At 71.7% G+C, this 56420-nt stretch carries 51 protein-coding genes, 2 tRNA genes, 1 rRNA gene and 1 pseudogene (1 of these 55 cut by a window edge); 30 read left to right on the top strand and 25 right to left on the bottom strand.

Features of this window, described 5'->3' with window-relative positions; all coding sequences use genetic code 11:
- Nucleotides 1–478 carry the 5' portion of a bacterial proteasome activator family protein gene (locus tag NOSIN_RS21630; RefSeq protein WP_077692499.1) on the bottom strand. The gene continues 71 nt to the left of window position 1, outside the view, so the window shows 478 of its 549 coding nt (coding positions 1–478); its start codon is at nt 476–478; its stop codon lies off the left edge, out of view.
- 33 nt (nt 479–511) lie between these two features.
- Nucleotides 512–1486 (bottom strand): NAD(P)H-quinone oxidoreductase, encoded by a 975-nt coding sequence (locus NOSIN_RS21625; protein ID WP_077692498.1) that lies wholly within the window; start codon nt 1484–1486, stop codon nt 512–514.
- A 178-nt stretch (nt 1487–1664) separates the two neighbouring features.
- Here NOSIN_RS21625 and NOSIN_RS21620 point away from each other — a divergent pair, with 178 nt between their 5' ends.
- The 3 genes from NOSIN_RS21620 to NOSIN_RS21610 all read left to right on the top strand — a co-directional run bounded on the left by NOSIN_RS21620 (nt 1665) and on the right by NOSIN_RS21610 (nt 5776).
- On the top strand, nt 1665–3788 hold the full coding sequence (locus NOSIN_RS21620) for a nucleotide-binding protein (protein ID WP_170293742.1): 2124 nt from the start codon (nt 1665–1667) through the stop codon (nt 3786–3788).
- An 84-nt stretch (nt 3789–3872) separates the two neighbouring features.
- Nucleotides 3873–4781 (top strand): universal stress protein, encoded by a 909-nt coding sequence (locus NOSIN_RS21615; protein WP_077692497.1) that lies wholly within the window; start codon nt 3873–3875, stop codon nt 4779–4781.
- A gap of 62 nt (nt 4782–4843) precedes the next feature.
- Nucleotides 4844–5776, top strand: a complete 933-nt coding sequence (locus NOSIN_RS21610) for a universal stress protein (protein ID WP_077692496.1) — start codon at nt 4844–4846, stop codon at nt 5774–5776.
- A 186-nt stretch (nt 5777–5962) separates the two neighbouring features.
- Here NOSIN_RS21610 and NOSIN_RS21605 read toward each other — a convergent pair whose 3' ends face one another.
- The 3 genes from NOSIN_RS21605 to NOSIN_RS21595 form a co-directional block, all read right to left on the bottom strand.
- Nucleotides 5963–6346, bottom strand: coding sequence for a VOC family protein (locus NOSIN_RS21605; RefSeq protein WP_077693703.1), 384 nt, complete (start codon nt 6344–6346; stop codon nt 5963–5965).
- Nucleotides 6347–6461: 115 nt separating this feature from the next.
- On the bottom strand, nt 6462–6689 hold the full coding sequence (locus tag NOSIN_RS21600; RefSeq protein WP_077692495.1) for a GntR family transcriptional regulator: 228 nt from the start codon (nt 6687–6689) through the stop codon (nt 6462–6464).
- A 31-nt stretch (nt 6690–6720) separates the two neighbouring features.
- On the bottom strand, nt 6721–6966 hold the full coding sequence (locus NOSIN_RS21595; protein WP_077693702.1) for a GntR family transcriptional regulator: 246 nt from the start codon (nt 6964–6966) through the stop codon (nt 6721–6723).
- 208 nt (nt 6967–7174) lie between these two features.
- On the opposite strand from NOSIN_RS21595, the gene NOSIN_RS21590 reads away from it, so the two are divergent.
- A complete protein-coding gene (locus tag NOSIN_RS21590) occupies nt 7175–7480 on the top strand; it encodes a hypothetical protein (protein ID WP_143832972.1) in 306 nt (101 codons plus the stop codon).
- Complete coding sequence (locus NOSIN_RS21585) at nt 7477–7731, top strand: hypothetical protein (RefSeq protein ID WP_077692493.1); 255 nt, start codon at nt 7477–7479, stop codon at nt 7729–7731. The genes NOSIN_RS21590 and NOSIN_RS21585 overlap by 4 nt, the downstream gene beginning before the upstream one ends.
- 641 nt (nt 7732–8372) lie before the next feature.
- Here the strand turns inward: NOSIN_RS21585 and NOSIN_RS21580 are convergent.
- Nucleotides 8373–8461, bottom strand: a tRNA-Ser gene (locus NOSIN_RS21580).
- Between the two features lie 316 nt (nt 8462–8777).
- Between NOSIN_RS21580 and dnaN the strand changes: the two genes are divergently transcribed.
- On the top strand, nt 8778–9920 hold the full coding sequence (gene dnaN / locus NOSIN_RS21575; RefSeq protein WP_077692492.1) for a DNA polymerase III subunit beta: 1143 nt from the start codon (nt 8778–8780) through the stop codon (nt 9918–9920).
- A 219-nt stretch (nt 9921–10139) separates the two neighbouring features.
- On the opposite strand, the gene NOSIN_RS21570 is transcribed toward dnaN, so the two are convergent.
- The 3 genes from NOSIN_RS21570 to NOSIN_RS21560 all read right to left on the bottom strand — a co-directional run bounded on the left by NOSIN_RS21570 (nt 10140) and on the right by NOSIN_RS21560 (nt 12324).
- On the bottom strand, nt 10140–10943 hold the full coding sequence (locus tag NOSIN_RS21570; RefSeq protein ID WP_077692491.1) for a DUF2786 domain-containing protein: 804 nt from the start codon (nt 10941–10943) through the stop codon (nt 10140–10142).
- 86 nt (nt 10944–11029) lie between these two features.
- Complete coding sequence (locus tag NOSIN_RS21565; RefSeq protein WP_077692490.1) at nt 11030–11449, bottom strand: hypothetical protein; 420 nt, start codon at nt 11447–11449, stop codon at nt 11030–11032.
- A gap of 362 nt (nt 11450–11811) precedes the next feature.
- Nucleotides 11812–12324 carry an NUDIX hydrolase gene (locus tag NOSIN_RS21560; RefSeq protein ID WP_077693701.1) on the bottom strand — a complete coding sequence of 171 codons (513 nt, stop codon included), beginning with the start codon at nt 12322–12324 and terminating at the stop codon, nt 11812–11814.
- Between the two features lie 892 nt (nt 12325–13216).
- On the opposite strand from NOSIN_RS21560, the gene NOSIN_RS27340 reads away from it, so the two are divergent.
- Nucleotides 13217–13387, top strand: coding sequence for a hypothetical protein (locus NOSIN_RS27340; protein WP_170293744.1), 171 nt, complete (start codon nt 13217–13219; stop codon nt 13385–13387).
- A gap of 131 nt (nt 13388–13518) precedes the next feature.
- On the top strand, nt 13519–16500 hold the full coding sequence (locus tag NOSIN_RS21555; RefSeq protein ID WP_077692489.1) for an AfsR/SARP family transcriptional regulator: 2982 nt from the start codon (nt 13519–13521) through the stop codon (nt 16498–16500).
- A 5-nt stretch (nt 16501–16505) separates the two neighbouring features.
- Here NOSIN_RS21555 and NOSIN_RS21550 read toward each other — a convergent pair whose 3' ends face one another.
- Complete coding sequence (locus NOSIN_RS21550; RefSeq protein WP_077692488.1) at nt 16506–17351, bottom strand: oxygenase MpaB family protein; 846 nt, start codon at nt 17349–17351, stop codon at nt 16506–16508.
- Nucleotides 17352–17601: 250 nt separating this feature from the next.
- Complete coding sequence (locus tag NOSIN_RS21545) at nt 17602–18657, bottom strand: DUF4037 domain-containing protein (RefSeq protein WP_077692487.1); 1056 nt, start codon at nt 18655–18657, stop codon at nt 17602–17604.
- Nucleotides 18658–19166: 509 nt separating this feature from the next.
- Here NOSIN_RS21545 and NOSIN_RS21540 point away from each other — a divergent pair.
- Nucleotides 19167–19685 (top strand): lytic polysaccharide monooxygenase auxiliary activity family 9 protein, encoded by a 519-nt coding sequence (locus NOSIN_RS21540; RefSeq protein ID WP_077692486.1) that lies wholly within the window; start codon nt 19167–19169, stop codon nt 19683–19685.
- A 419-nt stretch (nt 19686–20104) separates the two neighbouring features.
- Here the strand turns inward: NOSIN_RS21540 and NOSIN_RS21535 are convergent.
- Both NOSIN_RS21535 and NOSIN_RS21530 read right to left on the bottom strand, forming a co-directional pair.
- Nucleotides 20105–20181, bottom strand: a tRNA-Pro gene (locus NOSIN_RS21535).
- Nucleotides 20182–20252: 71 nt separating this feature from the next.
- Nucleotides 20253–21173 (bottom strand): metallophosphoesterase, encoded by a 921-nt coding sequence (locus tag NOSIN_RS21530; RefSeq protein ID WP_077692485.1) that lies wholly within the window; start codon nt 21171–21173, stop codon nt 20253–20255.
- Nucleotides 21174–21271: 98 nt separating this feature from the next.
- Between NOSIN_RS21530 and NOSIN_RS21525 the strand changes: the two genes are divergently transcribed.
- Nucleotides 21272–21727 carry a GatB/YqeY domain-containing protein gene (locus NOSIN_RS21525; RefSeq protein ID WP_077692484.1) on the top strand — a complete coding sequence of 152 codons (456 nt, stop codon included), beginning with the start codon at nt 21272–21274 and terminating at the stop codon, nt 21725–21727.
- A 190-nt stretch (nt 21728–21917) separates the two neighbouring features.
- Here the strand turns inward: NOSIN_RS21525 and NOSIN_RS21520 are convergent, their stop codons facing one another.
- Nucleotides 21918–24296 carry a penicillin-binding protein gene (locus NOSIN_RS21520; RefSeq protein ID WP_077692483.1) on the bottom strand — a complete coding sequence of 793 codons (2379 nt, stop codon included), beginning with the start codon at nt 24294–24296 and terminating at the stop codon, nt 21918–21920.
- Between the two features lie 441 nt (nt 24297–24737).
- Between NOSIN_RS21520 and NOSIN_RS21515 the strand changes: the two genes are divergently transcribed.
- Nucleotides 24738–25061, top strand: coding sequence for a WhiB family transcriptional regulator (locus tag NOSIN_RS21515; protein ID WP_077692482.1), 324 nt, complete (start codon nt 24738–24740; stop codon nt 25059–25061).
- A 233-nt stretch (nt 25062–25294) separates the two neighbouring features.
- On the opposite strand, the gene NOSIN_RS21510 is transcribed toward NOSIN_RS21515, so the two are convergent.
- Complete coding sequence (locus tag NOSIN_RS21510; RefSeq protein WP_077692481.1) at nt 25295–26443, bottom strand: ArsA family ATPase; 1149 nt, start codon at nt 26441–26443, stop codon at nt 25295–25297.
- A complete protein-coding gene (locus NOSIN_RS21505; RefSeq protein WP_077692480.1) occupies nt 26440–27486 on the bottom strand; it encodes an ArsA-related P-loop ATPase in 1047 nt (348 codons plus the stop codon). Before NOSIN_RS21505 ends, NOSIN_RS21510 begins: the two co-directional genes overlap by 4 nt.
- Before the next feature lie 152 nt (nt 27487–27638).
- Between NOSIN_RS21505 and NOSIN_RS21500 the strand changes: the two genes are divergently transcribed.
- The 4 genes from NOSIN_RS21500 (at nt 27639) to NOSIN_RS21485 (ending at nt 30168) form a co-directional block, all read left to right on the top strand.
- Complete coding sequence (locus NOSIN_RS21500) at nt 27639–27812, top strand: DUF4177 domain-containing protein (RefSeq protein ID WP_013156298.1); 174 nt, start codon at nt 27639–27641, stop codon at nt 27810–27812.
- Complete coding sequence (locus NOSIN_RS21495; RefSeq protein WP_077692479.1) at nt 27812–28273, top strand: RidA family protein; 462 nt, start codon at nt 27812–27814, stop codon at nt 28271–28273. Before NOSIN_RS21500 ends, NOSIN_RS21495 begins: the two co-directional genes overlap by 1 nt.
- A 78-nt stretch (nt 28274–28351) precedes the next feature.
- The gene (locus NOSIN_RS21490) at nt 28352–29281 is read left to right on the top strand and encodes an NUDIX hydrolase (RefSeq protein WP_375539672.1); all 930 of its coding nucleotides are present in this window, start codon (nt 28352–28354) and stop codon (nt 29279–29281) included.
- Nucleotides 29282–29361: 80 nt separating this feature from the next.
- Nucleotides 29362–30168 carry an MBL fold metallo-hydrolase gene (locus NOSIN_RS21485; protein ID WP_077692478.1) on the top strand — a complete coding sequence of 269 codons (807 nt, stop codon included), beginning with the start codon at nt 29362–29364 and terminating at the stop codon, nt 30166–30168.
- Between the two features lie 257 nt (nt 30169–30425).
- Here NOSIN_RS21485 and NOSIN_RS21480 read toward each other — a convergent pair whose 3' ends face one another.
- Nucleotides 30426–31112 (bottom strand): Crp/Fnr family transcriptional regulator, encoded by a 687-nt coding sequence (locus NOSIN_RS21480; protein WP_077692477.1) that lies wholly within the window; start codon nt 31110–31112, stop codon nt 30426–30428.
- Between the two features lie 303 nt (nt 31113–31415).
- Here NOSIN_RS21480 and nth point away from each other — a divergent pair, with 303 nt between their 5' ends.
- The 3 genes from nth (at nt 31416) to NOSIN_RS21465 (ending at nt 34488) form a co-directional block, all read left to right on the top strand.
- A complete protein-coding gene (nth, locus tag NOSIN_RS21475; protein ID WP_171986619.1) occupies nt 31416–32159 on the top strand; it encodes an endonuclease III in 744 nt (247 codons plus the stop codon).
- A 475-nt stretch (nt 32160–32634) separates the two neighbouring features.
- Entirely contained in the window at nt 32635–33288 is a 654-nt protein-coding gene (locus tag NOSIN_RS21470) for an NUDIX hydrolase (RefSeq protein WP_077692475.1), read from the top strand.
- A gap of 21 nt (nt 33289–33309) precedes the next feature.
- Nucleotides 33310–34488: a MarP family serine protease gene (locus NOSIN_RS21465; RefSeq protein ID WP_077692474.1), complete on the top strand. Its 1179-nt coding sequence runs from the start codon at nt 33310–33312 to the stop codon at nt 34486–34488.
- Between the two features lie 97 nt (nt 34489–34585).
- Here NOSIN_RS21465 and NOSIN_RS21460 read toward each other — a convergent pair whose 3' ends face one another.
- Together NOSIN_RS21460 and NOSIN_RS21455 are read right to left on the bottom strand one after the other, a co-directional pair.
- Entirely contained in the window at nt 34586–35131 is a 546-nt protein-coding gene (locus tag NOSIN_RS21460) for an ATP-binding protein (RefSeq protein WP_077692473.1), read from the bottom strand.
- 13 nt (nt 35132–35144) lie between these two features.
- Nucleotides 35145–35492: an STAS domain-containing protein gene (locus NOSIN_RS21455; protein ID WP_073701915.1), complete on the bottom strand. Its 348-nt coding sequence runs from the start codon at nt 35490–35492 to the stop codon at nt 35145–35147.
- A gap of 233 nt (nt 35493–35725) precedes the next feature.
- On the opposite strand from NOSIN_RS21455, the gene NOSIN_RS21450 reads away from it, so the two are divergent.
- A complete protein-coding gene (locus NOSIN_RS21450) occupies nt 35726–38026 on the top strand; it encodes a DEAD/DEAH box helicase (RefSeq protein ID WP_171986618.1) in 2301 nt (766 codons plus the stop codon).
- Between the two features lie 622 nt (nt 38027–38648).
- Here the strand turns inward: NOSIN_RS21450 and NOSIN_RS27335 are convergent.
- Nucleotides 38649–38825, bottom strand: a complete 177-nt coding sequence (locus tag NOSIN_RS27335) for a hypothetical protein (protein WP_170293745.1) — start codon at nt 38823–38825, stop codon at nt 38649–38651.
- A 303-nt stretch (nt 38826–39128) separates the two neighbouring features.
- Here NOSIN_RS27335 and NOSIN_RS21445 point away from each other — a divergent pair, with 303 nt between their 5' ends.
- The 4 genes from NOSIN_RS21445 to NOSIN_RS27505 are packed head-to-tail and all read left to right on the top strand — an operon-like array spanning nt 39129 to nt 40536.
- A complete protein-coding gene (locus tag NOSIN_RS21445) occupies nt 39129–39317 on the top strand; it encodes a DUF4244 domain-containing protein (protein WP_227015202.1) in 189 nt (62 codons plus the stop codon).
- Nucleotides 39318–39345: 28 nt separating this feature from the next.
- On the top strand, nt 39346–39651 hold the full coding sequence (locus tag NOSIN_RS21440) for a TadE family type IV pilus minor pilin (protein WP_077692472.1): 306 nt from the start codon (nt 39346–39348) through the stop codon (nt 39649–39651).
- A 4-nt stretch (nt 39652–39655) separates the two neighbouring features.
- Nucleotides 39656–40012 (top strand): Rv3654c family TadE-like protein, encoded by a 357-nt coding sequence (locus NOSIN_RS21435; RefSeq protein ID WP_077692471.1) that lies wholly within the window; start codon nt 39656–39658, stop codon nt 40010–40012.
- Nucleotides 40009–40536, top strand: a complete 528-nt coding sequence (locus NOSIN_RS27505) for a hypothetical protein (protein WP_193371949.1) — start codon at nt 40009–40011, stop codon at nt 40534–40536. Before NOSIN_RS21435 ends, NOSIN_RS27505 begins: the two co-directional genes overlap by 4 nt.
- An 86-nt stretch (nt 40537–40622) precedes the next feature.
- On the opposite strand, the gene NOSIN_RS21425 is transcribed toward NOSIN_RS27505, so the two are convergent.
- From NOSIN_RS21425 to NOSIN_RS21405, 5 genes are all read right to left on the bottom strand, one after another.
- On the bottom strand, nt 40623–41330 hold the full coding sequence (locus NOSIN_RS21425) for a type II secretion system F family protein (RefSeq protein WP_077692470.1): 708 nt from the start codon (nt 41328–41330) through the stop codon (nt 40623–40625).
- A 27-nt stretch (nt 41331–41357) separates the two neighbouring features.
- The gene (locus NOSIN_RS21420) at nt 41358–42044 is read right to left on the bottom strand and encodes a type II secretion system F family protein (RefSeq protein ID WP_077692469.1); all 687 of its coding nucleotides are present in this window, start codon (nt 42042–42044) and stop codon (nt 41358–41360) included.
- The gene (locus NOSIN_RS21415; protein WP_077692468.1) at nt 42029–43180 is read right to left on the bottom strand and encodes a TadA family conjugal transfer-associated ATPase; all 1152 of its coding nucleotides are present in this window, start codon (nt 43178–43180) and stop codon (nt 42029–42031) included. The genes NOSIN_RS21420 and NOSIN_RS21415 overlap by 16 nt, the downstream gene beginning before the upstream one ends.
- On the bottom strand, nt 43177–44241 hold the full coding sequence (gene ssd, locus NOSIN_RS21410; protein WP_077692467.1) for a septum site-determining protein Ssd: 1065 nt from the start codon (nt 44239–44241) through the stop codon (nt 43177–43179). Before ssd ends, NOSIN_RS21415 begins: the two co-directional genes overlap by 4 nt.
- A 1013-nt stretch (nt 44242–45254) precedes the next feature.
- The gene (locus NOSIN_RS21405) at nt 45255–46067 is read right to left on the bottom strand and encodes a Fic family protein (RefSeq protein ID WP_077692466.1); all 813 of its coding nucleotides are present in this window, start codon (nt 46065–46067) and stop codon (nt 45255–45257) included.
- 198 nt (nt 46068–46265) lie between these two features.
- Here NOSIN_RS21405 and acs point away from each other — a divergent pair, with 198 nt between their 5' ends.
- The 7 genes and pseudogenes from acs (at nt 46266) to NOSIN_RS21375 (ending at nt 56331) form a co-directional block, all read left to right on the top strand.
- A complete protein-coding gene (gene acs / locus NOSIN_RS21400) occupies nt 46266–48236 on the top strand; it encodes an acetate--CoA ligase (protein WP_077692465.1) in 1971 nt (656 codons plus the stop codon).
- A gap of 228 nt (nt 48237–48464) precedes the next feature.
- Nucleotides 48465–48950 carry a phage holin family protein gene (locus NOSIN_RS21395; protein ID WP_077692464.1) on the top strand — a complete coding sequence of 162 codons (486 nt, stop codon included), beginning with the start codon at nt 48465–48467 and terminating at the stop codon, nt 48948–48950.
- A gap of 8 nt (nt 48951–48958) precedes the next feature.
- Nucleotides 48959–49810: pseudogene (locus NOSIN_RS27890) on the top strand (alpha/beta fold hydrolase); the annotation flags it as partial.
- 96 nt (nt 49811–49906) lie between these two features.
- Nucleotides 49907–50449, top strand: a complete 543-nt coding sequence (locus NOSIN_RS27885; protein ID WP_227015205.1) for a DUF309 domain-containing protein — start codon at nt 49907–49909, stop codon at nt 50447–50449.
- Nucleotides 50450–51033: 584 nt separating this feature from the next.
- A complete protein-coding gene (locus NOSIN_RS21385; RefSeq protein ID WP_077692462.1) occupies nt 51034–53451 on the top strand; it encodes a sodium-translocating pyrophosphatase in 2418 nt (805 codons plus the stop codon).
- A 240-nt stretch (nt 53452–53691) separates the two neighbouring features.
- Nucleotides 53692–54177 carry a SixA phosphatase family protein gene (locus NOSIN_RS21380; protein WP_077692461.1) on the top strand — a complete coding sequence of 162 codons (486 nt, stop codon included), beginning with the start codon at nt 53692–53694 and terminating at the stop codon, nt 54175–54177.
- A 622-nt stretch (nt 54178–54799) separates the two neighbouring features.
- Nucleotides 54800–56331: ribosomal RNA gene (locus NOSIN_RS21375) — 16S ribosomal RNA — on the top strand.
- The last annotated feature ends 89 nt before the right edge of the window (nt 56332–56420 follow it).

The raw sequence follows: 56420 nt of genomic DNA, 5'->3' as shown, positions 1-56420 counted from the left end.
GACCGGCGGCGACGCCGGGCGGCAGGGCCTTGCGCATGTTCTCCAGTTGGGCGCGGGCCGCCATCTGCTGGGCGAACAGGGTCGTCTGGATGCCGTGGAACAGGCCCTCCAGCCAGCCCACCAGCTGCGCCTGCGCGATACGCAGCTCGGCGTCGCTGGGCGCGGAGCCCTCCGCGAACGGAAGGGTCAGCCGCTCCAGCTCCTCGATGAGCTCGGGGGCCAGGCCGTCCTCCAGCTCCTTGATGGAGGAGGTGTGGATCTCCTTGAGGCGGGCACGGCTCGCCTCGTCCAGCGGGGCGGCCTTCACCTCGTCCAGGAGCTGGCGGATCATGCTGCCGATCCGCATCACCTTGGCGGGCTGCTCCACCATGTCGGCGAGGGTACGGGGCTCCTCCGCACCGTCCTCCTCGGGGCCCTCCTGCTGGTCGCCCATGACCAGTACCTGGGGCCGCTCGTTCGGGTTGTCTGCGCTGCTCATCAGTCCCCTTACGTGGATATCACCGGCACGCCGTCAACGGGTGAGAAGGATCTTTCCGGTGTGCGCGCTCGTTTCCATGACGCGGTGCGCCTCCGCCGCGTTCCGCATCGGGACCGAGCGGTCGACGACGGGGCGGACGACTCCTTGTTCTACCAACGGCCACACCTGCTCGAGTACTCCCGAGACGATGGCCGCCTTCTCGTCCCGGGGACGGGAACGAAGGGTCGTCGCCTGCACGGAAAGCCTTTTCACGAGCATACGCCCCAGGTCGGCCTCGGCACGGCGGCCGCCCATCAGCGCGATGATCACCAGGCGGCCGTTCGTGGCCAGGGAGCGCAGGTTGGCGTCCAGGTAGGAGCCGCCCATGATGTCGAGGACGACGTCGGCGCCGCCCGCCTCGCGCATGCGCTCGGTGAAGTCCTCGTCCTTGTAGTTGATCAGGATCTCGGCGCCCAGTTCGCGGCAGCGCTCCAGCTTCTCCGGGCTGCCCGCCGTGACGGCCACCCGGGCGCCCAGGGCGCGGGCGAACTGGACGGCGAAGGTGCCGATGCCGCTGCCGCCGCCGTGGACCAGGACGGTCTCCCCGGCGCGCAGGCCCGCGACCATCACCAGGTTGGACCACACGGTGCAGGCCACCTCGGGCAGCGCGGCGGCCTCCACCAGGTCCACGCCCCGGGGGATCGGCAGCAGTTGGCCCACCGGTACGGCGACCCTCTCGGCGTAGCCGCCCCCGGTCAGCAGGGCGCAGACGGGGTCGCCGACGGACCAGCCCGACTCCTCGGTGCCGGGGCCGAGCTCCGCGACGGTGCCCGAGCACTCCAGGCCCGGGTACTCGGAGGCGCCTGGGGGAGGCGAGTAGTTGCCCTGGCGCTGGGCCACGTCGGCCCGGTTGGCCGCGCTGGCGGCCACGTCCACAAGGACCTCCCCTTCGCCGGGGACGGGGTCGGAAACCTCGGACCAGGTCAGGACTTCGGGGCCGCCCGGTTCGGTGATACGGATCGCGTGCATGAGCCAGACAGTACCCGGGGAGGTTCCCCGCCAGTCAACGGATCACTCTGTTCATCCGTCCCGGAGGTACGCCGGTGGGGCCGGAAGGGTAGGAGTGGTCCCAGGGAGTGGGCCGGCCCCTTCCCCGCTGCGGCACCCCTCCCTCCACAGCACACCCCCTTGAAGCAGGAGAACTCCGGTGGCACACCAGGAACAGAACGGGTCGGATCGGGACGCCGAGGCGGGCTCCGTACCGGAGGCCGAGGAGCTGGTCGGGCCGGACCGCCCGGTCGAGGACCCGGCTGAGGGCCCGGAGGAGTTCGCGGAGGCGGGCACCGAGGCCCCGTCCGGTACGGCGGCGCCCGCGCCCTCGCCCCGGGAGCAGTGGTTCGGCGGGTTCGAGGGGGCCGCTCCGCCCCCGCCGCCCTACGCGCGGATGCCCGAGGACACGCCGTTCCCGGCGCCGGGGGCGGGACAGCCGGATCCGGGACACCCGGGGTCGGCGCCCGTGGACGGCGGCGGGGACGGGGGATCCGACGGGAACGTCGGTGGGAACACCGGTGGGAACACCGGTGGGGACGTCGGTGGAGACGCTGGCGGGACGTGGCGGTCGGAGCCGCGGCCGGGACCGAAGCCGGGGCCGGGGCCGTTCCGGTCGTCCGCGGTACCCGGGCCCTCGGACCCGTCCGGGGCGGTCGGGACGTCTGAGGCACACGAGGCATACGAGGCGCGTGAGCCACACAGGCTCTCCGAGGTGTCCGAGCTGCCTGAGGTGCCGGACGTGCTTGAGGTGCCGGAGACCTCGGAGGCTTCTGACGTCGGCGAGGAGCCTGATGGCTCCGGCGACGCCGGGGACGAGGTGCGGGGCAGCACGGTCCGGCTGCTGCCGGGCGCCTCGCGCGGGCGCCCGCAGCGTCCCGAGCGCCCGCAGCGGCAGCGGCTCCAGCGCCCCACGAGGCCGGGCGGTGAGCCGGACCCGCTGGCGCACCGCGGGCCGCGCCGCGACTCCGACGTACCCGAACCCGAGCAGCTGCCCCCGCTGGAGACCGACCACGGTGACCCTCCCGGCCGGGAGGACCAGGGCGGGTCCGGTCCCGGCGCGATCACTCCGGGGCCGGGGCTCGGAGCGGCCTCCGGCGCCGGGACCGTCCCCGGGACGCGGCCGGGCGGCGGACTCCCCGAGCACGACGGTTCCTTCCCTCCCGAGCCCGACACCCCCTTCCCACCCGCGCCGACGGGCGCCCCGCAGGGGCGTCCAGAACCGCCGCCCACGCTCACCGGGCCACGTGCCGACCTCGCGCCACCGGCGAGGCCGACGGCGCCGCCGGGCGCGGACGCACCGGTGGCTCCGCCGGCGGGCCCGCCGGACCGGCGGCGCGACGGGCGGGACCGGGAGACCTCCGACTCCCTCAACGCCGCCACCCTCGTGCGCAACCGGCGCCAGGGCCCCAGCGGCGGCTGGAGGCGGGCCGTGCACAGCGCCACCCTGGGCCTGGTCAACCCGGGGGAGTCCGCCAAGGTGCTGCGCCGGCGCGAGCTGGTGGCCCGTGCCTGCACGCCCGTGGCGACCGGACATCACCGGGTGGCCGTGCTCAGCCTCAAGGGCGGTGTCGGCAAGACCACCACCACGGTCGCCCTCGGCGCCACCCTGGCGTCCCTGCGCGGCGACCGGGTGCTGGCCGTGGACGCCAACCCCGACCGGGGCACGCTCTCGGACAAGGTGCGGCTGGAGACCGCCGCGACGATCCGCGACCTGCTCAACGAGCGCCACCTGGTGTCGCGCTACGCCGACATCCGGGGGTTCACCTCCCAGGCGCCCAGCCGTCTGGAGATCCTGGCCTCCGACCGCGACCCGGCGGTCTCCGAGGCGTTCAGCGACTCCGACTACCGGGAAGTGGCCCGCATCGTCGAGCACTTCTACTCCATCTGCATCACCGACTGCGGCACCGGCCTGCTGCACGCGGCGATGCGGGGGGTGCTGGGCCTGGCCGACCAGGTGGTCCTGGTCAGCTCGGCGTCCGTGGACGGGGCGCGCAGCGCCAGCGCCACCCTGGACTGGCTGGAGGCGCACGGCCACGATGCCCTCGTCCGCGGCGCGGTGGTGGTGCTGTCGATGGTGCGGTCCGACAGCAAGAGCAGCGTGGACCTGAACCGGTTGCAGGAGCACTTCGCGGGGCGGTGCCGCGACGTGGTGCGGGTGCCGTGGGACGGGCACCTGGAGGAGGGCGCCGAGGTGGACCTCGAACAGCTCGCGCCCGCCACGCGGGACTCCTACCTCCAACTGGCCGCGTCCGTGGGGGAGGCGTTCGCCTGGCAGAGGTGAGGGCCCGGACACGGTGGGCGCGGACCCCTTCCTGGTTTCCGGGATCCGGTTTCGGACAGGGGAGGAGGAAGGGAAGGGGTCAGGATGAACGCACAGGGACATCCGCCCGCGATCGTGGTGGGCGTGGACGGGACACCCGCCTCCCACGCCGCCTTGATCTGGGCGACCGAGGAGGCGGCCAGGCGCGGAGCACGGCTGCGGATCGTGCACGGCCTGGGCATGCCGGTGGTGATCGGCGCCTACGGCGGCGCGGGGGGCTTCGCCGTCGAGGACCTGCGTCAGGCGGGGCACGACCTGCTCGCCGCGGGCGCCGCGTACGTGCACCGGGCCCGGCCCGAGGTGGACGTGGAGACCTCCCTGGCGCCGGAGGACGCGCCCGCCGTCCTGCTCAAGGAGGCCGGACCCGAGGACGTCATCGTGATGGGGACGCGCGGCCTGGGCGGGATCCGGGCGATCATGCTGGGCTCGGTCAGCGTGCGGACCTCCTCGCACGCGCCCTGCCCCGTGGTGGTCGTCCCCAACCTGGAGAAGCCGCCGCCGCGCCGGGGCCGCGTCGTGGTGGGAGTGGACGGGTCCGACTCCTCCCGCCGAGCACTGCGCTTCGCCCTGCACGAGGCCCTGGTGAGCGGATCGGAGGTCGTGGTGGTCAACAGCTGGCAGGTTCCGCTGCCCGCGGACGCCGAGTCGCTGGCCGCCGACGCCCGCGCCCTGCACGAGGAGACGTTCGACCGCCAGTCCGAGGAGGTGGTCGCGGGGCTGCTCGCCGAGGTGGTCGACGACCGGACCGAGCACCTGGAGATCAGCGCGGTCCGGACCCAGGCCAACCCGGTGGACGCCCTGGTGGAGGCGTCCCAGGACGCGGACCTGCTCGTCGTGGGCTCGCGTGGCCAGGGAGGAGTCCGGGGGCTGGTGATGGGCTCGGTCAGCCAGGGGGTGCTCCAGCACTCCGAGGTGCCCGTCGCCGTCCTGCCGCCGTACTCCGAGGACGAGTGACCCGTGCCGCTGCCGCCCGCGGCGGGGTATGTGTCCTGCTGAGAACGCTTTGAGGGGGAACCATGGCAGTCAACGAGGAGCGCTCGCCCAGGGTGGTCGTGGGGATCGACGGTTCCGACCACTCCTGGGCGGCACTGGACTGGGCGGCCGCCGAGGCCGCGCGCAGGGGTACGCCGATCCTGGCCGTGTACGCGCTGGGGATGCCGGTGATCGTGTCGGCCGACGCCTGGGCCGGCCGCTTCGAGCCCACCGACGAGATCTCGGACCAGGCCATGGGGGTGATGAACCGGGTGACCGAGCGCGTCCGCGAACTCCAGCCGTCTGTGGAGGTGGAGACGGACACCGCCCTGGACGAGGCGCCGCTGGCACTGTTGCGGCACTGCCGTCCCCACGACCTGCTCGTGGTCGGTACACGGGGACTGGGCAGGGTCGCGTCGATGTTCGTGGGCTCGGTCAGCGTCCGGGTGGCGGCCCAGGCGCACTGCCCCGTCACGGTGGTGCCCTCGAGTGAGGGCAGGCCCGCGACGACCTCCCTGAACCGGGTCGTGGTCGGCGTGGACGGCTCCACACACTCGCGCAGGGCCCTGGACCTGGCCGTGGACCTGGCGAGCGAGGGCGAAGGCGAGCTCGTCGTGGTCAACAGCTGGGAGGTGCCCTATCCCTACGACCCGGTCGCGATGACCGCCATGGGCTACGAGCCCCAGGAGAAGATATTCGACCGCAAGTCCGAGGAGCTCGTGGCCGGGATGCTGGCCGACGCCGCCGACGAGCGCCGCGAGGGCCTCGACGTGGAGGTCAGCGTGGTGCGTACCCAGGACACTCCGGTCAACGCGCTGCTCCGGGCGGCCGAGGGCGCCGACGCCATCGTCGTGGGCTCCCACGGGCGGGGGGCCGTGCGCGGCCTGATCATGGGCTCGGTCAGCCAGGGCGTGCTGCACCGCTCCGAGATCCCCGTGGTGGTCCTCCCCCGCCGCGCCGAGGAGGAAGAGGGCTAGGTTCCGTCTGGTGGACTCGGCCTTGTGCCTGTGCCTGTGCCTGCGGGGGTGGCGAGGGCGCCGACGGGGCTGCCGGAGGTCTCGCGGGCGCGCCCGTGAGGTACGGACGGGCGCACCCGCGAGTTCTTTGTGCCTGCGGCGTCCGAGCACGGGGCGAGGCGCGGCGGAGCCTCAAGGAGACACGGCCTAGCCGGGCGGCTCGGGCGTGGCGGGGTACTCCAGGCAGAAGGGGTGCCCGGCGGGATCGGCGTAGACACGGAACAGGTCGTCGGGGTCGTCCTCGACGACCGCCAGGCGCCTGGCTCCGAGCTCCAGCACCCTCTCCTCGGCGGCGTCGATGTCCTCCACCCGGATGTCGAGGTGCATCTGCTGCGGCCGCGCGGGATCGGGCCACTCGGGCGGCTGGTGGTCCGGTGCGTACTGGAACGCCAGCCGGGGCGGTTCGTGTCCCACCACCACCCAGTGCGCGTCCCTGCGGGTCACGGGCAGCCCGAGCAGCTCGGCGTAGAAGTCCGCGAGCGCGCTGGGGTCGGGGCAGTCGATGGCCATGGCGCTGACTCGTCCGATCATGTCCAGCACCCTTCCCCGATGCGCCGAAACGATGCGCGGCATGTCGACACGTCCCCAGAGCGACAGGTATCCCCCGCACCGAGATTCTCCGTGCAACTCCGGCCGGTGGTGCTGCCTACCGTTCCCGAACGGTGGAACCGATCCCGGGCTCCGTGCGCGTCAGCCCCCGGTCGCGCAGTCCCGCGAGCGCCTTCTGCGCCGTCGCGGAGGCCACCTGGAACTCGTCCATGAGCTTGAGTACCGAGGGAACGCGGGCTCCCGGCGGGTACTCACCCGCCCGGATGCGCCTCTCCAGTTCGTCCGCTATCTGCACCCACCTGGGCAAACCCTCGCGCCACTCCATGCCGGCAGCTGCACCTCGCTGGTTCGTGAAGCTACTTCCGGAACGTGCCGCGCTGGGGCACGGTGAACACCAGCCCCTCCTCCACGAGCACGGCGATGGCACGTCGCACCGTGGAGCGGGCGAGGCCGTACTGCTGGGTCAGGTCCGTCTCGCTGGCGATACGGCGACCGGCCTCCCAGTCTCCTCGCGCTAGGCGCGCCCGGAGGATGCCTGCCAACTGCTTGTACTCCGTGAGCGGCGCTTCCGGATCGATCTCGGCGTCAGGGTCGAACTCCATGGACATGAAGCTATTCGTGTCGACTCAACCTCCCTCCAAGGGATACGTATCTCTACGTATAGATACAAGGGAATACAAGGGAGTACTATGGAGCCCCCGCGCACAGCGGGACCCCGCGACGCGCGCTAACGCGTCCGGGGCCGTGGTCAACGCTTTCGGGAGCGCCGACATGCACCACCTTATGGCTCTGTTGTCCCTATTCCTGCGAGTGATCCGCCCAACACGGGGGCTCCACGCCGCGCCGCTCGTCCTCACCCGCGAACTGCGTGCGGAAGCCCGCAGGCGCCGCGTCTCCCGGGTGCGCCGCTTTGTGGCCGACCTCGGGACCGTCGCGAGCGTGCCGGTTCCCCCGGCCCCCGCTCCGCGCCCGGCTCCGGGCGACACCCCACGGGAGTCCCTGCCCGTGGTCGACCCTCCGGAGGCCTTCGTGCGCGGGTACTACATGGACTATGAGATCCGCCAGCGCCGTTCCCCGGGTGGGGACCTCCCGCTGCACCTGGGGGCGGTCGCATGAGCACGCCGCTCCCCTGGGGCGCTCCCGAACCGGACCTCCCCACCGGGCTGTACGACTCCCTGTCCGAGGCGCTCCGGTCCCGTCCGCGCCATGCCGGTGAGGCCCATACGGCGCTGCGCGAGGCCGACCGGCTGCTGTCGCTGCTGGACACCCACCTGCGCGCGGGTGGGCTGCCTCCGGAACCCTGGCGGTTCGCCGGTCACGACCGCGGAGAGCAGCGGCTGAGGGTGTCCGGCTCAGAGCGCACATAGCACCGTGTTCCGGACCTGTGTCACGGGACCGACGGAGCCATGTGCAACCATGTTCGCCGGGTCGCGCCTCGGCGCTTTCCTCGGCGGCCGAGGCAGCCTGTCGTGACGAGCGCAGGCGGACCCCTCAGAGACCCCCGTGTGCCCTGACGTCTCTTCGAGACCACGGCGGCCAGGGCACGCGGGCCTTTCCCCGGCTCCTCGACACCGCCATGGCCGATGCCTACGGAGCGGGTTTCTCTTCCGTGGGAGGGGAAGCCTGGTGTGCGAGGAAGTCACGGCGTTCACGGTTGTACGCTCTGATCCCCACAGCCAGGTGGAAGATCCACATGCAGGTCCAGAACGCCGCCATGATGTTGACCTGACCTTCGGTCACCCATGTCAGTACCGCACATACTCCTCCAAGCAGCACGGCGAGGGCGGGAACGGTGACCGGCCAGCGGGCTGGAGGTGTGGTGGTACTCATCGGGTGGGGGCTCCCGCTCTCTGCCGTTGGGGCGCTCTGATACCGACTCCTACCGGTAAGACGACCCGGGCCGGGCGGATCGCGCAACCCCTGGTTCCCGGACGCACCGAGGGCCGGTGTTCCCGGTCCGTTGACGCCTGACGCGCCACGGCCCGGGCCCACCGGCCCCCGGTCTCTGCGGAGGGTGTGGGATTTGAACCCACGAAGCCCCGTCAAGGACTTGGTGCTTTTCAAGAGCACTGCACTCGGCCGCTATGCGAACCCTCCAGGCGGAGAGGAGATCTCCGCCAGTCATGGTAGCCCACAGCCCCGCGTGCGCGAGGAGGCCATCGCCGGGCTGGCCGCGGGCGAGCGTCCGGGCTCCCCGTCGAGGCCGATCCGCGCACCGGAGACGGCACCGTCACCGGCGGCACGAGCCTCGTCTGGACGCTGCGCCCCGACCGGAAGCAGCACCTCACGGGCCCCATGTCACCGCCTCCGGCCGGACCGCGTTTCCGTCGGTCCTGCCAGGGGCGATTGTCGGTACGGCTGGGTACGTTGTCGGCAACAACAGCTACGAGGAGGCCTCACCGTGAAACTTCGAGTGGACCGCGACGCGTTCGCCGAGGCGGTCGCCTGGACGGCCCGGGCCCTGCCCACCCGGCCCGCCGTCCCGGTACTCGCGGGGATCCGCCTGGAGCTCTCCTCCGACGGTTCCACCCTGCACCTGTCCGGGTTCGACTACGAGATCTCCACCCGCGCCTCGGTGGAGGTCCTCTCCGAGGACCCCGGCTCCGCCCTCGTACCCGGTCGCCTCCTGGCCGAGATCGTGCGCAACCTGCCGTCCGGGTCGGTGCACATCGACACCGACGGCTCCAGACTGCTGATCTCCGGGGGTGCGGCGCGCTTCACCCTCATCACCATGCCGCTGGAGGACTACCCCACCCTGCCCGGCATGCCAGGTCGCATCGGCTCGGTCTCCGCCGACGCCTTCGCCGCCGCCGTGCGCCAGGTGGCCCCGGCCGCCAGCCGCGACGACACCCTGCCCATGCTCACCGGCGCCTACCTCGACTTCACCGGCGACACCCTGAGGGTGGTCGCCACCGACCGCTACCGCATCGCCGTGCGCGAGCTGTGGTGGAGCCCCGAGGACCAGGGCATCGACGTCTCCGCCCTGGTGCCCGCGCGCACGCTCAGCGACACCGTGCGCGGCCTCCTCACCCGGTCCAACGTGGACATCGCCCTGTCCACGAGCAGTGTGGGCGAGGGCGTCAGCCTGTCCCCGGGCGAGGGCATGATCGGCTTCGAGAACGGCGAGCGCCGCACCACCACCCGGCTGATCGACAGCGAGTTCGTCAAGTACGCCGCCTGGTTCCCCAAGGAGTTCTCCGCCCGCGCCGAGGTGGCCGTGGCGCCGCTGATGGAGGCGGTCAAGCGCGTGGCGCTGGTCGCCGACCGCAACACCCCGCTGCGCCTGGCCTTCTCCGGAAGCGAGGTCGTGCTGGAGGCGGGCTCGGGCGAGGACGCCCAGGCGATGGAGGCGATCGGGGTCGGCTACGAGGGCGACCCGATACGGCTGGCCTTTCGCCCCGACTACCTCATGGACGGGCTGTCGGGGATGGAGGGCGACACCGCGCACCTCAACTTCACCGAGCCGACCAAACCCGCGGTGTTCACCGACGCGCCGGCCAAGGAGGGCGAGGAGCCGTCCTTCCGTTATCTGGTTCAGCCTTTGCGGGTGTCCTGAACTGGGGTTTTGGTCCCTTTCTCTGCCGGACCGCCACGTTATCCACAGAGTTATCCACAGGAAGTCGATCTTCCTGTGGATAACCCGGGGTAACACCCTCGCGAAACACCCGAACCGCCCCCGTTGAACCCTCGCATTTCGGCTCTGACATGCGAAAACAGCCACGGGAGCGGTTCTGTGCACAGCCTGTGGAAAACTTTTCGCCGCAGTCGAAAAGGACTACTCGTTCTCGGTCAGCGTGGAGGACCCACCACGGGTCACGGGGGTCTCCAGACCGAGTTCGGCCTGACGTCCCCGCCGGTAGCCCGCCCGATATCCCGCGGGACTGTGCGTGCGCTCGGGGCGGTGCTTGCGCAGTTGCGGGAACTGCTTCTGGAACTCCTCGGTCACCCGGTGCACGTCGTCCTTCAGCACCAGCTCCGCGCCGCGCACGGAGTCCACGCCCTCCACCGGCCCTCCGGCCTCGTCGGCCGTGGCCATCTCCTGCAACCGAGTCCGGAACTCGCGGATGCGCTCGGCCACCGCCTGCCCGTAGGCACGCACGAACGACCGGTAGTAGCGCTTGCGCTCGGTCTCCAGCTCCGAGCGCGTGTAGTTGCGCAGTTCCCGGATGTCGGTCACGTGTGAGGAGCTCATGAACTTCGCCGAGGCCTCCATCTGCATGGAGATCGAGGGCAGCAGAATCCGCAGTGCCTCCAGCGCGTTCACCGTGCCCACCAGGATGATGACGCGTTCGGTGTTCTCCGAGGTGTTGCCCCGTACCGCGGACTGACAGCCGTAGGCGGCGGCGATGTCGGCCAGCGCCCGCACCCGCGCCTTACCGTGGCCCCCCAGCCCCGGCACGGTGTAGTCCATGCGGCTGATCGTGTCCGGCTCCTCGCCCCTCTCAGCGCGGGCTTCGGCCTCGGCGATCGCGTGGCGGGTCATCAGCTCGGCGGCCTTGGCGGTGAACGCCTGGCTCTCGGCATCAGTAACCGCGGGGTCCTCCGCCATGCGGAGGAGCCCGCGGACCCGCTCGACCATCTTCTGACGAGCAGATTCAGTCATCGGCGCCCGGTTGCTCCCGTAGGTGAGTGTCTGGCTCCCGCCTTGGGCGGAAAACACCGAGCCTAGGCGTTCTTGTCCCCAACCACCATCGCGATGAGTCCCACGGTGATCCAGATCGCCGCCGCGACGAACAGTCCGCCGAAGACACCGCCGATGATCGAACCCGTGAAGATGCTGACGAGGGCGTAGCCCGCACCGCCGATTCCGGCGGGCACGGCCGCGTACCGGAACGGGTAGGAGGCCGCGTAGCGCCTGCCCCGGCGGTCGGACTTCCTGCCCATCACGCCGCCCACGCCGCCGATCAGGGAGAAGAAGATCACTGCGGCGGTCAGCCCGGAGGCGATGGCACCGAGGCCGGAGCCCAGGTTGAGGAGGAAGAAGAGGGCCCCGCCGGCCGCGCCGCCCAGCACGGAGGTGGTCCAGGGCCAGATCATCGTCGCCGAGGCGACGGGAGTGAAGGCGTTACCGCGCTCCAGCGTCATGTCCACTGCTCCAGTCGAATAGCGTGACGACCGCTCTTCGCCGGGCGGTCCTCTCCAGCATGCAAGGCCGGGGCCTCGAGCACATCAGGGCTCGTCCCTGACATTCCCCCTACCTGCGTGCAGTATCCCGACAACGTCCGGGACGGGCCGCCTGGTTCCCCTCAGGACCCTGGTTCTGGTTTCGGGTCGTGTGTATATCCGGCTTTCACGTGTCCGATACTCCATGCCCGACCCGTACGCGTCCGTCGTGGAGGGCCCGAAGCGTACGCGGGCCGCTTCACCGCCGGCCGGTCCCGCCCGGTCGGGGACCGGGCCCGGCCCGTACGCGGGACCGCTCCGCACGGGACCGGAGAAGCCCGGGGTCAGTCGGCGGCGGAGGCGCCCGGGTCGCCCGTCCTCCCCGCGGTCGCGGCGGCCAGGTCCGCGCACAGGTACGGCCAGGCGGTGCGGAACGCGGGCAGCAGGGGAAGCGACTCGGCCGAGCGCACCGGCACCCAGCGCACCTCCCGGCTCTCGGAGTTGCCGGGCCGGAACGGCGTCAGCTCCGGCAGCCGCGCCAGGAACGTGTCGTAGCGCCACACGTTCAGGTCCTGCTCGTGCACGCCCAGCAGGGTGTACTCGGCCAGTTCACCGTCGACCTCCTCCCGGAACTCGCGCACGGCGGCCTCCAGGGGCGTCTCGTCCCGGTTCCGGGCGCCCCCGGGGATGCCCCAGGTACCGCCCATGTGGGTCCACCCGGCCCGGTGCTGGAGCAGTACGTGGCCGTTCCCGGCCATGTCGGTGGCGTACAGCAGCAGACCGGCCGCGCCGTAGATTCCCCACCTGCGGGATCCGTCCGGCAGGCTCACCCAGCCGTTTCCGTCGCCGTCCAGCATCACGTCCTCCAACTTCGCGCCCTCCAGAACCGCCGGCGTCCGTCCACCCGGCCACTCCCTAGAACCTACGGCCCGTACCCGGATCTTCCACAGCCCTCGTGCCGGTCGGTGTACGTGCTCGACCCCACACGGCGCCGCCGACCCCTGTCGGCCCCCGCCGGTGGCCCACTGGCCGCACACCCGCCCCCTGCGCGAGCCGACGTCCCTCGCCGGGCCCGGTGCCGGGTCCCGCCCTCCGGCGGCGTCTGCGGCGATCTGGACGCCGCGCGGCCCGCACGCGCACTTCCACGGCACCCTGTTCGGAAGAGCTTCCCGAAGAAGCCGATAATGCCACTTGTGGAACGCGGTTCCTGGAATTCCGCCACGGGAGGGCAGGGGAATGGACGCGGTTTTTCCGTCCGTTTCGCGCAAGCAGGGAGAAGTGCGCGCGAAGTGCGCGCGCTTTCGCCGTGGCCGCGGTGTTCCTCCCCGGTCAGGTCCTCGTGGAGGAGGGCCCCTGCCGCCTGCCCGGGCGGCGTCACGGCAGGTGCGGACCGGCCCTGACTGTCCGCAACCGGCCAGCCACTGGCCATCGCGGCCCCCGGGGATCAATGATGGCGCGACCCCACAACCGCTGCGGTTACGCCGGTTCCGGCGCTGAAAGAAGACTGAAAGCGGAGTGGAAGAGTATCTCTCTAGTGTGGAACACGTTCGACGCGATCGGGTCCGCGAGAGGACGGCTTGCGGACCCGGCCAGTGCGACGTTCGTTGGACACATGCCACCCGTGGTGTGCTTCGAGGCGGAACCCGCCACGGGTGGCCAGTCCGCCGGAGGGCGGATTCGATGATGCTTCGTAGGAGGCGTAGGGCGACGTTACGGCTCTACGCGAGTGCTGTGAGACGAGGAGTGCGAGTGCCGAAGATGCTGACCTGGGACGAGGAGTTCGAGGCGATCGTCGCGGACGTGGCCCCTGATGCGAAGATCAGCCCCTTCCAGGAGCCCGACCCGACGAAGAGCGCTCCCGCCGAGGAGCAGCCCGCGGAGAGCGCTCCCGCTGAGGAGAAGCCCGCCGAGGAGAAGTAACTTCTTTTCGGGGTAGTCCAACGGTCACTCCGAGTACCTGAGTGGAGGGGGGTACTCGGAGCCGTTGGCATGTCCGTATTCCCTTTTCTTGCCAATGGCCCTTGCTAGGGTTGCTGTTTGTGGAATTCGGCGTGCTTGGCCCCATCACCGTCTGGTCCGACGGTCGACCCGTTCCGGTCGGCGGTCCGCGCCAGTGCTGCGTGCTGGGGGCTCTGCTGGTGCACCTGGGCCGCGAGGTCACCATCGAGCAACTCATCGGTTACCTGTGGAACGACGACCCGCCCCGCACCGCGCGGTCCGTCATCCAGGTCCAGATCTCCCACCTGCGCCGCACCCTTCCGGACACCATCGCCACGACCTCCGGCGGCTACATCCTCGACGTCGATCCCGAATCCGTCGACCTGCACCGCTTCCGCAGGCTCAAGGACGCAGCCGCAGCGGCCGAGTCCAAGGCGGCGGTCGAACTCCTGGAACGGGCTCTGGAGTGCTGGCGCGGAGTGCCCTTCTCCGGTGTCGGGTCGGAGTACCTGGACTACTCCGTCGTCGCCCCCCTGAAGGAGGAGTACTGGTCCTCGGTCATCGCCTGGGCCACCTGCGCCCTGGAGCTGGGAAGGTACTCCGACGTGGTCTCCCGGCTGACCCCCATGGTCAGCGAGGAGTTGTTCCGGGAACGCCTGCACCACCTGCTCATCACGGCCCTGTGGCGTGACAACGAGCGTGCCAAGGCGCTCTCCGTCTACGAGGAGCTGCGGACCAGGTTCGCGGAGGAGCTGGGCGTCGATCCGGGACCGGAGCTGGTCGCCCTGCACACCCGGATCCTCCAGGAGGACCCTCCAGAGAAGGGGGAGGGCTCGTCCACGGAGGAGCCGGGCACGCACTTCGTGGTGCGCAACGACCTGCCCAGGGACCTGCCCGACTTCACCGGGCGCCAGGACTCCCTGCGGCGGTTGGACGAGGCGGCCCGTGCCGGGGAGGACCGCGCCCAGGTCTGCGTCATCACGGGCAGCGGCGGTGAGGGCAAGACGACCACCGCGGTCCGGTTCGGCTACGAGGCGGCCAAGCGCTACCCCGACGGGCAGTTGTTCATCGACCTGTACGGCTACACCACGGACAGGGAGCCGCTCGACGCCGCGTCGGCGCTCGGAGCCCTCTTGCGCGCGGTCGGCGTCGAACCCGAGGCCGTGCCCGAGTCCCTCGACGAGCGGTCGGCACTGTGGCGGGCGACCCTCATGGGGCGCCGGGTGCTGCTCGTCCTGGACAACGCGGCCAGCTACGCCCAGGTCAGCCCGCTCCTGCTGTCCTCCCCGGGGTCGATGACCCTGATCACCACGCGCAACGAACTCTCCGGACTCAGCGGTGCCCGCTTCCTCTCCCTCGGCGTGTTCGACGAGCGGTCCTCCCTGGAACTGTTCGGGCGGGTCCTGGGGGACGAGCGTGTACAGCGCGAACCCGAGCAGGCGCGGGAGATCATCCGGATCTGCGGCGGTCTCCCCCTGGCCCTGCGCGTGGTCGCGGGACGCATGCTCAGCCGTCCCAGGTGGTCGTTCGCGCACGTCGCCCGGCGGCTCGGCGAGCAGAACCGCAAGTTCCGCGAACTCCAGGTCGAGGGGCAGAGCGTCGAGTCCGCCATCGACCTGTCCTTCCAGAGCCTCAACCGGGACCAGAGCCGGGCCTTCCTCCTCCTGGGCCTGATGATCGGCAGCACCATCGACCTCGGCGGAGCGGCCGCCCTCCTGGACATGTCGGTGGAGGACGCCGACGACATCCTGCAGGAGCTGGTCGGGGTATGCCTGCTGGAGGAGCCGCAGGGGGACGTGTACCGCCTGCACGACCTCATCGGCGCCTTCTCCCGGGACCGTGCGGACATGGTCCTGTCCGCGGAGGAGGCGGACGCGGCCAGACTGCGCCTGGCGGAGCAGTACATGGCGACCGCCCAGCACGCCGCCGACCTCCTGGGTCCACGGGGACACGAGGACGTCGAGGTACGTCCCGGCTACCGTACGGAGCTGTCCGGACGGGAGGACGCGGAGAACTGGTTCAGCCTGCACCAGGAGAACCTGGCGGAGACGATCGAGTACTTCGCCTCGCACGACAACGGTGAATACGCCTGGCGCATGGCCGACGCGGTGTGGCGCTTCTACGCCCTCCACGGCCAGATGGGTCTGCTGATCAGCTCACATCAGCGGGCGTTGCAGATCAGCGACAAGCAGGGCAACCGGCGCGGGCGTGCGGTGACCCTCATCGGGCTGGGCATCGCCCACTGCCTCTCGGGACGCTTCGACGAATCCCTCGACTTCCTTACGGAGGCTCGTGACCTGCTGAACTCGACGGGTGACAGCAGAGGACTGGTCCGTGTACTGGCCAATCTGGGCATGGTCTATGAACGTGTCGGCCGTCTCGCGGACGCTGCTGAGGCCATCCAGGGCGTGCTCGACTACGCGGTCCAACTGGGGGACACCCGCCTGGAGGCGTTTCAGTGGGGCGGCCTCGCCGTGGTGAAACAGGCACTCGGGGAACACACCGAGGCACTGCACTGCGCGGAGCAGGCCATGGCGAAGACCACGGGAGAGGACCAGGACGAGGCGAGGGCTCAGGCCAAACGCGTCATGGGCGAGGCCCGTGCTGGACTGGGTGAGCTGGACCTCGCCTTCCAGGACCTGAACGAGGCGTTGGAACTGTCCCTGCGCCTTCGTCTGGTGGGCAACCAGGTCTACGTGCACAACACCCTGGGCATCGCCTATCGGGCCGCGGAGGCCTGGGAGGAGGCCGTCGAGTCCCACACCGAAGCACTGACAGTGGCGGAGAGGTCGGGACACCGCAGCGGCGACGCCGAGATCCGCAGCGACCTGGGGATCACCTACGCCGCCGCGGGTCGTTATGAGGAGGCCGCGGCAGAGCTGGAGAAGGCCCACGCCATGGCGACCGAGCGCAGTGAGCGCTACATGGTCGCCCGTGCCGCGCTCGCCCTCGGCCGGCTGCCCGCACCGACCATGGCGGCGGACCGGGCACGGGAGCTCCTGAAGGAGGCGGAGGAGGTCTTCACCGAGCTGGGACTGGCCGAGGCGGAGGAGGCCAGGAAGGCCCTGGAGGACCCGCCCGCCTCCCTCGGCTGACGGCCTCAGCCGGCCTGGCCGAGAGTCCCCTTCGCCCCGCGCGGCCCCGACCGGCGCCGCGGCGGACCCAGCCAGCGCGGTCCCAGCAGCCCGCGACGCATGGTCCACAGGCACAGGGTGGTGGGCAGGAAGCGCACGGGCCGGGGGATGCGCGGGTACACCGCCCGGGTCACCCGCACGACCCGGTCGAAGCGGCGCTGGCGGGCGTCCGACCAGGGGATGGCGAACTGCTCGCGCAGGCGGGGCGGGAGCAGCCCGCCGGTCAGGAGCGACTGCACCCTCATGAGCGGCCGCAGGGGCAGGGACTCCGGGTGGAACAGCTGCTCGGTGATCCTGCGCGCCTCCTCTCCCACGTGCAGTCCGGCCACGGACCTGTCCCAGTAGGCGTCGAACTCCGCCAGGCTCGTGGGCCACTTCTCCTCGGGCAGGCCCAGGGCGGTGCCGAGCACCGACGCCTCGCGCAGGTGCCGGGCGCGCTCCTCCTCACCGGGCTCCCCGAACACCATCGCGTACAGGCGGGAGGTGGAGTCGTACAGGGTGGCGGCCACCCACAGCAGCAGGTCGTCGTCGAGCGCGCGGTATCCCGGGCCGTTCACCTTGCGGTGCATCGCGCGGACGATGGCGTGCAGGCGCTCCCGTTCCTCCTCGGTGCCGTAGATCGTCCCGTACACGAAGTAGAGGGTGCCGAGCAGGCGGTTGAACGGCCGGGTGGAGAAGTCGCTGTGGTCGTGCACCCCCTGGGCGACGCTGGGATGGGCGATCTGGAGCAGGACGGCGTACCCGGCGCCGCCGAGGGCGCAGGCCTCCCCGCTGATCCGGCGCAGGGGTGGTTCATCGGACGATCGGCCCATGCCTGGGATCGTACGACACCCCGTATACCGGGGCGGAGAGGGCACGCTGTCGGGAATCGGTGCCGAGCACACTGTCGGGAAACGGGAGCCGCGCACATCCGACCCGGAGCCGGGGCCGGACGCTCCTGCCGGTGATCGACGCCGGGCACATCTGCCGGGGCCGAGGCCGGGGACGCTCCCCGGGCGCGTCGGGGACTCCTGCCTCTCCCGGGCCCCGCCGCCGGTCCGACGCACGTCCCGAGAGGGTGCCTCACGGCTCCAGGGAACGGAAGACCTCCGGCCGGGTCAGGGCGTCGGTGCTGTCGACGAACTGGTCGACCGCGCCGACCGGGGGACGTCCCACGAGTGCGGGGTCCCCGATCCGCTCCAGCAGGGCGCGGGTGAACCGGGCCGAGTCCAGCACCGGCCAGGGGCGGTCGTGGAACGGCCGGAGGCCGGTGTCCAGGGACTCGGCGAGACCGGTCCGGTTCTGCCACGCGGCGAGCAGGGAGCACGCCTCGGCGAGGGCGCCGGCGTCCGCGTCCAGGCCGCGGGACAGCGGCGGGGTGAGCGCCTCCGCCTCGGGAAGGCGGGAGAAGGCGCTGCCCAGCCACTTGGAGTAGGGCGGGTAGCGGCGGGACAGCAGCAGGGCCAGGCGCATGAGGTCGCGCACCAGCCGGGCGGCCACCACCCGGGCGCCCAGGGGGTCGCCGACCTCCGCGCAGCGGCCGGGGAAGGCCTCCTCCTGGGACACGCGCTGCCACTGGCAGGCCAGCACGTACCGCCACACGTCGCCCGGGTACCAGGCCAGGCGCTTCCGGACCCCGGTGAGTTCGCCGGTGTCGTCGTGGAAGACGGCGCCGCCGACCGTCTCGGCGAGCCGCTGGGCGGGTGTGGCGAGCCAGTCGGCGGTGGTCACGCCGCCGCGCGGGTCGAAGCCCACCTGCCCGCGGAACCAGTCGCCGAGGTCGAGGACCTCCACCCGGTGGCGGCCGTCGGGCGCGTCGGCGTCGGGCAGCCAGGTACCGGGAGGGCCGTCTCCGGGGGCGAACCGGGTCGGCCAGCCGCGCACCCGGTCGGGCAGGCCGTCGGCGAGCATGTCCAGCACCCGCCCGCGCTCGCCGGAGTCGGCCACGAAGAGCTGTAGGCGCGGTCCCCATCCGTGGTCCGTGGAGCGATCGGTGTCGAACCCGAGGACCTCGGAGCCCGGACCGAGCAGCGCGGCGGCGTGCGGAACCGGACGGCGTCCGGCGGCGAGCAGCGGAGCGACCGCGTCCGTGTAGAGGGCCCGGGACAGATCCAGTCCCGGGAGGAAGCCAGGGGACATGCCCGCGAGCCTAGGGTCGGGGGCCGTCGGAGGCCACTGCTTTCCGTCGCGGGGCCCTGCGGAGGCCGGGGTAAGAAAAATATATCTCCGGGGGCAGGTACGGTCCGCCCGGCCCCCGTCGGCGGCATTGGTCTACACGGTCCCCGGATAGACCACGGCCCATAACTGTAAGGTGTCTTTCCAGTTGGTGGCCCGAAGGAGCCGGGCCTGTCGGCAGTACCAGTGCCGGAGGGTGAGCGAGTGGGCACCTCACCCGGTACGGGTGGCACCCGGTTCCCCTCCGTAACAGGAGTCTTGACGTGTAGTGACGGTCTCTTTACGGTCTTCGCAACAGGTGGAAGGAAATGCCGGGGACGCCCGGAATTTCCGGGACAGTGCCGTCCGCCGTCCGCACGGGGGATATCCGGACCCCGATGGACGGCCTCCGCCCGCCTGGACCGGCAACGGTCCGGGTCACCCCGCTACGACCCCCGACCCGGGATCGTGACCCGAAAGAAGGGCCCCCGCTCATGAAGATCCGCAGCAGAATCCGCTCCCTCGCGGCCGTCGCCGCCGCCACCGCGCTGACCTTCACCCTGATGCCCGCGGGCGTCGCCAGCGCACACGGCTACGTCTCCGCACCCATGAGCCGCCAGGCGCAGTGCGCCGCGATCATGGTCCAGTGCGGCGGCATCAAGTGGGAACCGCAGAGTGTCGAGGGCCCCAAGGGCCTGATGAGCTGCTCCGGCGGCAACTCCCGGTTCGCCGAGCTCGACGACGACAACCACGGCTGGCACGTCACCGACGTGGGCAACTCCCTGACCTTCACGTGGACCCTCACCGCCATGCACTCCACCGCCAACTGGGAGTACTTCATCGGCGGCCAGCGCGTCGCCAACTTCAACGACCACGGCGCCCGCCCGCCGTCGACCGTCCGGCACACCGTGGACCTGTCCGGCTACAACGGCCGACACACGATCCTGGCCCGGTGGAACGTCGCCGACACCAGCAACGCCTTCTACTCCTGCGTGGACGTCAACATCCGCTAGGAGCACCACGGAGGACATCCGCTGGAAGCCCACGGTTCCCCGGCCCGGTCACGCACCGGGCCGGGGAACCGGCGTTCGACGGGGCCGTCGGTCCCGCCTCGGGGACGGCGCCCCAGGACTCCGTGCGCGCGCCGGTCGGCTCCTCCCGGGCGCGGTGCGCGATGATCCCGTACACGGTCGTCTCCGCCAGAGTGGTGTGCCCCAGTCAGGGCGGTGACCGCCAAGAGCCCTCCGGCCGGTCGCGGGATCCGCGCGTCGGCAGCACCGGCGCTGTGGGCGCCCGTGGTGTCCGGTTCCACGACTTCCCCGACGGACTCCTCGGCACGGAGCTGCTCGCTCGTGGGCCTGGACCATGGCCGAGTCGCCCCGCCTGCCCCACAACGACAAGAGGCCGGTCCCGAAGGACCGGCCTCTTGCTCTGGTCGGGGTGGCGGGATTTGAACCCACGACCTCTTCGTCCCGAACGAAGCGCGCTACCAAGCTGCGCTACACCCCGAAGCAACGTCCCCAAGTCTAGCGGACGTCAGGAGTGCTCGCGCACGCTTTCTCGGCCGCGCGGACCAGTCCTCAGGAGGCCGCCACGATGTCCAGCAGCGAGGCCTCCGGGCGGCAGCAGAACCGCACCGGCGCGTACGGCGAGGTGCCCAGGCCGCCGGACACGTGCAGCCACGCGTCCCCGTACCCGTGCAGTCCCCAGGCGCGCCTGCGGTCGATCCCGCAGTTGGTGACCAGCGTCCCGTAGAACGGCAGGCAGAGCTGGCCCCCGTGCGTGTGCCCGGCCAGGAGCAACTGGTAGCCGTCGGCCGTGAACCGGTCCAGGTTGGACGGCTCCGGGGAGTGCAGCACGCCCAGGCGCAGGGCCGCCGACGGGTCCGCCGGTCCGGCGACCTCCTCGTACCGGTCCAGCTTGATGTGCGAGTCGTGCACACCGGCCAGGGCGACGTCCAGGCCGCCGGCCCTCAGCTCCCCCCTGCGGTTGTTCAGGTCCAGCCACCCGGAAGCGGACATGGCCGCGCCCAGTTCGCGCCAGGGCAGGTCCGGCACCCGGCGCTTGCCGTAGTCGTCCTTGCTCGTCCGCCACAGGTAGCGGGCCGGGTTCTTGAGCTGCGGTGAGAACAGGTCGTTGGATCCGTACACGAAGGCGCCCGGCCGCTCCAGCAGCGGCCCCAGAGCCTCGGTGAAGGGACCCACCGCGTCCGGGTGCGCCAGCGAGTCGCCCGTGTTGACCACCAGGTCCGGCTCGTAGGCGTCCAGCCCCCGGATCCAGTCGATGAGCATCCTCCGGCCCGGCGTCAGGTGCGCGTCGGACAGGTGCAGGATCCGCAGCCGCGGGCTTCCGGGCGGCAGGAGGGGCAGCTCGTAGCGGCGCAGCCGGAACCAGTTGCGCTCGATGACCGAGGCGTAGGCCAGTCCCGCCGCGCCGACGGCGCCCGTGACCGCGGCCGCGCGCCCCACCCGGCGCAGGAGTCCTCTGTTGTCGGCGCCCATCTTCCTCCTTCGTTGTTGTGGAGATCGTCGCAGATGCCGTGGTGCACCCGCGCGCAAACCGTTGGTGGGCCGGTCGCCCGCCGCCGTAGGATCAGTCCATGTCCGAACTCAAAGAGCGCCTCAAGAACGACCTGACCACCGCCATCAAGGCGCGTGACAAGGTGCGTACCGGGACCCTGCGTATGGTCCTGGCCGCCATCTCCACCGAGGAGGCGGCCGGTGCCGCCCAGCGCTCCCTCGACGACGAGGGGGTCACCCGGCTGCTGACCCGCGAGGCCAAGAAGCGCCGCGAGGCGGCCGAGGCGTTCGAGAAGGGCGGCCGGCCCGAGCAGGCCGAGGCCGAGCGGGCCGAGAGCGAGGTCATCTCCGACTACCTGCCCAAGCAGCTCACGGACGAGGAGCTCTCCGCCCTGGTGGCCGAGGCCGTCACGGAGACCGGCGCCGAGGGCCCCAGGGCGATGGGCCAGGTCATGAAGGTCGTCAAGCCCCGGGTCGCCGACCGGGCCGCGGGAGACCGCGTGGCCGCCGAGGTCAAGCGCCAGCTCGCCGGCTGACACGGTTCCCCTGAGCTCCACCTCTCCCCGGCGCTCCGCCCGTAGTCCCCGCTGCCCCGTGGACCCGCCGTCCTGATCCGGACGGCCGGCACGGCCCCCGCGGCACGGGCCCCGCGCCCGACGCGCTCCGCCCGGCATGCGAGGGGGCGGCGGTGTCCGCACCGCCGCCCCCTCTCGCTGGCCGCCTCGCCTACTCCTCTTCCCTGACCGTGGGAGTGGAGGCGGGCTGGGCCGGGAACCAGTCCTCGTCGTTCCCCCGGCCGTCGGCCGTTCCGCCGCCGCGGCTCAGGAACACGTTCACCGTGGCCCCGTCCGGCAGCCGGGTGCCCGGGTCCGGGTTGACCGCGGCCACCGTTCCCTCCGGCTCGGCGGAGCGGATCCGGGTCCCGGACACGTTCACCGTGTAGCCGGCGGCCTCCAGGGCGCTCACGGCGGCCCCCTCCGACAGGCCGACCACGTTCGGCACACCGCCCTCGTCACTGGCCGGGTCGGCGTCGCTCTCCGGCTTCGGGGGCCGGGGGGCCGACGTCGAGCCGAACTGCGCCGGCGGCGACGGGAGCTGCTTGACCTCCAGCCCCTCGTGGGCGCCCTTCATGGTCTCTCCCCAGATCGGGCCGGGGATCGTCGCCCCGTAGACCACGCCGTAGTAGTCGTCCCCGATGGTGACGCCGCGCAGCGGGTACTGCTGGGGGCCGCGCGGGTCGCCGACGAAGACCGCGGCCGCCATCTGCGGGGTGAACCCGGCGAACCAGGCCGCCGCCGAACCGTCGGTGGTGCCGGTCTTGCCCGCCGCCGGACGCCCGATGTGGATGTTGGCCGCGGTGCCGCCGTTGAAGGGCTGGGTCAGCAGGTAGCTGACCCCCTTGGCGACCTCCTCGTCGAGCACCCGCGAGCACTCCGGCTCGATGTCGATCGTGGTGCCCGACTGCTGGTCCTTGATCTTGGTGATGGCCTGCGGCTCGCAGTAGATCCCGCCCGAGGCGAAGGTCGCGTACGCGTTGGCCACCCGCAGCGGGGAGACCTCCTCGCTGCCCAGGGTGAAGCTGCTGTTGGCCAGCGTGTTCGGGTTCTCGGTGAACAGCGTGCCGTCCGCGCGCTTGAGCCCCAGTTTCTCGGCCATCTTCATCACGTCGCAGATGCCCACCCGCTCCTGGAGCTGTGCGAAGTAGGTGTTGGACGACGCCTTGGTCCCGGACACCATGTTGTGCGTGGTGCTGGAGTTCGTGTCACCGGCGTTGCTGGGAGACCAGGTGCTCAGGGTGCCGCCGTTGCAGCTGCGCTGCCCGGAGATGGACACGCTGGACGGGGAGTTGAACGAGGTGCTGTACGGCAGCCCCTCGTTCAGGGCGGCGGCCAGGGTGAAGGCCTTGAACGTCGACCCGGCCTGGAAGCCGTTGCTGCCGCCGCGGTCGGCGTCGGTGGTGAAGTTGATGGAGGTCTCGCCGAGCTTGCTCTCGTCGGGCCCGTAGTTGCGGCTCTGGGCCATGCCGAGGATGTGGCCGGTGCCCGGTTGGATGACGAGCTCGGCGCCCACCTTGCGGGACTCGTTCTTGCGGGGCACCCACTTGTCCACGGCCGCCTGCGCGGACTCCTGGGTCTGCGGGTCGAGCGTGGTGTGGATCTGCAGGCCCGCGGTACGCAGCCAGCGCGCCCGCTCGGTCTCGCTGGGACCGAAGCGCTCGTCCTTCTCGATCTCCTGGACCACGTAGTCGCAGAAGAACGGCTGGTCGCTGGGCACGCAGCCGTTGGGCGGCGTGGACAGGTCCAGCTCCATCGGCTCCTTCTTGGCCTCCGCGGCCTCGGCCTCGGTGATGGCGCCGGTGGCCACCATGCGGTCGAGCACCACGTTGCGCCGGTCGATGGTCTGCTCGGGGTTGAACCGTGGGTTGTACAGGTAGGGGTAGCGGACCAGCCCCGCGATGGTGGCGGCCTGGTGCAGCTCCAGGTCGCTGGCGGGCACCTGGAAGAAGTGCTGCGCGGCGGACTCGACGCCGTAGGCCCCGTCGCTGAAGTAGGCGATGTTGAGGTAGCCCTCGAGGATCTTGTCCTTGCTCATCCGCTGTTCCAGGGCCACGGCGTAGCGCAGCTCCCGGATCTTGCGGGCGATGGTCTCCTCACGGGCCTCGTCCAGCTCCTCCTGGGAGGTGGCGGCCTCGATCTGCACGTTCTTGACGTACTGCTGCGTGATGGAGGAGGCGCCCTGGGTGTTGCCGTTCATGGTGCGGATGGCGGCGCGGAACGTGCCCGCCACGTCGATGCCGCCGTGCTCGTAGAAGTGGGCGTCCTCGATGGCGAGGATCGCGTCGATCATGACCGGCGAGACGTCCTCGATATCGACCAGTTCCCGGTTCTGGTCGAAGATCTCGGCGATGACACCGCCCTCGCTGTCATAGATCGTCGATCTTTGCGGTGGAGGAGGAGTCTCCAGGTTGCCGGGCATGTTCAGGAAGTTGCTGGCGACGTTACGGGCCGTGATCCCCAGGCCCCCGACCGCGGGAAGGGCGAGCGCGGCGACGAGGAGACCCGCGATGGCGCCGATGACGACCAGTTGGCTGATTCTTTGAAGCAATGTCCCCTGACCCACCCCATCAGACTAAGTGACCACGAACGCGCGAAGTGGTGCGATGTGGAACGGACAGTGCGCGAACGCGCAGAAAGACCCGCGTTGTCCCGCGGGCTGTGCCCCCATGCCATCTTTTCATGCTTATCGCAGACCAATCGCTACACGGTTCGGTGCTGCGGGGGTCCGTGCGTCCGGCGCGGAGGGCCGTACGGCCCCACGCAATGGCCCGAGCGGGCCATATTCGGTTGGACGAAAAGTGGGTCGAGTGGGTTCTGTCGGCGCGGCGCACAGATCCGTAACTTTCTAGGCAACGGGGGTGGACCTCGACGCACCCCACGCGGCAGCGGGAGCCTACCCGTCCTCCCCGGCCCCTCGGGACAGCGGGAGCCCCGTGTCCCGGGAACCCCGCCGGCGCACACGGGCGGGTGCGCACACAGGGAGTAGGGCATGTGGACCGACCAGTGGACGACCAGGGCGCTGTGCCGGCGCGGAGACCCTGACGCGCTGTTCGTGCAGGGCGCGGCGCAGCACCGCGCCAAACTCATCTGCCAGAGGTGTCCGGTACGTACCGAGTGCCTGGCCGACGCCCTCGACAACCGGGTCGAGTTCGGCGTCTGGGGCGGCATGACCGAGCGCGAGCGGCGCGCGCTGCTGCGCAAGCACCCCGGCGTCGCCAGTTGGGAGCCGCTTCTACAGGAGGCCGACCGCGAGGGCGGGGGCGACCTCGCGAGCTACGCGGCCGCGTACGCCGACCGCACGTCCGCGGCCTGACCCGCGAAGGACCCGATCCGTGAAGGAGCCCGACCCGCGAAGGATCCGATCCGCGGCGGCCGGCCCCGGTGACCCGGAGCCGGCGGGCCGGCCGGATACGTCGCCGGCGTGACCGGGGCCCCATCCCCGGATGGTCCTGTACTCACAGCGGGGCGGGGCCGGAGCGCCGCGGTGCGCTCCGAGTGCGGGACCACGGCCCACGGGGCGGGCCGACGCGCCTTCGCGGACACGGTCTAGCGGTCCGGGGGCGCGGAGGCCAGCGCCTCACCGATCCCGCGCAGCCCCGCCAGGTCGTGCACGTCCTCGGGCAGGGCGGCCACCTCGACCATGCGCACGCCGCCGTGCGAGGACAGCAGCGCGTCCCGCAACCGGTTCTCGCGCTCACGTGTGCGGACCCTCTCCGCGTGCAGCCGCAGCGCGGCCGACGCCAGCGGGTGCGAGCCCGAGCGCTCCAGCGGCTCCGCGGCCGCCACCGCCTCCCGCGAGCCCACGTCGGCCGCCGGGCCCCCGGGCAGCGGGTGGGTCCGGTTGACCACCAGTCCGGCCAGCGGCATGGCGTCGGTGGCCAGCCGCTCCACGAAGTAGGACGCCTCGCGCATCGCGTCCGTGTCCGGGACGGCCACCACCACGAACGCCGTCCCCGGTGTCCGCAGCAGCCGGTAGGTGCGCTCGGCGCGTTCCTGGAACCCGCCGAACACCGTGTCGAACGCCGACACGAAGGAGCGCAGGTCGTCGAGGAGCTGGGCGCCCACGATCCTGCCGATCGTCGAGGTCACCAGGTTGAACCCGGCGCCGAGCAGGCGGAACGCCCCCGTGCTGGCCGGTGCGCTCAGGAAGCGGATCAGGCGCCCGTCCAGGAACCGGCCCAGCCTCTTGGGAGCGTCCAGGAAGTCCAGGGCGGACCGGCTGGGCGGGGTGTCCACCACGATCAGGTCCCAGTCCCCCGACTGGCGCAGCTGGCCCAGCTTCTCCATGGCCATGTACTCCTGCGTGCCCGAGAAGCTCGTGGAGAGGGTCTGGTAGAAGGGGTTGGCCAGGATCTGCCGGGCCCGCTCGGGGGCCGCGTGCTGCTCCACGACCTCGTCGAAGGTCCGCTTCATGTCGAGCATCATCGCGTGCATGCTGCCCGCGGCCCCCTCGGGCAGCGGCACCGGACGCGGGGTGTTGTCCAGCGACTCCAGCCCCAGCGACTGGGCCAGCCTCCGCGCCGGGTCCACGGTGATCACCACGGCCTGGCGCCCGCGCTCGGCGGCGCGCAGCCCCAGCGCGGCGGCGGTGGTGGTCTTGCCGACCCCGCCCGCGCCGCAGCACACGATGATCCGCGTCCCGGGGTCGTCCACGAGCGCGTCCACGTCCAGCCGCTCGTGTGCCGCGGGGGTCACAGGCGCACTCCCTGCTCGGCCAGCCGCCGTGCCAGGACCTCCAGGGCGGCGCGGTCCACACCGCCCTCCAGCAGGGGCAGCTCCAACAGCGGACGGCCCAGCTCCTCCAGGTCGGAGCGCACCCGGCGCTCCAGCCGGACCCGCAGTGCGTGCGCCCGCACCTCCCCGGCCAGCGCCGCCGCAAGTTCCCCGGGGGCCTCGAAGCGCGCCTCCTTCAGCCCGGCGGCGAGCGCGTCCAGGTCGGGGCCCCCGTCCGCGGCGGCGGCCAGGTCGGCCTCGTCCAGCAGCGGCGGCCGCACCATGTTCACCAGCACCATTCCCAACCTGAGCCCCAGTCCGTGGATCTCGGCGATACCGTCCCGTGTCTCCTGGGCGGGCATCTCCTCCAGCAGGGACACGAAGTGCACGCGGGTCTGCTCGGAGCGGATGACCTCCATGACCCGGTCCGCGTGGTTGCGGATCGGTCCCACCCGTGCCAGTCCCGCCACCTCGGAGTTCACGTTGAGGAACCGGGCGATCCGGCCGGTGGGCGGCGCGTCCATCACCACCGCGTCGTAGTGGAAGGGGGCGTCGGACGGAGCGTCGGAGGGCCTGCGGCGCCGGCCCCGGCGCCGCCGCACCGCCTCGGTGGCCTTGCCGGTGAGCAGGACGTCGCGCAGCCCGGGCGCGATGGTGGTGGCGAAGTCCACGGCGCCCAGTCTGTTGAGCGCCTGGCCGGCCCGGCGCATCCCGTAGAACATCTCCAGGTACTCCAGCAGCGCGGCCTCGGCGTCGGCCGCCAGCACGCACACCGTGCCGCCGCCGGGCACGGAGAGCATCTCCCGCTCCTCGTAGGGCAGCGGCGGGCTGCCGAGGAGGGTGGCGACGCCCTGGCGGCCCTCCACCTCGACCAGCAGCACCCTCCCGCCGTCGGAGGCCAGCGCCCGCGCCAGCGCCGCGGCCACCGTGGTCTTTCCGGTCCCGCCCTTTCCGGTGACGATGTGCAGTCGTGCTTTCGCGCGCGCCCCACCCGGAGGCTGCGGTCCGTGCTCGCCCTCGCTCACTCCAGGCAGTCTATGCGGGCGCCCGGGAGGGGGCCCGGGGACCGGTCGGGGTGCGCGGGGGAGGACCGCGGGTGAGTAGGGTTGGCGGCGTTGACGTGCGGCGCCCGGCCCGTCGGGGGCGGGGCGCCGGTGACCGAACAGGGGTAGGACGCATGAGCAAGTGGGAGTACCAGACCGTGGCGCTGCTGTCGCACGCCACGAAGCAGATCCTGGACAACTGGGGCGCCGACGGCTGGGAGCTCGTCTCGGTCGTGCCCGCCCCGCTGCCGGAGGGCACCGACCCCCGCAACCAGCAGTACGTGGCGTACATGAAGCGGGAGCTGTGATGCCCACTCCCGAGGAGCGCCTCGCCGAGCTGGGGCTGATCCTGCCCGAGGTGGCGGCGCCGGTGGCCTCCTACACGCCGACGGTGCGCAGCGGCGACCACGTGTACGTGTCCGGCCAGCTTCCGTTCGTGGACGGCGAGCTGCCCGCCACCGGCAAGGTGGGGGCCGAGGTCGGTCCGGAGGCCGCGCGGGACCTGGCGGCGCTGTGCGCGCTGAACGCGATCGCGGCGGTGCGCGCCGAGGTCGGCGAGCTGTCCAACGTGGTCCGGGTGGTGAAGGTCGGCGGCTTCGTGGCCAGCGCCCCCGACTTCACGGGCCACCCCGGCGTGGTCAACGGCGCCAGCGACCTGCTCGCCCAGGTCTTCGGGGACGCGGGTGTGCACGCCCGCGCCGCCGTGGGAGTGGCCGCCCTGCCGTTGGACGCCCCGGTCGAGGTTGAGATGATCGTCGAGGTCCGCTGAGCGGTTCGCCCCCTTCTGAGTGAATCGCCCCGGGCCGCGGCGCGGCTTCCCGATTCCGAGACCCAGGAGAGTACGTCGATGCACCACGGCTCAGAGCCCAGTGACGGCGAACGGGGCGGCCCGGGGCGCGGCGGGCGGGACGGAGCCGCGGACGACGGCGCCGTCCCGACCCGCCCGGCCGCCACGGTCATGCTCCTGCGGCCCGCGGAGGGTGCGCGGGGCGCGGCGGCCGGCGCGGACCGGAGCGGAGCGGGAACGGACGCGTCCATGGAGGTCCTGCTCATGCGCAGGGTGCGCTCCATGGGCTTCGCGCCGGGCGCCTTCGTCTTCCCCGGAGGAGGGGTGGACGAACGCGACGCCGACGGCGGCGTGCCCTGGACCGGGCCCTCCCCCGAGGAGTGGGCGCGCACGCTCGGCACCGACGTGCCGATGGCGCGCGCCCTGGTGTGCGCGGCGGTCCGGGAGACCTTCGAGGAGACCGGCGTGCTCCTGGCCGGCGAGCCCGGAAGCACGGACGAGGAGGCCATCACCCTCGACACGGACACCGAGGAGTGGGAGCGGGACAGGCTGGGCCTGATCGACCGCTCCCGCGCCTTCACCGAGGTCCTGTCCCGGCGCGGCCTCGTCCTGCGCTCGGAGTGGCTGCGGGCGTGGTCGCGCTGGATCACCCCGAGGACCGAGCCGCGCCGCTACGACACCTGGTTCTTCGCCGCCGAACTCCCGCCGGGGCAGGTCTCCCGCGACGTGGGCGGCGAGGCCGACCTGACCCGCTGGACCGACCCGGCCGCGGTCGCCTCCGAGTGGGAGGCGGGCCGGATGCCGATGCTGCCGCCCACGGCGGTGTCCTGCGCCGAACTCGCGGACTGCCGGACCCTGCGGGGCGTCCGGGAGGCGCGACGGGATATCGTCCCCATTGAACCGGTCATCCGCGAGGTCGACGGCCGACTCCGCGTCGTCGCGCCGAACGGGGTCGACTACCCTCTGCCGAAACCCGGCGCGGCCCCCTGAGGCGCTCCGTGCCACGGCGCGGACCGTTCGTGCGGGTTCCCGACCCCGGCCGTCCGGTCCGGCGAGCGAAGCGAGGTGCGATGAGGATCGACGGTTCCGGGACACTGCGCGCCAGTTGCGTGCTGTGCCCCAATCCCGGCCCGATGACGCTGGAGGGCACCAACACCTGGATCCTGCGGGAGCCGGGCGCGCGCGGGGTCGTGGTCGTCGATCCCGGCCCCCACGACGAGCGCCACCTGGAACGGGTGGCGCGCACCGTGCAGGAGCAGGGGGCCCAGGTCCTGATGACCGTGGTGACCCACCGCCACCCCGACCACGGCGAGGGCGCCCGGTACTTCTCGGAGCTGACCGGCGCACCGGTGCACGCGGTCGACCCGGCGGTCCGGATCAGTGGCCGCGGCCTGTCCGACGGCGAGGTCCTGGAGGCCGACGGCCTGGAGGTGCGGGTGATCGCCACCCCGGGGCACACCGAGGACTCCGTGTGCCTGATGGTGGAGGCGGACAACACCCTGCTGACCGGTGACACGGTCCTGGGGCGCGGCACGACGGTGATCGACGGCGACGACGGGCTGGGCCCCTACATGGACTCGCTGTACCGGCTGCGCGACATCGTGCGCGAGCACGACGTGCGCACCCTGCTGCCCGGGCACGGGCCGATCCTCACGTCCCCGGCGGCGGTGCTGGACTCCTACGTCGACCACCGCGAGTCGCGCCTGCGCCAGGTCCTGGACGCGGTGGGCGCGGGAGCGACCGGGGTCGAGGAGATCGCCGACCGGGTCTACCCCGACGTCGCCGAGCAGATCCGGTTCGCGGCGGTCTCGTCGGTGCGCGCCCAACTGCGCTACCTGTCCTCGCGCGGCGAGCTCCCCGAGGGCGTCGAGGTCTGACGGCTCGAAGCCGGCCGGCGCGACCGTGGGGCCCCGCGGTCGCGTCCGTGGGGCCTTGGGCGCCCGTGCGCACGGGACCGCCCCGGCCCGGGCGCGTCGGCCGCCTGTCGTGCCGGTGGGAGCCGGCCGCCCCGGATCCCGCCCGGGGGCACGGGACCCCGGACAGCGCTGTGGCCGCCCACCCCCGAGGGGAGGGGCGGCCACACAGCGTTCAGGCCGGGGACGTCCTGGCGTGGGTGCCCTGGCGTGCGCGCTCCCTAGCGGGCGCGGCGCCGCATCCGCTCGACGTCGAGCAGGACGACGGCCTTGGCCTCGATCCGCAGCCAGCCGCGCAGCGCGAACTCGGCGAGGGCCTTGTTGACCGTCTCCCGGGAGGCGCCGACCAGCTGGGCGAGCTCCTCCTGGGTGAGGTCGTGGTGGACGTGCAGGCCGTCCTCGCCCTCCTTGCCGAACTTGTCGGCCAGCTCCAGCAGGGCCTTGGCGACACGGCCCGGGACGTCGGTGAAGACCAGGTCGGCCATCACGTCGTTGGTCCGGCGCAGACGCGCGGCCAGTGCCTTGAGCAGTTGCAGCGACACCTGCGGACGGCTGGACAGGAACGGGCGCAGGTCGTCGTGGCCCAGTCCGGCGAGCACGGAGTCGGTGACCGCCACGGCGCTCGCGGTGCGCGGGCGCGGGTCGAACAGGGACAGTTCCCCGAACATCTCACTGGGGCCGAGCACCCCGAGCAGGTTCTCGCGGCCGTCCACGGCCGTGCGGGTCAGCTTCACCTTCCCGCTGAGGATGACGTACAGGCGGTCGCCCTCGTCACCCTCGTTGAACAGGGTCTGGCCGCGACCGAGACGCACCTCGTTCACCGAGGTACGGAGCGCGGCCGTGTCCTCCTCGTCCAGAGCCTCGAACAGAGGGGCCTTCCGCAGCACCTCGTTGATCTCGTCCACCACACGTCCTCCTAAAACCTGACCGCCAACAGTGTGACGTATATCGCACCCCGGCGTGAAACCAGGGTGTTACCTCGGCTTGTCCGCCGAGAGACAACGTGCCCACAACAGCCGACGCCAGCCCCTGAGATCCTAGTCGTCTTCAGTTCTGTACCAGGGCCGACCGCGCCGCGCCATCGGACACTGGTGACACGGTTCCGGCCGTCGGTGCCGTCACCAGCACGAACACCGAGGGGGAGCCGGAACATCCGGGCACCGGGTCGGTGACCGCGCCCGCTCCACCACCGGGGCGCCTACCCTGTGACGATGCCCCGTGACACACCAGACGCGACGGCGGAGGCGGCCACTCCCACAGGCGAGAGCCGACTCGCGCTGGTCCGCCGTGCCCGCAAGATGTACCGGCAGCTCGTCGAGCTGTATCCGGACGCCCACTGCGAACTGAACTTCACGACCCCCCTGGAGCTGCTGGTCGCGACGATCCTGTCCGCGCAGTGCACGGACAAGAGGGTCAACCAGGTCACCCCCGCCCTCTTCGCCCGCTACCCCGACGCCGAGGCCTACGCCTCGGCCCGGCGGGAGGAGATGGAGGAGATGATCCGCTCGACCGGCTTCTTCCGGGCCAAGACCAACAGCCTCATCGGCCTCGGTCAGGCGCTGTGCGACCGGCACGGTGGGGAGGTTCCGGGAAACCTCTCCGACCTGGTCAAACTACCCGGTGTAGGACGAAAGACTGCAAACGTACTGCTCGGCAACGCCTTCGATGTGCCCGGTATCACCGTCGACACCCATTTCGGGCGGCTCGTCCGCCGGTTCGGGTGGACGGACGAGGAGGATCCGGTGAGGGTCGAGCACGCCGTCGGCGAACTCTTCCCGCCCCGGGACTGGACGATGCTCTCCCACCGCGTGATCTGGCACGGCCGCCGGGTCTGCCACTCCCGCAAGCCCGCGTGCGGCGCCTGCGGCCTGGCCCGCCTGTGCCCCTCCTTCGGCGAGGGCCCCACGGACACCGTGACCGCCACCAAGCTGCTGCGGATGCGCTCCTTCTCCTGAGGACCCGGCGGACCGCGCCTCCCGGGGAGCCGTGCCCCCGGGAGGGGGCCCGGCTCCCCGGGGAACGGGAGCCGGGGCCCAGATGTCTATCCAGCGGCTCTCTGAGATGTCCCGTCCCCTGGGAACGGGAGCCGGCCCCGGGGGCGGCCGGGTCCCGGCGCGTACACACGGAGTGCCCGCGGCGTCCGCGACCCCCGCCCCTCGGCAAGCACCCGCCGTACTTTGTACTCTGATCAGGTGAGTGTGCGATGGACTCCGCCGCGGGCTCCGCGGCCCGCGGTACCCGGCGCGGCGGCGGTGTCCCCCTCCGCCGGTGCCGGGGAAGGTCCGACGATATGACGACTTCCTCCGGGCGCGCTCCCTCACACGGCGGTGCCCGCGCGGACGCGGACCCCGCGCCCGCGCGAGGCGTTCCGCGCACGCGGCCCCGACCACCCATCCGACGGCGCGACAACCTCCGGAACAGGTCCCACGTATGAACCCGCCTCCCCAGTGGCTGGCCGCGCTCGCGGACGCCGCCACGACGATGACCGTGCCGCCGCCCATGCGGCCGCCGAGGAACGGCGGGCGCGAGTCCGCCGTCCTCGTCCTCTTCGGCGAGGGGGCACGGGGGCCGGACCTGCTCCTCATCCAGCGCGGCGACGGCCTGCGCAGGCACTCCGGGCAGCCCGCGTTCCCCGGCGGCCGGATCGAGCCGTCCGACGCCTCCCCCGAGGCCGCCGCGCTCCGTGAGGCCGAGGAGGAGACCGGGCTCGTCCCCGCCGGGGTCGACGTCGTCGGCCGCCTGCCGGAGCTGTACCTGAGCTTCAGCGACTTCCGGGTGGCGCCCGTCCTGGGCTGGTGGCGAGAGCCGAGCGAGGTGCGCCCCACCGACCTGGACGAGGTCGCCGCCGTCTCCCGCGTGCCGATCGCCGACCTCGCCGACCCGGCCAACCGCATCATGGTGCGCTACGGCGGCGGACCCCACTGGGGTCCCGGCTTCCGGGTGGAGGGCATGCTCGTGTGGGGCTTCACCGGCGCGGTCATCGACAGCCTGCTCGGTCTGGGCGGCTGGGAACTTCCGTGGCGCGACGAGGGTCTCACCGACGTGTTCGAAGCCACCCCGCACGGCCTCCGGCCCGTCGGGTAACGCTCACTCTTGGAGGGCAATGTGCTCGACGTGATCCTGGTCGTCCTGTTGCTGCTGTTCGCGGTGACCGGTTACCGGCAGGGTTTCATCGTCGGTGTCTTCAGCTTCGCGGGCTTCATCGGCGGAGGCGTCCTCGCCGCGCTGATCGCCCCGGAACTCATCCAGGAATGGGTGGTCGACCCCGGCAGGCGGGCGCTCCTGGCCATCGCCGTGGTGTTCCTGGCCGCCGCGTTCGGCCAGTTCCTGTGCTCCTACGTGGGCACCCTCGTGCGCAACAGGGTCACGTGGGACTCGGCCCGTGTCCTGGACGCCATAGGCGGCGCCGTGGTCAGCGGGCTCTCGGTGCTGCTGGTGGCCTGGTTCATCGGCAGCACGGTCGCGAACTCGGCGCTGCCGTTCGTGGCCGGGCAGGTGAGGGATTCGCGCATCCTGCACTCGGTGGACACGCTGATGCCCGAGGCCGCGCACAACGGGTTCTCCACGTTCCGCCGGGTCGTGGACCAGAGCGCCTTCCCACAGGTGTTCAGCGGCCTGGGCACCGGCGAGCTGGCCGAGGTGGAGCCGCCGGACCCGGACGTGCTCACCACGCCGGAGCTGATCGAGTCGAGCCGCAGCGTGGTCAAGGTGCTGGGCACCGCTCCGGCCTGCCAGCGCCGTGTGGAGGGAAGCGGCTTCATCTACGCCGACGACCGGATCGTGACCAACGCGCACGTGGTCGCCGGGGTCACCGACGACCTGCGGGTGGTCACCCGGGAGGGGCACCAGTTGGACGCCACCCTGGTGCTGTTCGACGCCCAGCAGGACCTGGCCGTGCTGCACGTGCCCGGCTTGGACATGGAGCCGCTGGAGTTCACCTACGAGGCTCCCAGGGGCAGCGACGCGGTGGTGGCGGGCTTCCCGCGCAACAGCGGCTTCACGGCCGTCCCAGCGCGCGTGCGGGCCCGCCAGACGGCGCAGGGGCCGGACTTCTACCACTCGCAGCAGGTGAGCCGGGAGATCTACCAGGTGCGCGCGGTGGTGCGCCCGGGCAACTCCGGAGGTCCGCTGCTGGCACCGGACGGCACCGTGTACGGGGTGGTGTTCGCCGCCGCCACGAACGAGCCGGAGACGGGGTACGTGCTCACGGCGGACGAGATCTCGGAGAACACCAGCGAGGCGCTGGACGCCACCGAGGAGGTCTCCTCGCAGACCTGCGACTGATCCCGGCCGCCGGCTCCGCGGACCGTCGGCCGCCGGACACGCGAGGAGGGCGCCCTCCCGGAGGAGGGCGCCCTCACGTGTGTCGGTCGCGCCGGAGCTAGTTCGAGCGCGGGTCGGAGGGGTGCTCCGCCGCCAGCGGCCAGCTCATCCGCACGACGGTGCCCCGGTCGCTGGGATCGATCTCCACCTCGTCGGCCAGGCCCGTGATGACCGCAAGGCCCAGGCCCGGGGAGAAGCCGGAGATCCCGCCGGGGGGCGTGTCGTCACCGTCGAGAAAGAGCCCGTCGAGCATGGACGTGCCGGCCCTCTCCTCCGTGTCCTTGGCGGGGGCACGGTCGGAGACGACGACCTCGAAACGCTGCGCCGTGTTCCCGTTGACGGGCAGGAGCCGGCTCGCGGCGTCGGTACGGGACTCCGACGCCTCGGATTCCTTGCCGTCGATCAGCTGGAGCAGGATCGGCTGTGTCGGGCAGTGCAGCTTGTGCGCCGCCACCGCCCGGGAACACGCCTCGCCGACGGCCAGCCTGATCTCGTCGATCGCGGAGGCGGCGATACCCGCCCGACGCGCCACGGTCGCGGCCATGAGCCGCGCCGTGCGCACGTGGGCCGGAAGCGCGCTGATCGTGAGCGTGATGGTTGCCATCGCTCGCTCTGGGCTACTTCGCCGAACGCTTGTCGATGGCTTCCTGCACCGAGCTGTGGATACCGAAGACCTTGGTCAGACCGGTGATCCGGAAGATCTTCAGGATGCGCTCCTGGGTACAGACGAGGTCGAGCGTCCCGTCGTGGGCCCGGACGCGCTTGAGCCCGCCCACAAGCACACCGAGGCCCGTCGAGTCCAGGAACTCCACCTTCTCCATGTTGACCACGAGATGGAAGTTGCCCTTGTTGACCAGGTCGATCAGCAGCTCGCGGAGCCGGGGCGCGGTATAGACATCGATCTCACCCTCAACGACGACGATCTCGGTGTCGCCCTCGGTGTAATGATCAAGCTTCAAGTCCACTAGTCCTCCAGCGCCGAACCGCGAAAAATCGCGAATGATCTCTGCCGGGCGTTACCCCACCAGCACGCATTCAACCACGCGTGTCGAGTGCGTCTTCCTGTGATGCACAGAAAAACCGTGACACCGCGCCACTGTTCCCCCGGATGTCACACTGAAACCGATGTCCCGGTGCCTCACCCTTCGTCGTCAGGTGCCCGCGGACCTCGAAGGCGTCCAGTGAGGAGGGGTCTCGGATGAGGCGACCGGAGCCCGTGCTCCCCGGTGTGTGGCGTGACGATACCCGGTACCCGCAGGTGACCCACATCGAACACGTAGCCCGTAACGGCGGGGTGGGCGGGGAGTGGCCGGAATGGACCGCGCCCCACCTGGTCGAGAGACTCGCCGACCGGGGGATCACCAGGCCGTGGTCCCACCAGGTCGAAGCCGCCGACCTCGCACGCTCGGGCCGTGATGTGATCATAGCCACGGGTACCGCCTCGGGAAAGTCGCTCGCCTTTCTTATGCCCGCGGTGGAAGCGGTTGACGCGGGCGGAACCGTGCTCTACCTGTCGCCCACCAAGGCACTCGCCCAGGACCAGTTGCGGTGGATATCGGACCTGGCCCTGCCGGGCGTGCGGGCGGCCGTCTACGACGGTGACACCTCCTTCGAGGAGCGCTCCTGGGTGCGCGGGCACGGCAACTACGTGCTGACCAATCCGGACATGCTGCACCACGGCGTCCTGCCCCGCCACGGGGCGTGGTCGCGCTTCCTGCGGCGGCTGCGCTACGTGGTGATCGACGAGGCCCACCGGTACCGGGGCGTCTTCGGCTCGCACGTCGCGCAGATCCTGCGGCGGCTGCGGCGGATCTGCGCCCGCTACCGCTCGGAGCCGGTGTTCGTGCTGGCCTCGGCCACCTCGGGCGGTCCGGCCGAGAGCGCCACCCGGCTGACCGGGGTGCCCGTCACGGCGGTCAGCGAGGACGGCTCACCGCGTCCGGGGATGTCCGTGGCGCTGGTGGAGCCGGAGCTGACCGACCTGACCGGTGAGCACGGCGCCCCGATCCGCCGGACGGCCCCCTCCCAGGCCGCCGAGATGCTCGCCGACCTGGTACGGGACGGTGTGCGCACACTGGTGTTCGTGCGCTCCCGTCAGGGCGCGGAGGTGGTCGCGCTGACCACCCAGCGGCTGCTGTCCGAGCGCGGCGACCACGCCCTGGCCGGGCGGGTGGCCGCCTACCGGGGCGGATACCTGCCCTCGGAGCGCCGGGAGCTGGAGGAGGCGCTGCGCTCGGGGGAGCTCCTGGGCCTGGCCAGCACCAACGCCCTGGAACTGGGGGTGGACATCAGCGGTCTGGACGCGGTGCTCATCGTCGGATGGCCGGGGACGCTGGCGTCGCTGTGGCAGCAGGCGGGCCGCGCCGGGCGGCGCGGGGAGGACTCGCTGGCGGTGTTCATCGCCCGGGACGACCCGTTGGACACCTACCTGGCGCACCACCCGGAAGCCATTTTCGGCCGGTCCGTAGAGGCCACCGTCCTTGACCCGGAAAACCCGCACATCCTGGGTCCGCACCTGTGCGCGGCCGCCCAGGAACTGCCGGTCACCAAGGACGACTTCGCGCTCTTCGGTGAGACGACCGAGGAGCGGCTCGACGAACTCGTCGAGCGACGACTGCTGCGCAAGCGCCCACGTGGTTGGTTCTGGACCAGCAACGAACGAGCTAGTGACCTGGCCGATATCCGGGGAGCGGGTGGTCCGCCGGTACAGATCGTCGACACCGAGAGCGGACAGCTTCTCGGAGAGGTCGACGAGCCCGCCGCCCACGGCACCGTGCACCCCGGCGCGGTGTACCTGCACCAGGGCTCCACGTACCTGGTCGACTCCCTCGACCTCGACGAGGGGGTCGCCCTGGTCCACGCCGCCGAGCCGCCCTACGGCACCTGGGCGCGCGACACCACCGACATCACCGTCCGGTCGGTGCTGAGGGAGGAGCGGTGGCCGAGCGGGGCCACCGTGTACTTCGGCGAGGTGCAGGTGGTCCGCCAGGTGGTGGGCTTCCTCAAACGGGACGTGCGCACCGGCTCGGTGCTGGGGGAGCAGCCGCTGGACCTGCCCGAGCGCACCCTCGACACCCGCGCGGTGTGGTGGACTCTGCCCGCCGAGGGCGAGGCGCGGCTGCGCGGGGAGGACGTGGGGCTGCTGGGCGCCGCCCACGCGGCCGAGCACGCCGCGATCGGCCTGCTGCCGCTGCTGGCGACCTGCGACCGCTGGGACATCGGCGGGGTGTCCACCTCCGTGCACGGTGACACGGGCAGGCTGACGGTGTTCGTCTACGACGGGTACGAGGGCGGCGCGGGCTTCGCCGAACGGGGGTACTCGGCGGCCCGGAGGTGGCTGTCCGCGACCCGCGCGGCCATCGCCGACTGCGAGTGCGACCAGGGCTGCCCCTCCTGCATCCAGTCGCCCAAGTGCGGTACGGGCAACGAGCCGCTGAGCAAGTCCGGGGCGCTGCGGCTGCTGGACGAGGTGCTCGCCGGCGGGGGCGACGCGGACTGACCCCGTCCACGGGCCGTGGACGTCCCCCGCCCGCCGCACGGACGCCTCCGGGGCCGTGTGGACACCGGTCATCCCGCCCGCCCCGGCCACCGCGCGGCCCGCCCGCGCCCTGCTTGGGAGCTTGCGCTCGGTGTGGTGGTGCGCGGAGTTTTCCACAGGTTGGGGGCGGGGCTTTCGTATCGGCTCCGGCCACCCGAACCTGGAGGAAGAGGGCCGGCACCCCGTCGGCCCCCGGCCAGGAGACCACCATGTTCGCTCCCACCCGCCCTCTCCCGCGCCCCGTCGGGGACGACGCCGGGATGACCACGTCCGAGTACGCCTTCTGCGCCGATCGAGAAGCGACGTGATTGTTTTCGCTGGTCATAGTGCGCCGTCGCCCGGATTTGTGCGGGTGTGGGTGAGGCTGGCGGCGGCCTACATCGGCCGGTGGAACCCTCTGCGTTAGGTACGTGGAGAAGCTTCGAGGAGGGATGCTCGGGGGCCTCTCCTGTGGCACTTCGTCGGGTGGGTGCCCTCGGCGCTCAGCGATCCGCCCCCGGAGCCGTACCTTTCCTGACGCCGGGCACACGAAGGAGCACCCCATCCCTTCCGAAGGAGGAGCGGGGCGCCGGCGGTTCGGGTGCTACATCAGTCCGGCTCGGCGGGCCAGAAGGTGGACGACACCCACCCCCGTGGCCAGGCCGGCCCAGATGACCCAGACCCACCAGGCGGTGCCCTGGTTGAGGGTGCCGGTGATGACGGAGATCAGGGCCAGGGCCATGGTGCCCCAGGCGATGAGAACGGCGGTCTTCGTGGTCATGGAACTTCTTCCTGCACGGCTGTGTGGGATCCTTGGGAGGTGGGGCGGACCCCGGATGATTTCGGCATCCGGGGCCCGCCTTTACCGCTTGCGGCAGCGGTGGCGTCCGTTGGAAGAGTGTCACCCTTTCACCTCCCGTCCACAGGCCTTGGGCGCCCGGCTCCCTGCCTGGGAGCTTGCGCTCGGTGCGGTGGTGCGCGGAGTTTTCCACAGGTTGGGGGCGGGGCTTTCGTATCGGCTCCGGCCACCCGAACCTGGAGGAAGAGGGTCGGCACCCCGTCGGCCCCCGGCCAGGAGACCACCATGTTCGCTCCCACCCGCCCTCTTCCGCGCCCCGTCGGGGACGACGCCGGGATGACCACGTCCGAGTACGCCTTCTGCACGATCACCGCCGTCGCGTTCGCCGGCGTCCTCTACGCCGTCCTCACCAGCGGAGCGGTCAGTGAGGCCCTCACCAACCTCGTCGTCGATGCGCTCAGCTCGGGCTTTTGACCGCGGCTCGGTCACCGCGGAGGCGGCGATGACGCTGCCCTCCCTGCTGCTGGTCCTGGGCGTGGCCCTCGGAGCGGTCGGGGCGGCGTCGGCCGAGCTCTCCTGCGCCGACGCCGCGCGTGTGGGGGCGCGGGCCCTGGCCCGGGGCGAACACCACGACCGGGTCCGCGCCCTGGCCCTGTCCGCCGCACCCGAGGGCGCGGACGTCCACCTGTCCGAGGACGGGGGCATGGCCCGCGTCACCGTACGGGCCCGGCCCCGCATCGGCCCCCTGTCCGCCCTTCCGCTGGAGGTGGACGGCAGCGCCGCCGTCCCCCTCGAACCCGGGAGCTGACCCCGTGCGCTCCGACTCCGGCTCCGCCACCGTCTGGTGGACCGCCCTGGGCGCACTGCTCTGGTTCGCCACCCTCGCCGTCCTCGCGACGGCCACGGCACGGCTCGACAGGGACCGCGCCACCGCCGCCGCCGATCTCGCCGCCCTCGCGGCCGCCGCCCGGGCCGTCCACGGAACGGAACAAGCCTGTGCGCGGGCCCGGGACACCGCCGAGGCCAACGGGGCCTCCCTCCGGTCCTGCGTCCTCACCGGCTCCACCGCCGAGGTGGTGGTCTCGGTCCCCTCCTCCCTCATCGACCGGTCCGTCACGGCGCGCGCCCGCGCGGGACCGGCCGCACTCTCCCACGAGGAAGTGGAATGAGCCCCGCACCCGTCTCCACGCTGATGTGCGCCCTCCTGCTGTGCGGCCCCGCCCAACCCGGGGGCGGGCCGTCCCCCTGCGCCGCCGCGGCCGCCTCACCCACCGCCGACCCCGGGGATCCGAAGCCGTGCGCCACCCCGTCCGCGCGCTCCCGCGACTCCCGGCCGTCCGAGCCACCGGGTGGGGCCGCCCGCCACACGGCGGCCGCACCGCCACCCGTCGACGGGCCGGTGGCCCACCGCACGGCGGCGGCTCCGGGCCCGGTCGACACCGCGTTCCGGATCGTCGGCAACGTCTCCACCGGCATCCTGCTGGTGCTGTGCGTCGCCGTACTGGCCATGCGCCTGTCCGTCGGGTGGCCGCGCTTCCCCACCCCGTACGAGGGGCGGCGGCGCCGGGCCTCCTCCCCGGGGCGTCCTCCTCCTTCGCCGAGCCCGAGTCCGAGTCCGAATCCGAGGCTGATCCCGAGCCCGAGCCCAGGCCCAGCGGGGATACGAGGGGCGGCGGCGCCGGGTCCCGGGTAGCCGGGTCTCCTGGCCGGGGAGGCGCTTCTCCCGCGTCGGACCCGCGCCCGGTGCTCTGGTCCGGACCGGCCGGCCAGAGCACGGGCTCAGCCGCCCAGGGCCCGGGACAGGAGTTCGGCGGCCATCGGGACGATCCCGATCAGCACGAACGCGGGCAGGAAGCACAGTCCCAGAGGCGCCACCACCAGCACGCCCAGCCGCTCCACCCGGGCCGTCCCCCGGGCACGCAGGGCCCGGCGCAGGTCGGCCACGTGCCGGTCCAGCAGGTCCGCGACCGGCGCCCCCGTGTCCGCGGCCCGCGCCAGGTCGCGTCCCACCGCGACCAGGGGCTCGGGGAGCGCCGGACTCCGCCACGCCCCGACGGGGTCCGCACCCAGGCGCAACTGCTCGGCCACCGCCGACAGCTCCTCCCCCAGCCTTCCCCGCGCCGCGCGGGAGACCGCCGTGAGGCAGACGGGCACCGTCGCCCCCGAGCGGATGCCCGCGGCGAGCAGACCGATCACCACGGGCAGGTCGGCGGTCACCGGAAGCCGCTCGGTTCGGGCACCGGCCCCGCGGGCACGCACCCACAGGGCCGCGCACACCCCGGCCGCGAGGAGGCCTCCGAGCATCCCGAACAGGGCCGTCGCCACGGCGAGGGAGAAAGCGCCCGCCAGGGCCGGTCCCAACCGCCGGACCGGCGGACCCCCGCGCCGAGGCCCGGGGAGGGGCCGCCGCAGTCCGCGTGCCGGTCCCCCTCCCAGCAGCACCCACACACCGGCGGCTCCGAGCACCGCCGCGGCCGTCAGGAACATCCGTTCTTCCTTCCGTGGGGAAGCGGCTCAGGGGACGGCGGTCGCCGAGCGCACCATGCGCAGGGTCCACCAGGCGCCGAGGGCGTCCAGGGCCGCCCCGGACACCAGGCACGCCAGGCCCAGCGGCGTGGTGAACAGGAAAACCAGCGGCGAACCGCCCAGGCCGGAGGACATCAGCACGCCGGCGAGGGGCAGGCCGGTCAGCACGATCGCGGTGGTACGCGGGCCGCTGGTACGCGCGGCGGCCTCGGTGCGCTGCTCCTCCTGCGCGGTGAGGTTCTCCGCCAGCGCGTCCACCACCTCGGCCAGGCCCGCCCCGGTGTCGGCGGCCACCTCCCAGCACACCGCCAGGTAGGCCAGCGCCCACAGGTCGGGGTCGCGGTCGGCCTCGCGGCGCAACGACTCCGCGTCGGCCACCGCGCCCACCGGGGGACCCGCCTCGGTGACGGAGATCCGCAGGGCCTCCTCCGGCGGCTGACCGGCGCGCAGCTCGGCGGCCAGGACCCGGCACAGCACCACCACCGCGCGGCGGCGCCCGGCGCCCTCACCGGAGCGGGCCGACAGTGCTCTCCACCCCACCCGCCGCCGCACCCGGAACCGGGGACGGGGCCGGACCAGTACGGTCTCCAACCGGTTCCGCGACGTTCCGGGGACCAAGCACAGCAGCACCAGTGCCGCGACGCAGACCGTCAGCGCGGTCACCACCGGCGCCACCCGCCGCCCAGCCGGGCCACCACCTCCTCGGCGCCCGGGTGGTCCCGGCGGACGCCGTCGGGGCCGAAGGACACCGCGGGCACCGCGCACACCAGCCCGACCGGATCACGGCGCAGCACCCGCAGTTCGGCCAGGCGCCGGCTCCCGGCGTCCCGCACCAGGTGCACGACCAGGGCCCGTGTGGCGGCCAGTTGGCTGTGCACCGCCGCCCGGTCCAGTCCGGCACCGCATCCCAGCGCCTCCACCCGCGCGGGCACGTCACCGGCGCCGTTGGCGTGCAGGGTGCCGGCGCCTCCCTCGTGGCCCGTGTTCATGGCCCCCAGGAGGGACACGATCTCCGGCCCGCGCGCCTCGCCCACCACCAACCGGTCCGGGCGCATCCGCAGCGCCTGCCGGACCAGGACCTCCAGGGAGACCTCGCCGCTGCCCTCGATGTTGGCCGGGCGGGTCTGGAGCCGGACCACGTGCGGGTGGTCGGGCCGCAGTTCGGGGGAGTCCTCGGCCAGCACGATCCGCTCACCCGGGTCCACCAGGGACAGCAGGCTGGACAGGAGGGTCGTCTTGCCCGTGCCCGTTCCCCCGCTCACCAGGAACGGAACCCGGGCCGCCACCAGGGCCCGGAGCAGGGCCGCCCCGCCCGGGGTCACCGTCCCCCGCCCGGCGAGGTCCTCCAGGGTGAACACCCGTCGGGGCGGCAGCCGCAGGGACACACAGGTACCGGCGGTCGCCACCGGCGGCAGCACCGCGTGCAGCCGGGCACCGTTCGGCAACCGGGCGTCCACGTACGGCACGGCCGCGTCCAGCCGCCGCCCCGCCTGCGCCGCCAGTCTCTGGGCCAGCCGGCGCACCTCGTCCGCCGACTCGAACCGCACCCCCGCCCGGCGCAGGCCGCCGCCGTCGTCGACCCACACCTCGTCGGGGCCGTTGACGAGGATGTCGGTGACCCCGGAGGCCATGAGCTCCTCCAGCGGCCCCGTCCCGGCCAGGTCGGCGGCCAGGCTGCGGGTCATGGACAGCACCTCGGTGTCGCCCAGCAGACCTCCCTCCGCGCGCAGGGCCGCCGCCACGCTCGACGGGCTCACCGGTACACCGGAGGCCACCAGGCGGTTGCGCACGGCCTCCACCAGCGCGCTCACCGGACCTTCTCCGACGAGGGGAGGCCCGACACGACCCGGTCGGCGAACCGGGCCAGGGGCGAGCGGGGGTGTCGGGCGGGCACGTCCCCCGCGGCCAGCGACCTCGCCAGCCCAGGCTCGGGCGGCAGGTCGGCGCCCAGGTCCACCCGCAGCGTGTGCGCCACCACGTCGGCGCTCAACTCGCCCCGGGCGCCCCTCACCACCAGCCGCACGGCCCGCGCCTCGTCCCGCAGCCGGGAGAGCACCCTGGTCGCCGCCACCACCGACGGCACGTCCGCCGGGACCACCAGCAGCACCAGGTCGGAGCGGTTCAGGAACACGGTCGTGGCGGGGTCGAAGGAACGGGGCAGGTCGGCCACCACCAGGTCGGTGCCCTCCCTCGCCGAGGACAGGACCGCGCGTGCCGCGCCGACCGGCAGCGGCCCCGTCGGCTCCCGCTCGTGCGTCCAGGTGAGCACCGACACCCGGGGAGTGCCCGGAAGCCCGGCGCTCAGGTCGCGCCAGCGGACCCGGCCGCTCCGGTTCAACAGGTCCTCCCAGCCGGTCCGCCGCCTGCCGGGGGAGGGGTCGTGGTCGCAGCCGAGGTAGAGGTCGGGACCGCACCCGAGCGGGTCGGCGTCCAGCAGGGCGGTGGAGCGCCCGGTCCGCCCGCCGGCCAGGGCGAGGGCGACCGCCACCATGCTGGCTCCGGCGCCTCCCCGGCCCCCGACCACGGACACCGTGGGCGCCGGTGCCCTGGCGGGCGTCGCCGCCCTCGCGATCAGGTCCACCAGCACGGACTCGTCCCGGGGCAGCAGGAGGAGGCGGGACCCCTCGGCGGCCGTGGCACGCGGATCGCGGGACACGACCACGTGGCGGCCCGCCGGGGGGTCCGCGTCGCGCAGGGCCGCGTGCAGGTCGGCGCCGACCACGGCGAGCGGGGCGCGCGGCCACAGGCTCAGCGCCCGGTCGGGGGTGCGGGCGACGGTGACCTCGGTGGAGGCCGCGGTGGCCAGCCTGAGGAGGTCGTCGAGGAGGAGGGGGTCGGCGGTCGCGAGCAGGGGCCGGTGCTGGACGTCCATGGGACCTTCCGGATCGGGGGCCTTCCTCGACCTTCGCCGATCCGGGGGAACAGGAGAAGCCCCGTTCCGAAGCTGTGGACAACTCCGGCGGGGCTCGGATCCGCGGGGTCCGGGGGGACCTGGACGCGGTGGTTCGGGTGCGGGTCCACCTGGCGGGCGGGGCGCGTACACGGGGGCGGGTACGCGCCCCGGCCCGACAGGCGGTAGGAGCGGACGCGGGGCTCAGCCTGCGCGGGGGACGAAGGCGAGCACGCGGTTTCCGGTCCCGGGGGGTCGGACCGGGTCCGCTCTCCGGTGAGGGCCTGCGGGGAGAGGCTCCCCGAGACCGCCGAAAGACCAGACTCGCGCCGTTCTCCGAAGTGGAGGCCTCCGCCGGATGCGCGAAATGGGAGCACGTGCGGCGGGCCGCGAAGCGGCGCCGGCGAACCCTTCCGGGGAACGACGGCACAGACGGTACCACGTGATGTTACGTATGGGTTCGGGAATCCGGGGGGAAAGCTTCGGTCAACCGTCTTTTCGGAACCGGAGGCACCGGCGTAGAAAGAAAGCAGTTGGTGGCTTCGGAACCACCACGACGCGCCGACCGGGAACCCACGCGCCACTTGGCCATGTAAGGCCCGTCCAGGCCGGACGACCCGACGGGTCGCCTGGTCGGACTAGGAACGCGGACGCCTGCTAACCCGGTGGAACGCGTCGGAGACGGCGCCCCGCGAGACAGAACGGGGCGTCGTCCCGTTTGTGTGCGCGGACCTGTCGCAATGCGGGCCCGTCGCAATGCCGCGCCATTCGCACACCGGAAAGCGTAACCGAAACGATACCTTTTGCCGTCGCGGTTCGCTGTACGGGAAGTGAATGGCTTCCCGCCTTTTCGGAAGGCACGCGGTCGCCCCCGGCAAAGGCGGTACTCCGGCGAACGCGGTGCCCGCCGCCGCGTTCCGCGCACACCCGCACGCGTCCGCACACCCGCACGCGTCCGCACACCCGCACGCGTCCGCACATCCGTACGCGTCCGCTCAGCCGCGCTTGAGGGCCTCGCAGGTGGCCAGCGAGTCCTGCGCACCGGCGCGGACCGCGCGGCAGCAGTACACGACCCACTCGGCCACGCCCTCCGGTGTGCCGCCCATGTACCCGCGCAGCGCCGGGCCGTACTCGTCCCGCAGCATCTGGTGCCCCAGCTCGGACGGCACCAGCGACTTCGGGTCCAGGCCCCGCTCCACCAGGGTCAGCCGCTCCGCCGCGCGCGCCACCAGGCCGTCGCCCCAGCCGAACGGCCGGACGGACATCAGCTCGCCGTGCACCAGGGCCGACATCACCAGCGCGGGGACCGACGTCCGGACGCCCAGCAGCGAGTACAGGCCCTCCAGCCGGGCCAGCGCCGTCTCCGGGGCCGGGGCCGGGCCGAGCTCCAGCGGGTCCTCGACCCGCTCACCGGCGATCCGCGGGCGGCCCAGCGCGTCATCGGACACCGCGTCCGCCGCGGCGAGGGTGTGCAGCCGGGCCAGCGCCTGGCGCGGCGCCTTCGGCCAGGTGCCCACCAGGCTCCCCAGCTCTCCGGACACCCGCAGCGCGCCCTTGATGCGCGTGTCGTACACGTGCCCCTCGCGGATCTCGTCGATCGAGACCTCGGCGCCCTCCAGCGCGGCCGACGCGCACGCGCCGCGCAGGGCGGACTCCATGGACACGTCGCTGCTGCGGCGGCGCAGGATGCGGTGCCCCAGCAGGCGGTCGACCAGGGTCCGTGTGTCGGCGACCGCATCCGCCACACCGGGCAGTTCGGCGATCCGGGCCAGCGGGTCGGACGCGGAGGCAGAAGTCGATTGGCTCACGGGAGACAACACTACGTGCCGGTAACACCGGCCGCCTCCACCGGCGCCGCGGGACCGCTCGTCGCCGGCGGGCGACCGCTCACCGTCCGTTCGTCGCGCGTCCGAAGGTCCCCGCCGCTGTACGTCGGCCCGGTTGTTCACGCGGTCTCGCACCACATGATTAATTGGGTGTGAACAGCCTACGTAAGGAGAATCACAGTGGCCGACAGCACTCCCCCGAGCCAGGAGACACTGTCCAACCTTCTCCACGAGACGCGCAGCTTCCCTCCGCCGGAGGACCTCGCCGCGAACGCCAACGTGAAGGCCGACGCCTACGCCAGGGCGGATGAGGACCGTCTCGCCTTCTGGGAGGAGCAGGCTCGCAGGCTGCAGTGGGACCAGCCCTGGGACACGGCCCTGGAGTGGAACCCGCCCTACGCCAAGTGGTTCGTCGGCGGCAAGCTCAACGCCGCCGTCAACTGCGTGGACCGCCACGTGGCCAACGGCCTGGGTGAGCGGGTCGCCTACTACTGGGAGGGCGAGCCCGGCGACACACGCACCATCACCTACGCCGAGCTCAAGGACATGGTGTCCCAGGCCGCCAACGCCATGACCGAGCTCGGCGTCGGCAAGGGCGACCGCGTCGCCATCTACATGCCGATGATCCCCGAGACCGTCGTGGCCATGCTCGCCTGCGCCCGCATCGGCGCCGTCCACATGGTCGTGTTCGGCGGCTTCTCCGTGGACGCGCTCGGCCAGCGCCTGGACGACAGCCAGGCCAAGCTCGTCGTCACCGCCGACGGCGGCTACCGCCGCGGCAAGCCGAGCGCCCTCAAGCCCGCCGTGGACGGCGCGGTCGCCGACCGCCCCGCGGTCGAGAAGGTCCTCGTCGTCCGGCGCACCGGCCAGGACGTCGAGTGGACCGACCGCGACGTGTGGTGGCACGACGTCGTGGAGTCCCAGAGCACCGAGCACACCCCGGAGGCGCACGACGCCGAGGACCCGCTGTACATCATGTACACCAGCGGCACCACGGCCAAGCCCAAGGGCATCCTGCACACCACCGGCGGCTACCTCACCCAGACCTCCTACACGCACTGGGCGGTCTTCGACCTCAAGCCCGAGACCGACGTCTACTGGTGCGCCGCCGACATCGGCTGGGTGACCGGCCACTCCTACATCGTGTACGGCCCGCTCTCCAACGCGGCCACCACGGTCCTGTACGAGGGCACCCCGGACACCCCGCACAAGGGCCGCTTCTGGGAGATCATCGAGAAGTACAAGGTCTCGATCGCCTACATGGCGCCCACGGCGATCCGCACCTTCATGAAGTGGGGCGACGACATCCCCGCCGGGTTCGACCTGTCCAGCCTGCGCGTCATCGGGTCGGTGGGCGAGCCCATCAACCCCGAGGCCTACATGTGGTACCGCAAGAACATCGGCGGTGACCGCGCGCCGGTCGTGGACACCTGGTGGCAGACCGAGACCGGCGCCATCATGGTCAGCCCCCTGCCGGGCGTGACCTCCGGCAAGCCGGGCGCCGCCATGCGGGCCATTCCCGGCATCGTCGCCGACGTCGTGGACGAGGAGGGCAACTCCGTCCCCGACGGCGGGGGCGGCTTCATCGTCATCCGCGAGCCGTGGCCGTCCATGCTCCGCGGCATCTGGGGCGACCCCGAGCGTTACGAGAACACCTACTGGTCGCGCTTCGAGGGCCTGTACTTCCCCGGCGACGGTGCGAAGAAGGACGAGGACGGCGACATGTGGCTGCTGGGCCGCGTGGACGACGTCATGCTCGTCTCCGGCCACAACCTCTCCACCACCGAGGTCGAGTCCGCGCTGGTCTCGCACCCGCGCGTGGCCGAGGCCGCGGTCGTCGGCGCCGCCGACAAGCTCACCGGGCAGGCCATCGTCGGCTTCGTGATCCTGCGCGGCGGCGGGGACGAGGTCCCCGAGGACCTGGTCCAGGAACTGCGCAACCACGTCGGCACCTCGCTCGGACCGATCGCCAAGCCCGCGCGGCTCCTGGCGGTACCCGAGCTGCCCAAGACCCGCTCCGGCAAGATCATGCGGCGCCTGCTGCGCGACATCGCCGAGAACCGGGCCATCGGCGACACCTCCACGCTGACCGACTCCTCGATCATGGAGGTCATCGCCAAGCAGCTGCCCTCCGCCAAGCACGGGGACTGACCGGGCGGCCGGTCGGACCACCCACCGCACGGGACGCGCTCCCGACCGACGGCGCCCCGGCCACGAGCCGGGGCGCCGTTCCCCGTCCACCCACCCGCCCCGTACTCACCCGTGTGACCAAACCCGGCGCCGTCGTTGTGCGTGCCGTGAGAGGCACGCGAGACGGGGTATGTGCGAGGATGCGGAGGATCATGCGCGCGTTCGGACCGAGAGAAGGGAACCCCCACGATGGCGGACAAGCCGGGTACCGGTGAACCTGGCGCTACCAGGGACACCGACCGCTCCATCAGCGAACTGGTCTCAGACGCCACGGGCAACATCTCCCGGATCGTGAACCTGGAGATCCGGCTGGCCAAGATGGAGGCCAAGGCCGACGCGGTCCGGATCGGCAAGGGCATCGCCGGCTTCGCGATCGTCGCGGTCCTCGCCCACATCTTCGTCATCCTTCTCTCGGTGACCGTCGCCTTCGCCCTGCACGAGGTGTTCGAGCTGCCCGCGTGGGCCTGCCTCGGCATCGTCACGCTCGCCTACCTGCTGCTCATCGTGGCCTTCGGGCTGTTCGCCCTCGTCAACTTCCGCAAGCGGCAGGGCCTGCGGCGCACCACGCTGACCGCCTCCCGCCTCACCGGCATCCTGCGCGGCGACATCCGCCCGCCCGGGGACACCGTCTCCACCGACGGCTCCACCAGGGTGTCCGCCCCCGTGACGCGGTAGCTCCGTACGTGTTGGACGACTCGGCCGCCTACGTCGACGGCCCCTGGACCCACAGAACCGTCGGCGCCGCGGGCGCGCGCTTCCACGTCGCCGAGGCCGGTGAGGGGCCGCTCGTGCTCCTCCTGCACGGCTTCCCCCAGTTCTGGTGGGCCTGGCGCTCCCAGCTGACCGCGCTCGCCGCCGCCGGATACCGCGTGGTCGCCGTCGACATGCGCGGCTACGGGGCCAGCGACAAGACCCCCCGCGGCTACGACCTCGTCACCCTCGCCCAGGACGCCGCCGGCCTGGTCCGGGCGCTCGGCTCGCGGGACGCGGCCGTGGTGGGGCACGGTGTGGGCGGCCTCGTCGGATGGACCATGGCCGTCTACCACCCGGGTGTCGTGCGCGCCCTGGCCGCGGTGTCGTCTCCGCACCCGCGCGGCGCCGCGCGGGTGCTGGCCTCCGGGGGGCCGGGCGTCCGCCACATGCTCAAGGCCCAGTTGCCCGTCCTTCCCGAGCACCGGCTCCTGACCGACGGGTGCGTGCGCCTGGGCGACCTGCTGCGGGAGTGGTCCGGCCCCGGCTGGCCGGACCCCGAGGCCGAGGAGCGCTACCGCCGCGCCTTCTCCATCCCGAAGGTCTCCCACTGCTCCCTGGAGTTCCACCGCTGGATCTTCCGGTCGCGGTGGCGCGCGGACGGCCTCCGCTACAACGCCAGGATGCGCGCGCCCGTGCGCGTGCCCGTCCTCCAGGTCCACGGGGCCCTCGACCCGGTCTGCCCGCCCGAGGCGGCACGCGCCTCGCGGCGCGCGGTCGCGGGGGCCTACCGTTGGAGTCGGATTCCGGGTGCGGGACACTTTCCGCACGAGGAACGTCCCGAGGAGGTCTCCCGCGCGCTCGTGGAGTGGCTGGCGGAGATCTCCCCGGAGAGGCGGACGGAGCCCTCGGGGGAGAGGGAGAACGGCGGTGAGGCACTGATGGCGACGGAGCCCGCGAGCGGGAGCACCGGGCAGGTTTCCGACGACCGGGGACGGACCGGCGGCCGGGACCGCAACGTCACCGGGCAGGCGCAGAACCAGCGTCCCCGGGACCGCTACGGGCGGCCGCTGCCGCACGGGAGCGAGGGCGAGGTCGAGCGGGTTCCCGACGACGCCGTGTTCTCCGCCGCCGAGGGCCTGGAGGAGGCCCAGCGCCTGCTCGACGGAGGGTACGCCTTCACCGCCCACGAGGTCCTCGAAGCCGTGTGGAAGTCCTCGCCCGACCCCGAGCGGGAGCTGTGGCGCGGCCTCGCCCAGACGGCCGTGGGCATCACCCACGCCCAGCGCGGCAACATGGTCGGCGCCGCACGCCTGCTGAGGCGGGGCGCGGACCGCGTGGAGCCGTTCGGACCGGACGCCCCGCACGGGGTGGACGTGGCCGGTGTCGCGGCGTTCGCCCGTGCGCTGGCCGACGACCTGGACGCCGGACGCGCCCGGCCGGGTGAGGGCATCGACCCCTCGGGGATGCGCCTGCTCGGGTGACCGGGGGCGTGTTCACCGAACACGCTCCGAGGGCGGCCGCCCCGCCGCCGGCTCCTCGCCGCCGGGCCCCTCCCGCCTGCTGCGACCGCGGTGCTCCCTGTGGCCAGTGGAGCGTATGTGGCCAACGGTGCTCATTCCTGATTTATGGCGTTATGTAACATTTAGCGTTAACATCGTGTTATTGCATTATGCGATGTTATGTAAGTCAGATACTACTGATAAAGGCATTTATCCTCTTCTTGAGATCACCGGAAGATCACATCTTCGGACTGTCTCGAAGAAATCCCGGACCGGCTCTCATCTTTTTTCGGTGCCGTGCGTAGAATCCCCGGATCACCGCCTGTGAGTACATGGCACGGGCGGTACGCACCACAACCAAAGGTGGCACCGCTTCGACCCCGCCAAGCGTGCCGTCGGGCCAGCTCAGGCTCCTTCCGGACGGCGGTACGTCCGCAGCCGCGCAACGGAACCGGCGCCCACGTGGCGAACCGTTCCACGCGTTTTCTGGTGGACGGGGCCGAAAAGGTCGTGCCCGTCTCAAGGAGGACGGATTGTCTGGGCTCAACCTCGCCGCTGAAAGCGGCATGGCCCTATCACTGGCAGGCACCGACTTCACCCTCGTCATCATCGTCATGGTGGTGGCGCTTCTGGCGCTCGCCGTGGCGGGAGTGCTGGTACGTGAGGTCCTCGCCGCAGAGCAGGGCACAGAGCGAATGCAGAACATCGCGGTCGCGGTGCAGGAAGGAGCGGCGGCCTACCTCAAACGACAGTTCCGGACCCTCGCGGTCTTCGTCGTCCTCATCCCGTTCCTGCTGCTCATGCTCCCCGCCGACTCCTGGGCCATCGCCATCGGCCGGTCGGTCTTCTTCGCCCTCGGCGCCCTGCTGTCGTCGGCGACCGGCTTCATCGGCATGTGGCTCGCCGTGCGCGGCAACGTCCGGGTAGCGGCGGCCGCCCGGGGAGGTGACGACGCCGCCAACCGCACCGCCATGCGCATCGCCTTCCGCACCGGTGGTGTGGCGGGCATGATCACCGTCGGCCTCGGCCTGTTCGGCGCGGCCGCCGTCGTCCTCCTCTACCGGGGCGACGCACCCATCGTCCTGGAGGGCTTCGGCTTCGGCGCGGCCCTCCTCGCCATGTTCATGCGTGTGGGCGGCGGCATCTTCACCAAGGCCGCCGACGTCGGCGCCGACCTCGTCGGCAAGGTCGAGCAGGGCATCCCCGAGGACGACCCCCGCAACGCGGCCACCATCGCCGACAACGTCGGCGACAACGTGGGCGACTGCGCCGGCATGGCCGCGGACCTCTTCGAGTCCTACGCGGTCGTGCTCGTGGCCTCGCTGATCCTGGGCCGGGTCGCCTTCGGCACCGAGGGCCTGGTCTTCCCGCTCCTGGTCCCCATGATCGGCGTGCTCACCGCCATGATCGGCATCTTCCTGGTCGCTCCCCGCAACCGGGACAAGACGGCGATGACGGCGATCAACCGCGGCTTCTTCATCTCCGCGGGGATCTCCGCACTGCTCGTCGTCGGTACCTCCTTCTGGTACCTGCCCGCCGGCTTCGACGGGCTGTCCGGCGTCAGCCCGGATGTCCTGGCCGAGATCGAGGCGGCCGGAACCGACCCGAACCCGAGGTTCATCGCCATCGCCGCGGTCCTCATCGGCCTGGTGCTCGCCGCCGCCATCCAACTGCTCACCGGCTACTTCACCGAGACCGACCGGCGCCCCGTCCGCGACATCGGCGCGAGCTCCGAGACCGGTGCCGCGACCGTCATCCTCTCCGGCATCTCCGTCGGCCTGGAGTCGGCCGTCTACTCCGCACTGCTCATCGCGGGCGCCGTCTACGCCGCGTTCCTGCTCGGGGGCGGCTCCATCACCCTGAGCCTGTTCGCCGTGGCCCTCGCCGGAACCGGTCTGCTCACCACCGTCGGCATCATCGTGGCGATGGACACCTTCGGCCCGGTCGCCGACAACGCCCAGGGCATCGCGGAGATGTCCGGCGACGTGGAGGGCGGGGGCGCGGACATCCTCACCGGGCTCGACGCCGTCGGCAACACCACCAAGGCGATCACCAAGGGCATCGCCATCGCCACCGCGGTCCTGGCCGCGACCGCCCTGTTCGGCGCCTTCCGCACCTCGGTGCAGGCACAGCTCGGGGACACCGACGTGTTCTCGCTCTCGCTGGACCGGCCCGACGTGCTCGTCGGCGTCATCATCGGCGCCAGCGCGGTGTTCTTCTTCTCCGGCCTGGCCATCACGGCGGTCGGCCGCGCGGCCGGTCGCGTGGTGCTGGAGGTGCGCGACCAGTTCCGCACCCGTCCGGGGATCATGGACGGCACGGAGAAGCCCGAGTACGCGCGGGTGGTCGACATCTGCACGAAGGACTCCCTGCGGGAGCTGGTCACCCCGGGCCTGCTGGCGGTCCTCGCGCCGATCGCGGTCGGCTTCGCCCTGGGCTACGCGCCGCTGGGCGCGTTCCTCGGCGGCGCCATCGCCGCCGGTGTGCTCATGGCGGTCTTCCTCGCCAACTCCGGCGGTGCCTGGGACAACGCCAAGAAGCTCGTCGAGGACGGCCACCACGGCGGCAAGGGCTCGGACGCACACGAGGCCACGATCATCGGTGACACGGTCGGCGACCCCTTCAAGGACACCGCCGGCCCCGCGATCAACCCGCTGCTCAAGGTCATGAACCTCGTCGCGCTGATCGTGGCGCCCAGCGTGGTGATCTACGCGGACAACGTCGCTCTCCGGGCGGGAGTGACCGCGGTGGCCGTGGGCGTGCTCGTCGGCGCGGTCCTGTGGTCCAAGAGCCGCGGCTCGGGCACCGAGACCGACCTCGCCGAGACCGGTGGCGCGTCCGCTCCCAAGGGCGCCCCCGAGTCCGGCGGCGGTGCCACCCCGCAGGGGGAGGTCTCCCAGAAGGGGGACACCGGTGCGAAGGAGGGCACCGCCACCGACGCGGACGACCGCCGGGAGGAGGCCCGCGCCGGAGACGGCAAGTAGGGGAGGCCACGAGGCCGGGAAGCGGCCGTCCGGGAACCCCGGGCGGCCGCTTCCGTGCGTGCGAGCGCGTCTAACCTGGGGGCCACGGGGACGAGCCAGCACACGCGCTGGGTCGTGTCGGCAACCGAAGGAGTGGTGCCCGGTGTCCGGGATGAAGGGACTGTTCGTCATCGTGGCGATCATGGTGGGATTCATCGGCGCGCTCGCCGTCGTCGCGACGAGCCTGGCCTCGTGAGCGGGATGAACGGCACGCGCACACTGCTGCTCATGCGGCACGCCAAGGCCGAGAACGGGCACGGGATCCAGGACTTCGACCGCTCCCTCACGGACCGGGGCCGGAGCCAGGCGGAGGCGGTCGGGCGCCTGCTCGCCGAGCGGGGGTACGCGCCGGACCACGTGGTCTGCTCCGCGGCCAGGCGCGCCAGGCAGACCCTGGACGGGGTACTGGGTGCGATGGACCCGGCGCCGCGACCGGAGGTGGACTACTCCGAGGCCGCCTACCCGGCGGACGTGGACACGCTCCTGGAACTGGTGAACCAGGTCGACGCCGACGCGGAGACCGTCCTGGTCGTGGGACACAACCCGACGGTGGCACAGTTGGCGGCGTCCTTCGTGGGCGGTGAGGCCCTGGCGGCCTACGCGCCGGCCACGGTCGCGGCCGTCGAGCTGGAGGTGGAGTGGCTGTACGCCGCACCGGGCACCGGCACGGGAAGACTGCTGAACTAAGGCGGCCAACTGGTGTGACACACGTCACACGGGATCGAGTTGCCAGACCGGTGGGTGCGGAGTAGTGTTCTCCGAGTCGCCTCCGACCGGCCCAAGGCCGCGAGGGGTCGCGGCACCTCCTCCGAGCGAAGCGAACGCGGTCACCGCGGGCGTGCCGGATGTCCCCCGGGATATGGCGGAACCTCTTTTGAGGATCCGGGTTCCGGGAACCTCCTCCGAAACACACCGGTTCGAGCACTGCTTTCGGGCCGGTAAGCTCGGAGGGCGCCTCCACGGAAACGCGGAAGCGAAACGGGCTTTACCCCGATCAGGAACACACAAACCGCCGGTTTGGCGGAATGCGGAACACCTGATAAAGTGAAGACACAACAAAGCGGAAACGCACAACAGCGCCTTCCACGGAAAAGCGACAGGTTCCCTGAGGAACCGGGCTTGTACGGGATGAGCGGTTGTTTCTTGAGAACTCAACAGCGCGTGTTTGATTTTCTTTAAGCCATGTTTGTTTTGGCCCCACCACACTTCGGTGTGGAGGGTTCCTTTGATGAACCGGGGCAACCCGGTTGGTCAGGATTACTTCTAGGTTTACCCGCCCAGGCCTCGCGCCGGGCAGGGTTGAGTGACCTTTATGGAGAGTTTGATCCTGGCTCAGGACGAACGCTGGCGGCGTGCTTAACACATGCAAGTCGAGCGGTAAGGCCCTTCGGGGTACACGAGCGGCGAACGGGTGAGTAACACGTGAGCAACCTGCCCCTGACTCCGGGATAAGCGGTGGAAACGCCGTCTAATACCGGATACGACCCATGGTCTCCTGACCGTGGGTGGAAAGTTTTTCGGTCGGGGATGGGCTCGCGGCCTATCAGCTTGTTGGTGGGGTAACAGCCTACCAAGGCGATTACGGGTAGCCGGCCTGAGAGGGCGACCGGCCACACTGGGACTGAGACACGGCCCAGACTCCTACGGGAGGCAGCAGTGGGGAATATTGCGCAATGGGCGAAAGCCTGACGCAGCGACGCCGCGTGGGGGATGACGGCCTTCGGGTTGTAAACCTCTTTTACCACCAACGCAGGCTCCCGGTTCTCTGGGGGTTGACGGTAGGTGGGGAATAAGGACCGGCTAACTACGTGCCAGCAGCCGCGGTAATACGTAGGGTCCGAGCGTTGTCCGGAATTATTGGGCGTAAAGAGCTCGTAGGCGGCGTGTCGCGTCTGCTGTGAAAGACCGGGGCTTAACCCCGGTTCTGCAGTGGATACGGGCATGCTAGAGGTAGGTAGGGGAGACTGGAATTCCTGGTGTAGCGGTGAAATGCGCAGATATCAGGAGGAACACCGGTGGCGAAGGCGGGTCTCTGGGCCTTACCTGACGCTGAGGAGCGAAAGCATGGGGAGCGAACAGGATTAGATACCCTGGTAGTCCATGCCGTAAACGTTGGGCGCTAGGTGTGGGGACTTTCCACGGTTTCCGCGCCGTAGCTAACGCATTAAGCGCCCCGCCTGGGGAGTACGGCCGCAAGGCTAAAACTCAAAGGAATTGACGGGGGCCCGCACAAGCGGCGGAGCATGTTGCTTAATTCGACGCAACGCGAAGAACCTTACCAAGGTTTGACATCACCCGTGGACCTGCAGAGATGTGGGGTCATTTAGTTGGCGGGTGACAGGTGGTGCATGGCTGTCGTCAGCTCGTGTCGTGAGATGTTGGGTTAAGTCCCGCAACGAGCGCAACCCTTATTCCATGTTGCCAGCACGTAATGGTGGGGACTCATGGGAGACTGCCGGGGTCAACTCGGAGGAAGGTGGGGATGACGTCAAGTCATCATGCCCCTTATGTCTTGGGCTGCAAACATGCTACAATGGCCGGTACAATGGGCGTGCGATGCCGCAAGGTGGAGCGAATCCCTAAAAGCCGGTCTCAGTTCGGATTGGGGTCTGCAACTCGACCCCATGAAGGTGGAGTCGCTAGTAATCGCGGATCAGCAACGCCGCGGTGAATACGTTCCCGGGCCTTGTACACACCGCCCGTCACGTCATGAAAGTCGGCAACACCCGAAACTTGCGGCCTAACCCTTCGGGGAGGGAGTGAGTGAAGGTGGGGCTGGCGATTGGGACGAAGTCGTAACAAGGTAGCCGTACCGGAAGGTGCGGCTGGATCACCTCCTTTCTAAGGAGTCTTTTGCAGGCCGACTGTTTCCTATGGTCGGCCGGACTCAAAAGTGGACCCGTCACCCTCTGGGGTGCTCGGGAGTGGCT

It is taken from the genome of Nocardiopsis sinuspersici (assembly GCF_001998325.1).
GTDB lineage: Bacteria > Actinomycetota > Actinomycetes > Streptosporangiales > Streptosporangiaceae > Nocardiopsis > Nocardiopsis sinuspersici.
Note: the sequence above shows the minus strand (reverse complement) of the source record. Positions and strands in the feature narration are given on the sequence as shown.

Excerpts from the sequence above, each read along its gene's own strand:
- NOSIN_RS21625 (WP_077692498.1), bottom strand. The coding sequence starts at position 1,486 with ATGCACGCGATCCGTATCACCGAACCGGGCGGCCCCGAAGTCCTGACC.
- NOSIN_RS27505 (WP_193371949.1), top strand. The coding sequence starts at position 40,009 with ATGAGCCCCGCACCCGTCTCCACGCTGATGTGCGCCCTCCTGCTGTGC.
- NOSIN_RS21605 (WP_077693703.1), bottom strand. The coding sequence starts at position 6,346 with ATGATCGGACGAGTCAGCGCCATGGCCATCGACTGCCCCGACCCCAGC.
- NOSIN_RS21515 (WP_077692482.1), top strand. The coding sequence starts at position 24,738 with ATGTGGACCGACCAGTGGACGACCAGGGCGCTGTGCCGGCGCGGAGAC.
- NOSIN_RS21395 (WP_077692464.1), top strand. The coding sequence starts at position 48,465 with ATGGCGGACAAGCCGGGTACCGGTGAACCTGGCGCTACCAGGGACACC.
- NOSIN_RS21485 (WP_077692478.1), top strand. The coding sequence starts at position 29,362 with ATGAGGATCGACGGTTCCGGGACACTGCGCGCCAGTTGCGTGCTGTGC.
- NOSIN_RS21425 (WP_077692470.1), bottom strand. The coding sequence starts at position 41,330 with ATGTTCCTGACGGCCGCGGCGGTGCTCGGAGCCGCCGGTGTGTGGGTG.
- NOSIN_RS21525 (WP_077692484.1), top strand. The coding sequence starts at position 21,272 with ATGTCCGAACTCAAAGAGCGCCTCAAGAACGACCTGACCACCGCCATC.
- NOSIN_RS21470 (WP_077692475.1), top strand. The coding sequence starts at position 32,635 with ATGAACCCGCCTCCCCAGTGGCTGGCCGCGCTCGCGGACGCCGCCACG.
- NOSIN_RS21540 (WP_077692486.1), top strand. The coding sequence starts at position 19,167 with ATGAAGATCCGCAGCAGAATCCGCTCCCTCGCGGCCGTCGCCGCCGCC.
- NOSIN_RS27885 (WP_227015205.1), top strand. The coding sequence starts at position 49,907 with ATGGCGACGGAGCCCGCGAGCGGGAGCACCGGGCAGGTTTCCGACGAC.
- NOSIN_RS21595 (WP_077693702.1), bottom strand. The coding sequence starts at position 6,966 with ATGGAGTTCGACCCTGACGCCGAGATCGATCCGGAAGCGCCGCTCACG.
- NOSIN_RS21460 (WP_077692473.1), bottom strand. The coding sequence starts at position 35,131 with ATGGCAACCATCACGCTCACGATCAGCGCGCTTCCGGCCCACGTGCGC.
- ssd (WP_077692467.1), bottom strand. The coding sequence starts at position 44,241 with ATGGACGTCCAGCACCGGCCCCTGCTCGCGACCGCCGACCCCCTCCTC.
- NOSIN_RS21610 (WP_077692496.1), top strand. The coding sequence starts at position 4,844 with ATGGCAGTCAACGAGGAGCGCTCGCCCAGGGTGGTCGTGGGGATCGAC.
- NOSIN_RS21385 (WP_077692462.1), top strand. The coding sequence starts at position 51,034 with ATGGCCCTATCACTGGCAGGCACCGACTTCACCCTCGTCATCATCGTC.
- NOSIN_RS21440 (WP_077692472.1), top strand. The coding sequence starts at position 39,346 with ATGACGCTGCCCTCCCTGCTGCTGGTCCTGGGCGTGGCCCTCGGAGCG.
- NOSIN_RS21450 (WP_171986618.1), top strand. The coding sequence starts at position 35,726 with ATGAGGCGACCGGAGCCCGTGCTCCCCGGTGTGTGGCGTGACGATACC.
- NOSIN_RS21550 (WP_077692488.1), bottom strand. The coding sequence starts at position 17,351 with ATGGGCCGATCGTCCGATGAACCACCCCTGCGCCGGATCAGCGGGGAG.
- NOSIN_RS21560 (WP_077693701.1), bottom strand. The coding sequence starts at position 12,324 with ATGCTGGACGGCGACGGAAACGGCTGGGTGAGCCTGCCGGACGGATCC.
- NOSIN_RS21545 (WP_077692487.1), bottom strand. The coding sequence starts at position 18,657 with ATGTCCCCTGGCTTCCTCCCGGGACTGGATCTGTCCCGGGCCCTCTAC.
- nth (WP_171986619.1), top strand. The coding sequence starts at position 31,416 with ATGCCCCGTGACACACCAGACGCGACGGCGGAGGCGGCCACTCCCACA.
- NOSIN_RS21600 (WP_077692495.1), bottom strand. The coding sequence starts at position 6,689 with ATGGAGTGGCGCGAGGGTTTGCCCAGGTGGGTGCAGATAGCGGACGAA.
- NOSIN_RS21530 (WP_077692485.1), bottom strand. The coding sequence starts at position 21,173 with ATGGGCGCCGACAACAGAGGACTCCTGCGCCGGGTGGGGCGCGCGGCC.
- NOSIN_RS21445 (WP_227015202.1), top strand. The coding sequence starts at position 39,129 with ATGTTCGCTCCCACCCGCCCTCTTCCGCGCCCCGTCGGGGACGACGCC.
- NOSIN_RS27335 (WP_170293745.1), bottom strand. The coding sequence starts at position 38,825 with ATGACCACGAAGACCGCCGTTCTCATCGCCTGGGGCACCATGGCCCTG.
- NOSIN_RS21380 (WP_077692461.1), top strand. The coding sequence starts at position 53,692 with ATGAACGGCACGCGCACACTGCTGCTCATGCGGCACGCCAAGGCCGAG.
- NOSIN_RS21585 (WP_077692493.1), top strand. The coding sequence starts at position 7,477 with ATGAGCACGCCGCTCCCCTGGGGCGCTCCCGAACCGGACCTCCCCACC.
- NOSIN_RS21615 (WP_077692497.1), top strand. The coding sequence starts at position 3,873 with ATGAACGCACAGGGACATCCGCCCGCGATCGTGGTGGGCGTGGACGGG.
- NOSIN_RS21490 (WP_375539672.1), top strand. The coding sequence starts at position 28,352 with ATGCACCACGGCTCAGAGCCCAGTGACGGCGAACGGGGCGGCCCGGGG.
- NOSIN_RS21500 (WP_013156298.1), top strand. The coding sequence starts at position 27,639 with ATGAGCAAGTGGGAGTACCAGACCGTGGCGCTGCTGTCGCACGCCACG.
- NOSIN_RS21565 (WP_077692490.1), bottom strand. The coding sequence starts at position 11,449 with ATGACGCTGGAGCGCGGTAACGCCTTCACTCCCGTCGCCTCGGCGACG.
- NOSIN_RS21570 (WP_077692491.1), bottom strand. The coding sequence starts at position 10,943 with ATGGTCGAGCGGGTCCGCGGGCTCCTCCGCATGGCGGAGGACCCCGCG.
- NOSIN_RS21495 (WP_077692479.1), top strand. The coding sequence starts at position 27,812 with ATGCCCACTCCCGAGGAGCGCCTCGCCGAGCTGGGGCTGATCCTGCCC.